Consider the following 57,671-nt stretch of genomic DNA (forward strand, 5'->3'; position numbering starts at 1 on the left):
CGATGCGATCCGCCTTCTGGACGGTGGACAGCCGGTGCGCAATGACCAGGGTCGTTCTTCCCACCATCAAGCGCTCCAGGGAATCCTGCACTTGCCGTTCGGACTCATTGTCCAACGCCGAAGTGGCCTCGTCCAGGATGAGGATGGGCGCGTTCTTGATGAGCGCGCGCGCGATGGCAAGGCGCTGGCGCTGCCCGCCTGAAAGCTGGCTGGCATTCTCGCCCACCGGCGTATCCATGCCTTGAGGCAGTTCATCGACGAAGGCGAGCAGATTCGCCGCCTCCAGGGCCAGGCGGATTTCTTCCCGGCTGGCTTCATGCAAGGCGCCATAGCCCACGTTGTCGGCAATGGTGCCGTCGAACAACACCACGTCCTGGCTGACCAGGGACAAGTGCTCGCGCAGCCCTCTGAGCTTGAGTTCCCTGATGTTCTGGCCGTCGATGAGCACCTCGCCCGAAGAGGGCTCGATGAAACGGGGCAACATGTTGACCAGAGTCGTCTTCCCGCTTCCGGAACGCCCAACCAGCGCAATGGTCTGGCCCGGCTCGGCGACAAAGGAAACATTGGACAAGGTATTCGATGCGGCATCGGGAAACCGGTGTTCGATATTGCGGAACTCGACCCGCCCCCGGACAGGCAAGGCCAGCGCCGCGACGCCGCGGTCGTCCTCGGGTTTCTGATCGACGAGCGTGAAGACGCTTTCCGCCGAAATCAGCATGCGCTGCATCGCACCCGCGATATTCGTGAGCCGTTTCATCGGATCGAAAATCTGGCCCAGCGCCGCCATGAAGGCGGCGAAGCTGCCCACGGTCAGGCCTTGCGTATTGGCCTGGTACAGCGCCACGGCGATCACGGCGGCCACCGACAAGGCGATGGAAAACTGCGACAACGGCGACATGGCCGCATCGGCGCTAGCGGCGCGCATCGCAAAGCGCCTGAGCCGTCCGTTCACGTATTCGAAACGGCCGGATTCCCGTTCGTAGCCGTCGAATAATTTGATGACGCGCTGGCCGTCTATGCCTTCCCTCACGACGCGCGTCAGTTCGGCATTCATGCCTATGGTTTCGCGATTGATGCGCCGGAGCCGTTTGATGAATATGCGCGCAATGAAGGTGGATACCGGCAGCATGACAAGCACGATGAGCGTCAGTTGCCACGACATGTACAGCAATACGCACAGCAACGCCACCACCACCAGCGATTCGCGCACGACCACCGTGATGACTTCGGTGGCCAGGCCGGTGACGGTGCCCGCATCGATGGTGAAGCGGTTGAGCAGCCTGCCGGAATCGCCCCGTTTGAAATCTTCGTCGGAAAGTCCCAGCAGCTTGTCGAACATCTCCTTGCGCAAGCCCAGCAGCATGTTGTTGGCCACCCAGGCCAGCAGATACGAACTGGCGTAGCTGCACACGCCTCGAAGGAACATCAGGCCTACGACCGCCAGCGGAATGGACCATATGTAAGAAGGCTTGGCACCGGAGAAGCCGTCGTCCAGCAAGGGCTTCATGATGATGGCCAGCGTAGGCTGAGTGGCTGCGGCGACACTGACCAGGAGCACGGCCAGAACGACCGCTTTCCAGTACGGCCCCAGCCGGCTGTATATCCGGCGCCACAATTCCAGCTTTACAGGGTCCGAACGGGAAGGCGCGGCGTCGGTGGAAGACATCAGCAATAAACTCGCTTATATACTATCGGATCGGGCATTTTAACGTTCCCGCGAGGAAAGCAAGCCCGAAACAGCCATCATACAGCCGCCAGCCTTTCTCCCATGTCGTCAATTTCAGCAATCTACGTACGCCTGCCCAACTGGATAGGCGATGTGTGCATGAGTCTTCCCAGCCTTCATGCCCTGCTCCATACCCAGATACCCGTGGTGGTCTGCGCGCGCCCCTGGGCCCGCGATCTGCTGTCGGCATACCGGCTTGGGGGGTTCGTTGAAATGAAGGGCAAATGGCGCGAAGACCGGGCGGCGGTCCACACGTTCAGAAAGAGAATGCAGCACGCCCACCCCCGCGGCCTCTTGCTGCCCGACTCGCTTTCCAGCGCGATGGTATTCAAGTTCGCCGGGGTGCCCAGCGCGGGCTACCGCGACGACGGCCGCAGCCTGATCTTGCGCTGGCCGGTCAACAAGCCCAGCGCCAGCCTGCACGCGGTCGAATCCTGGCATCATGTCTGCAGCCAGGCCCTGCGTCGCTGGGGGCTGCATGCCCAGCCGCTGCCGGCCAAACGAGAGCTCGGCTTGCGGTTGTCGGAACGGCATAGGGCCGAGGGGCGCGAGATCCTCGAACATGCGGGTCTGCAGGCCGGTAAGTTCGTATTGATCGCGCCGACCGCCACCGGCCTGCACCGGGGCAAGATCAAGGTATGGCCTCGCTTCGACGCGCTCACCCAACGCCTGCAGCATCATGGCCATACCGTGGTCATGTGCCCGCCGCCTGCGGAAGTCGACGAGGCCGTGCGCAATGCGCCCCATGCCATCTGCCTGCCTTCCGTAAAACTGGGTGCGTTTGCTACACTCACCCAACTGGCTTCACTGGTGGTATGCAACGACTCCGGCGTCTCTCACCTTGCGGCAGCCGCGGGCGCCCGGCAACTGACCCTGTTCGGGGTCACGCAACATGAACGGACCGGCCCCTGGTCGGAAACCGCCACCTGCCTGGGTTCGGCACATGAATGGCCAACCCTGGAACAAACTGAGCGACAGGTCCTGTCGCTGCTGTCCTCGCAACCTGGTTCCTAGGACCGTTAACGCTAGCGCATGAATTTTTCGAGCTTCCTGACCAATCTCGTCATCCCGTTGAATCTTTGCATCGTACTGCTGCTCGTCGCAGCCGTATTCTTCATGATCAGGCGCCGGAAGCTTGCGTTCTTCTGCGCGGCGGCCGGCTTGGGCTGGGCGCTTTTCTGGTCGCTGCCCGCTTCGTCGCTGTGGGCCGGCGGGCGCCTGGAACAGCTCTATCCCTACAAGGCCGCCAGTACTCTGCCCACGGCGGATGCAATCGTGGTGCTGGGCGGAAGCACGGCAAACAGCCGCCACAACTGGTTCGAACCCTATGACAGCGCGCGCGCCATACCTCGTGTGGATACCGCCGCCCTTCTGTACAGGGCGGGACGCGCCCCGCTCATCATTCTTTCCGGAGCGGCGCTGGAGGGAAGCGTCAGTGAAGCGCAAATCATGGCCAACGCCCTGAGGCAGCAGGGCATACCCGCCGATGCCATGGCTCTGGAAACCCAAAGCTTCACGACGCATGAAAACGGCCTGTACACCGCGGCCGAGTTGAAACGGCGGAACATCCACCGCATTCTCCTCGTCACCTCGGCCCTGCATATGCCGCGTGCCGTGGCGGTATTCAACAAGCAGGGGATCACCGCCATTGCCGCGCCATCCAGGCCCCAGATCACGGTGCCAAACAGCGACCCCCGCTTTTCGTTCTGGCAGCCCGACCTGCGCGCACTGGCGGCCAGCCGCTCTATCGTGAAAGAATACGTGGGGCTGCTGGTCTACTGGATACGCGGCTGGATCTGACCCATGGAGTGCCGGCCCGGCTGCAGCGCCTGCTGCATCGCCCCGTCCATCAGCAGCCCGATTCCGGGCATGCCGCAGGGAAAGCCGGCGGGCGTGCCCTGTGTTCAACTCGATGAGCATGGAAGATGCCGTATTTTCGGCCGTCCCGAACGGCCCGCGGTCTGCGGCGGCCTGCAGCCGTCGCCCGAGATGTGCGGACGGGATCGCGGCGCGGCCATGCTTTGGCTGACGCGCCTGGAGGATCTCACTGCACCTTGATCATGCCTGGGGGGTCAGACCCCATGTGATTTGCTTGAGGGGTCAGACCCCGTGCGGGGTCTGACCCCATCAATAGGTACGAGGGGTCTTGCGCAAGGGGTCAGACCCCGCATGGGGTCTGACCCCATCAATAAGCGCATGGGGCCTGACCCCCTCAGTAAGTGGTATTCGACAACGACGCCCAGAGGTGGGCGGCGACCAGGGCGCGCCAGGGGGAAAAGGCGGACAGCCACTGCTGGGCTTCTTTTTCGCCTATCTTGTCGGATGAGCCCGTCAAGGTCTGAAGCGCTCGCCTTACCGCCACGTCCCCGTGCAGGGAGCCATCCATCCAGCCGAATCCGCGCAGCAAGGTGTAGTCCACCGTCCATGGGCCTATGCCCTTCAGGCTCAGCAGCCGATCGCGGATATCGTCGACGGAGGCGGCATCCAGCCAGTCGTCGAGCTGCAGCTCGCCATCCGCCACAAGCCGTGACAGCATGGCCAAGGTGGCTGCCTTTGCGGTGGAGAAGCCGACTTCCCGCAAGATATCGGGCGGCAGGGCCGCGATCTGATCGGGGTCCGGATAACACAACAGACCGCTGCTGTGCGGTTTGCCGATCAAGCTGATCAGGCGGCGGCGAATCGACACCGCGGCGGCCACGCTCACTTGCTGTCCGGTAATCGCCCAGGTCAACGCCTCGAAAGGCGTGGCGGCGACGGGAACCCGCAGACCAGCCTGGTTTGCAAGCACGGGCCCAATGATGGGATGCCCACGATGAGCCCGCTCGAACTCCTCCACGCCCTGCTTCAGGCCCAGCATGCGTCTTGCCATGCTTTCGAGCCGTTCCGCGCTTCCCGCCGGCATGCGGCCATCGAGTGCGAGCTGTATCAGCGCGCTGTCGCGGGTGAACTGCACGGTCAGGCAAGCAGGCTTGCCGCTCCATAGCATGCCTTTGCTGAACCCATGCTCATCGGCACGCTCGGAAAGCGCTTGAACATCGCGCCTGTAGAAGGCCAGGATGTCGTTTGGCCGAAACCCCGCAGGCAAGGCAACTGCGCAGGAGAGCACTGCGGCCATACGCCCTTACCTTTGCCTTTCCGCAATGACCTGCCGGTACAGGTCTTCGTACCGGCCGGCGACGGAAGACCAGCTATGGCGCTCGACGACCCGGTTTCCGCCCTCCAGCAAGCTTTTGCGCAGCGCATCATCGGTGCTGATTTGCCGGACATACCGGGCCAATTGTTCGGCATCTTCAGGATGCGCCAGCACCATTGCGTCTACGCCGTGGTCCACATACTGCGCAAAACCGCACCAGGGCGCAGGGCTCAGCACCACGGGCAGCCCGAACGACATCGCTTCCAGCGGCGCCATGCCGAAACTGTCGTTCAAGGTAGGATGGACGTAGACGTCCGCGGCCGCATAATAAGGAGCGATATCGGCGGTCTCCCCGACGAAGCGGAGACGCTCGGCCAGTGCCGCGCCGTCGGCGGATTTGTAGATATGGTCGCGCGCCCCGCCATTGCTGCCCACCACCAGCAGTTTGTAATGTTCGGGCAGCCGGGCCAAAGCGCCGAGCGCCGCAGGCAGCCCCTTGCGCAAGGGATTCCGCGCCACCAACAGGCACACCACATCGTCGTCCGCAAACCCCAATGCGCCGCGAGTCTCGTGGCGTTGCGCAATCAGGGCGCCTTGCGGGCGGGACACCCCCGGCGGAATGACTGGGAAGGATAGCTCGGCGCCGTAGGCTTGCTGCAATTGGTCGGCAATGAGGCCCGACACCGCGACCGTTCGATGGCCGGGCCGCGCCGCGACCCGGCGAGCCTCGAGCCGCAGGTAGGTCTGTACCCGCAAGCTGGCGCGCGAAAGCCAGCGCTTGAGTGCCGGCAAAGGGCGCACCCGCCAGTTATAGCGTACGGGCGTCACGTGCACCACTTCGATATCGCCGCACCAGCCGTTCATGTGCGAATGGACGATGTCGAACCCTTCGCGCGTGGCGCGCCGGGCACGGACGGCGAACAGCAACACCCGCACCCAGCTGGGCCATTTGCGCCAGCTGCGCAATGCCGTGAAAGGCAATTTGAGATCGCAGGCGGGATCGTATTCGCGTGCAAGAACGGTGATGTCGTGACGGCCGGCCAGTTCGCGCATCAAGGCGACGCCGTAGGCTTCCGCCCCGCCGAACCGGTTTCCGAAACGATCTACGACAAAAGCGATCTTCAATCTGGACATATTGGGCATGGACGCAGGGAATGCCCTAGGGCCTGTCGACGCGCCGCTTTTCTTCGAGGCGTGTCATGCACTTCTGCAGAAAGCGCAGAATATGGGTGGATCGGGCGACAGTCACGCGGGGAAGGCCGAAAATATCATCGCTGGGGCGGGCAAGGCCCCCGCTGGTGGTGGTCGCGTTCGTGTACCCAGCGTCGCGCACCATGCCACGGATCTCCGCCGTTTCGCCCCCGTAAGGATAGCAAAAGGCCGTCACGGGGGTGTCGAGCGCGTCTTCGAGTTCCGTTCTGGACTGACGTATCTGGTAGTCTGCGATCTCGGGCGACGTCTTGGGCAGAAAAGGATGGTCCAGCGTATGAGAGCCGGCCTCCATGCCCGCGCCGACCCAGCCTCTCGCCTCTTCGACGGACATCAGGTCGGCATGCGCGACGCCTTTTTCGTAGTCCCAGACATTTCCGCCGCCGAACTGGCGTGCAACGAAATAGTTCGTTGCGGTGAAGTCCTGCTCCCGCAGGACCGGCAGTGCGTGCCGATAGACGTTGCGATAGCCGTCGTCGAACGTGATGCCCACCACCTTGCCGCGCCGCTGCCCCGTCAGGTAGGGGAGCAGGTCCCGCATGGAAAGACCGCGATAGCCGAAACGCCGCAGCCAGGTCATCTGACGCCGGAAGTCGGAGGGGTGCACAACCAGGCTGCGATACGGCGCCCCCCTGGGCGGGGGCTCGCCGACTTGGTGGTACATGAGAATAGGGATCATGCGCTCTATTATATAGAGCCGTTGCTGCCCGACAATCAGGACGGAATGCAATGGCGCGACTTCAAGAAGCGGGGACACGTGTATCTGCTCGGTCCAGTAGTGTAGCTTTTTTTGTATCTAAGGCGGCCTGCCAGCGGCTTGTGGCGGTGTAATGGTGGGGTCAGACCCCATGCGGGGTCTGACCCCTGGACCCTGAGCGGTCCAGCCAGGAGCGATGGGGTCGGACCCCGTACGGGGTCCGACCCCAAATCGCGAGTTTCCCGGCCGCCCTGCAACGCAGCCAAAACCGGGCAGTGATGGCCAAAGGCCAGCACCTCCTACGTCTAGCCCGATGCCGCTATACGACAAGCTGACCGTGTTCACTGACCAGAAAACAATCCAAACGCTTAAGGCAGCGTCATTCAGGACCGAACGCTTTCGTAGACTGCGGTGGTCTGCTCGATGAAGGCATGCGGACAGAAGGCGCTTTCGCTGTGGCGTCTTGCGGCCTGGCCCATGGGCAGCAGGCGTCGCGGATCGGACAGCACCTCGTGCAGCACCGCCTGGATGGCGGCGACGTCTTTGACCGGCACGATCCAGCCTTCGCGGCCATGGGAGAGATTCTCGGGCAGGCCGCCGACATCTGTAATGATGGTAGGCAGGCCGCAGGCAAGGGCTTCACGGCAGGCGTAGGAAAGCGACTCGCTGTAGGACAGCACAAAGCCGATGTCGCTCGCGCCCAGCACACCGCGGATGTCGTCGACCAGGCCCGTGAAGTGCACGCGCGCCTGGACGCCGGTATCGGCCAGCCGGCGGACCAGATCGCCCCCCGGCGGGTCGCCCGCCACCACTACCACGATGCGGGATTGTTCCTGGGCGCTCAATCCCGACACCGCCGCGACCAGGTCCAGCCAGCCTTTTTCCAGGTCGGTGCCGGCCGTGCTGCCCAAGACCAGGGTATCGTCCGGGATGTCTCCGAGCAGCAGTTGGCGTAGCCGGCGTTTCTCGGCAAGGTCCACAGGCCGGAAGGCCGCCATGTCTATGCCGTGGCGGACGACGTGGATAGGCTTGGACTCGTAGACCGAATCCTGCAGCATGCGCCTGACATAATCGCTGACCGCGATGACGGCATCCGTTCCCAGCTTGGCTCTCAAGCGGTGCCCCACACTGGCGACCGGTTTGAGATTGTGCTTGGTCCAGACGATTTTGGGCGGATGGCGCAGTCCCATGCTGGCCAGCATCACATGCCGGTGATCCGCCGACGCGTTCACATGCACGAGGTCATAGCGTTCTTGAGCCAGAAATGCCCGTAGTTTGACGATTTCCTTGGCCAAGGGAGCAATGCGGCTTGAATACAGTGCCGGCATCACCTTGCCCCGGCCGGCGTGGCTGGCATAGCGGAACAGGCGGCCCGATGCGGGTGCAGCCACTGTAACGTCATAATGCGCGGGCAAGCCGCGCAGCAGGCTCATGACATAGGTGGCGTGGCCGCCGCCGTTCCCATGATGGATGTCGGTGATCAGGATTTTCATTCGCGCAAACCGCCGGTCGGTGGTTTGCCCGGGCCGGTCCGTTCAGCTTTTATTCAGATAAAGCAACTTAGTGTAACGGAAAAAGCTGCCTGCGGCGGCCATGGCTGCCAAAATAAATCCTTCCTTTCCATCCAGGAAGCCGCGTCTTACGACATACAGGCGAAAAAAGGTCCACACCGCATGTCCGGCCGCCCCCAACGCCGTGGTTTTCTTGCCACGGGCGTGCATGATGCCCGCCGCCTCCGACGAATAAAGATTGATCTTGGCGATGAAGTGCTCAAGGCTTGCATAGGGATAATGCAGGAAATGTCCGTCCAGGACGGCGACCCGACCGTCCGAGATCACGCTTTCATGCACCGGGACCTCTTTGAACCTGGCCGTCCCCCTGCGGAACAGCCGCAATACATGGTCGGGCCACCATCCGCTATGGCGTATCCAGCGCTCGCCGAAACGCGACAGCCTGGCGATCTTGTAGGCGTCGGCACTGGGTGCCGCAAGCTCTTTGCGTATTGCGTCGGCGAGCTCGGGCGTGACCCGTTCGTCCGCGTCGACGGACAGCACCCAATCACAGGTGGCAAGATCCAGTGCGCGGTTCTTCTGTCTTCCGAAGCCCGGCCAATCCGCGCTCTGGGAGACACGTGCGCCTTTATCCACGGCGATCTCGCGGGTGGCATCCGTGCTTCCCGAATCGAGCACGATGATTTCATCGGCGAAGGCCAGGGAATCGATGCAGGCGCCGATATGAGCTTCTTCGTTTTTCGTGATGATGATGACGGAAAGGCTCATGGTGCCTTCTTTTCAGCATAGGCGGACCGCAAGCCCCGCTTCCAGATCTTCCATTTGTTGAACAGCGGGCCGATTACCGGATGGGCGGCCACGATGATGCGCCGGCCCACCGAGCGGCCGGTCGTATTCCGCACGGCGAAACGATAGATATGCGCCGGGTCGGAACCCGGACGGTTCTGCCCGAAGGCCTTGGTGGTGTACAGGTAGCGGAAGCCCGCATCCTGCGCGATGCGGACATAGTCCGCATCGTAGTAGCCCTGCGGCCAGCAGAAGTGCTCCGACACGCCGCCCAGATGCTCGTGCAGCGCCGTGCGCGACGCCTGCAGCTCTTCGGCCATGTGCCGGTTCTTGTCGGCGGGCTGGAGCAAGTCCCAGCGTGTATGAGTATGCGTATGGCTGTGGAACTCGAACGTTCCGTCCGCCTGCATGGCGCGGATCTCGTCCCAGCGCAAAATGACGTCGTCGCTGCGGCCCTGCTCGATGCGGTCTTCGCAATCGCGATGCTGTGGTGTCTCGGGCAGTTCGCCCTGGCCGAGATGGCGGCGCACCGGTCCGTCGTTGACCCAGGAAGTGACAAGAAACACCACTGCGTTGAAGCCATGCTTCTTCAGCAACGGATAGGCGTAGACCCAGTTGTCCAGATAGCCGTCGTCGAAAGTGATCAGCACGGACTTGGCGGGTGCCGGCTTCCCGCAGAGGTGCTCCGCGAACTGCGCTGTATTCAAACTGCGGTAGCCGCGGCTTTTCAACCAGAGCAATTGCTGCTCGAAATTCAGCGGGCTGACGTTGATCATGCCTTCCACGGGTGAGACATGGTGATACATCAGAACGGGCACGGTTTGTGTCGATTTCATTTTTTTCGCTCCGCAAGCCATCGCAGGTAACACGATTCTATGCGATCGGCCATGGCTTGCGCGGTGAATTTGCCGCTATCGCGGCAGTACTTCACCCCCTCTTCTCCCATTTTGCGGCGCAGCTCCGGATCCTCGATGAGGCGGCGCAGGGCTTGCGTCATCGCCTCGCGGTCATCGAGCGGAACCAGCAAGCCGCTGACGCCCTCCCGCATCATTTCCGGCACGCCGTCGACGCGTGTGCCCACCACGGGCAGGCCGGCGGCGCCCGCCTCGACGAACACGGTTCCGGAAGCCTCCTTGCGAGTGGCCAGCGCAAACACATCGAAGCCGGCCAGCAAATTGGGAACGTCCTGCCGCGTGCCCAGCAAGTGCACGCGCTTGCCGAGCCTTTTTTCGGCGACGTAAGCCTGCACCTCTTCGAAGATGGGCGATCCGCCGCCCACGAATACCAGATGGACATTGGGCCGCTCGCGGATCAAGGGCTCCATGGCGTCGATCAGGTCTTTGTGGCCTTTCTGGGCGCGCATGACGGCGACGCACCCCACGACGATGTCATTGGGCGCCAGGCGCAGCTCCGACCTCAGCGTCGAATCGGGCGGCACGGCTTGCAGTTCGACCGCGGGATAGACCGTGGCAACGTGGCCGGGCGGCACACCCTTGTCGATGAGATGGGCGCGGACGAAATCGCTGGCGGTGGTCACCCGGTGCGGGACGATGGTGTACGACAGCAGGGATCCGATCTTGTTGGCCAGATGCCGAGTTCGGACGATGAGCGGCGTGCCGGCCAGGCGGCCGGCGCAGCCGGCAAGCATGGTGTCGCGCCGGCTGTGCGAATTGAGCACGTCGAAACGGCCGTCGCGCAGGATGCGGCGGATGCGGGCCACGCCTTTCACGAAATTCGCGGGGCCGTCCATGAGCATGGTGTGGACGGTGAAGCCTTCATCGCGAAGACGCTGGGTCAGCACGGCATGCGGCTGGCAGACGGCCTCCAGGTGATGGCCGCGCTCGCGCATCGCCATCATCATCCGATAGATGTACTGCTCTTGCCCGCCGAAGCTGGTCGCGGCCTCGGAATGCAGGATGCGCAGGGATGTCATGAATACTGGATCTCCACACTGTCGGGATCGGTCCATCCGGCCAGTTGCTCGAACATGGCGTCGGCCATGCGCACGCGCCATTCCTCGCCCAGCCGGACGGTGCACAGGAAGTCGTCGCGCATGAGGCGGATCTCGACCGGCACGCCGGGCACGCCGTTCTCGGGCTCGGCCCGGAAAGGATTGAGCATCTGCCTGAGGCGGATGGCATCGGCGTTGCCGTTCAGAGTGATGCGCAGGCGCTGCGCGCGGGCCTCACGCGCCAGCTGCAGGTCGTAGACCGCATCCGCGGACACGCGCAAGCCGCCCGAGTAATCGTCATTGCTGACCTTGCCGTGGATGATGACCAGACGGTCTTCCCTGAGCCGGTTCTTGTGCTGCTCGTACAGTTCATTGAAGATGGCCACTTCCACTTGCGCGGAACCATCGTCCAGCAAGGCATACAGCATCTTGCCCCGGCGCGTCATCTTGGGCCGCAAGGAAGACAGCACGCCCGCGAACCACTGCAGGCCGCGAGCCGGCTCCAGCCTTGCCAAAGGCTTGGGCGCGAATCGGCGGACCTCGTCGCGCCAGGCATCGAAAAGATGGCCGCTGAAGTAAAAGCCCAGCGCCGCCTTTTCTTCGCGCAGCCTGGTTTGCAGGTCCCAGGGCTCTACCTTGGCAAGCTCGCCCTCCACGATATCGTTCGCGTCATCGGCGAACAGCGATACTTGGTTGGCGCTGCGCTCGGCCTGTTCGGCCGCCTCGATGGCATTGCCCAGTGTGGCAAGCAAGGCCGCCCGGTTCTCTTCGATGGCGTCGAATGCGCCGGCCCGGATGAGGGCCTCGACGCTGCGCCGATTGACGGCATGCCGGTCGACCCGGCGGCAGAAATCGAACAGGCTCGTGAAGGGCCCGCCGTCCAGGCGCGCACGCTCGATCTCCTCGATGGCGCCGCGCCCCGCCCCCTTCACGGCGCCCAGGCCATAGCGGATGGTGCGCGGCGGCAGCCCCTGGGCGGAATGCTCGTCGCGTACGGGCTCGAAGCGATAGGCCGATAGATTGACGTCGGGCGGAAGCACCTTCACGCCGTTGTCGACGGCGTCTTTCCAGAACACCTGCACCTTGTCGGTATCGTCCATGTCCGACAGCATGGTGGCTGCCAGGAACTCGGCCGGATGGTAGACCTTCAGCCACGCGGTCTGATAGGCAATCAGCGCATAGGCGGCCGAGTGACTCTTGTTGAAGCCATAGCCGGCGAATTTCTCCATCAAGTCGAACAGCTTGACGGCCAGATCGCCATCGTAGCCTTTTTCGACGGCGCCCTTCTCGAAGATGGCCCGGTGCTTGGCCATCTCCTCGGGCTTTTTCTTCCCCATGGCCCGCCGCAGCATGTCGGCGCCGCCCAGGGTGTAGCCGCCGATGATCTGGGAAATCAGCATCACCTGCTCTTGGTACACGATGACGCCGTAGGTGCTGCGCAGCACGGATTCGAGGTCGGGGTGGAAGTAGTCGACTTCGGCGCGGCCGTGCTTGCGATTGACGAAGTCGACCACCATGCCCGATTCGAGCGGGCCCGGCCGATACAGCGCCAGCATGGCGATGACGTCTTCGAAGGTGCTGGGCTGAAGGCTCTTCAGCAATTCCTTCATGCCGCGCGATTCCAGCTGGAAGACCGCCGTGGTGTTCCCTTCGCTGAGCAGCCGGTAGGCTTTCTGGTCGTCCAGCGGGAGCGCCATGACATCGAAATCGCGCTTGGACTCGTTGTACTCGCGCACATAGCGGACGGCCCAGTCCAATATGGTCAGGTTGCGCAGTCCCAGGAAGTCGAACTTGACCAAGCCGGCCGCCTCGACGTCGTCCTTGTCGAACTGCGAAACGGCATTGCTGTCGGTGCCTGGCTGGCAATACAGCGGGCAGAAATCGGTCAGCTTGCCCGGCGCGATCAGCACCCCGCCCGCGTGCATGCCGATGTTGCGCGTCAGCCCCTCCAGGGGCCGGGCCAGGTCCACCAGGGCCTTGACCTCTTCGTCCTGCTCGTAACGCTCTTTGAAGGCGGGCTCTTGATCCAGCGCTCGTTCCAGCGTCCAGGGGTCGGCGGGATTGAACGGGATCAGCTTGGACAGCCCGTCGCAAAGCATGTAGGGCATTTCCAGCACGCGGCCCACGTCCCGGACCACGGCTTTGGCGCCAAGCGTACCGAAGGTGGCGATCTGGCTCACCGCTTCCCTGCCGTACTTCTGCTTGACGTAATCGATCACGCGCTCTCGATTGTCCTGACAGAAATCGATGTCGAAGTCGGGCATGGATACCCGCTCCGGGTTCAGGAAGCGTTCGAACAGCAAGTCGTAGCGGATGGGATCGAGGTCGGTGATGCCCAGCGAGTAGGCCACCAGCGATCCGGCGCCGGAACCTCGCCCCGGTCCCACCGGCACGCCATTGTTCTTGCCCCAGTTGATGAAGTCCGCAACGATCAGGAAGTAGCCCGGGAAGCCCATGTTGATGATGGTCTTGCATTCCCACTGCAAACGCTCCATGTACTGCGGAAGCTTGCTCTGGCGCTCCGCCTCGTCGGGATAGAGCTGGGCCATGCGTACCGCCAGGCCTTCCTCTGCCAGCTTCGCCAGATAATCGTCCAGGGAAATACCGTCAGGCGTCGGGAAGTTGGGCAATCGGGGACGCCCGAGCTCGAGCGTCAGGTTGCAGCGCTTGGCAATTTCCACGGAATTGGCCAGCGCGGAGGGCACGTCGGCGAAGCGCTCGGCCATTTCCGTGGAATCGAGCAGGTACTGCTCTTCGGTGAAGCGGCGCACACGCTTGGCATTGCCCAGCTGTTCGCCTTCCGCAATACATACGCGCGCTTCATGCGCACGAAAATCCGACCGGTGCAGGAACTGGACGGGATGCGTCGCCACCACCGGCAAGCCGAGTTCGCCGGCCAGCCGCATGGCGGCCTGTACATAGGCTTCGTCGCCGTCATGGCCGCTGCGCTGCAATTCGATGTAATAGCTGCCGGGGAAAGCACGGGCCCAGCCTGCCGCCACGACGCGGGCCTCAGCGGCCTTGCCGGCTTCGAGCAACTGGCCGACATCGCCCCCCCGGGCGCCGGACAGCACGATCAGGCCGGACTGGTCGGCCAGCCATTCGCGCTTGATCTCCGCGCGGCCGCGATACTGGTTCTCGAGCCATGCCCGGGTGAGCAGATCGCATAGCGCCAGATAGCCGTCCTGGTTCCGCGCCAATAGCAGAAGCCGGCTGGGCTTGTCGCGATCGACTTCGTTCTCCAGCCATATGTCGCAGCCCGCAATGGGTTTGACGCCCTTGCCCCGTGTTGCCTTGTAGAACTTGATCAGCCCGAACAGATTGGAAAGATCCGTCAGGGCGATGGCCGGTTGCCCGTACTTGGCCGCCGCTTTGACGAGATCGGGAATGCGGGCGATGCCGTCCACCACCGAAAATTCGGAGTGGACGCGCAAATGCACAAAAAGAGGATTGGAATTCGCTTCAGTCATGATGGGATTGTACTCATCCGGGAGGGGAGTCAGATGCGGGGTCAGACCCCATACGGGGTCTGACCCCTGCTGCGTTGGATGCGAGTTCACACCCCATACGGGGTCTGACCCCGACACCTGCTGCGTTGGATGTGGGGTCAGACCCTGTACGGGGTCTGACCCCGCTGAAACGCTGGAGGGGTCAGACCCTAGTCAGGGTCTGACCCCTTAACGCTGCATTGCCGACCATGCCTTTTGCAGGCGTTTGACAGAGACCGGCATGGGAGTGCGAAGCTCCTGCGCGAACAAGGCCACGCGGAGCTCTTCCAGCAGCCAGCGGAATTCCTCGAGCTGTGCATCCCGGGCGCCCTTCAGTGCCGATGCGGCTCGCTGATACTGCGTGAGCAGCGGCGCCATGTCGGCCATGAGACGGGCATCCCGCGCGGGATCGGAGCGCAGTTTGTCGATCCGGACCTGTGCTGCTTTCAGGTAACGCGGAAAATACGACAGCTGCCGGTAAGCCGTGTCGCGCAGGAACCACTTCCCCATCAAGGCGGATTGCTGCTTCTGCAGATCAGCATAGGCCGCGGCATGCGGCTTGGCCTGCGGCAGCTTTTTCTGCAGCGCCGACCATTCGGTGAGGATGACGCCGGCCAGGCGCGCGATTTCCTGTGCTAGCAAGCCCAGCCGCGCCTTGCAATCGTTGCGCCGCTGCTCGAAGCTTTCGCGGTCCGCCGGCCAAGGCTCTGCCAGGCAAGCCTGGTCCAGCGCGCAATCGATGATCTGGGCACGCAATTCTTCCTGTGTCCCCAGGCTCATGTAAAGCATGCTGATACGCGTGAGGTCGTTGAGGTTCTTCTCGAGGAATTTCACTTGCTCCCGCAGTGCCAGGCGAAACAGCCGCAACAGGCCGGCATGGTGCTGCTGGCGCGCTTCCGCAGGATCGTCGAAAACGTCGAGGTCGCAGTGCGTTCCGCGATCGACCAGCGCCGGATAGCCGACGAAGGACTCGCCCTTGCGCTTGATTTCCATGATCTCCGGCAACGGACCGAAGCTCCAGTCCGTCAGGTGCTCGTGAGCCAGTGCCTGAGCCACCTGCTCATCGCGGGCCGCGAACTTCTGAAACGACGCCTGCGCCTGCCTGCCATGCTCCGCCTTGAGCTGATCGAGGTTGCGTCCGCCCGAAAGCATGCGGCCGTGTTCGTCCACGATCTTGAAGTTCATGAACAAATGGGCCGGCAGCGTTTCGACCTTGAAATCGCTGCGTTGCGGCCGGACCTTCACCTGCTCCCACATGTCGGCGCCGATGGCTTCCAATAAGCCCATATCGGGGTCGGCGGCCCGGTCGAACCAGCGGTCGACGAAGCCTGCCGCATAATCGGGCAAAGGCACGCAATGCCGCCGCAGCTTCTGCGGGAGCGACTTCAAGAGCAGATGCACTTTTTCCTTCAGCATGCCGGGCACCAGCCATTCGCATCGCAGCGGATCGATCTGGTTCAAGGCAAACAGGGGCACGGTCAAGGTCAGGCCGTCGCGCACCGAGCCGGGCTCGAAATGGTAATCGACCGCCATCTGTACGCCGTTCCACTCGAGCTTCTTGGGGAAGACGTCGGTCGTGACACCCGCCGCATCGTGGCGCATCAGGGCGTCGCGCGTCAGCAGCAGTGCCTGGGCCTGATCCTTGTCCAGCCCTTTGTGCCACTTCTCGAGCGTGGCGGTCTGGTAAATGCCTTCGGGCAGCTGTTTGTCGTAGAAAGCGTAGATCAGCTCATCGTCGACCAGTATGTCGGGACGCCGCGTCTGGTGCTCGAGCTTTTCGATCGAGGCGGCCAATTGACGATTGTGCCGCAGAAAGGCAAGACTGGTGTCGATCTCGCCGGCGACCAGAGCCTGGCGTATGAAGATTTCCCGCGCATGGACGGGATCTATTTTCCCGTAGTGCACCCGGCGGCCCGAATAGATCTGCAAGCCATACAGCGTCGCGCGCTCATGGGCCACGACCTGGCCCGCTTTCTTGTCCCAGCGGGGATCCGACCACGCGCGGCGGATGAGATGCGCACCCGCCTTTTCCAGCCACTTGGGGTCGATGCGCGCAACGCAGCGCGCATACAGCCTTGTCGTCTCGACCAGCTCGGCGGCCACGATCCAGCGCCCCGCCTTTTTTACCAGACGCGAGCCGGGGTGAATCTGGAAGCGGATGTCGCGCGCGCCCTGATAGCCGCTCGCCTCTTCGCTCTTGGTGCCGATGTTGCCCAGCAGGCCCGAGAGCAGCGCCATGTGGACTTGCTCGTAGGTGGCCTCCGAAGGATTGACGCGCCAGCCCTGCTCTCCCACGAGTGCGGCCAACTGGCTGTGCACGTCGCGCCACTCGCGCAGCCTGAGCGGAGACAGGAAATTCTGCCGCAGCAGGGCGACCAGCTTGCGCTGGGACGCCTTGTGTTCGACTTGCTCCGCATACCACCGCCAAAGCTTGATGAAGGAGAGGAATTCGGACCTATCGTCGCCGAACTTGGCGTGTGCCGCTTCGGACGCCTCGCGTTCGCTCATGGGCCGGTCGCGCGGATCCTGAACGGACAGCGCGGAGGTGATGATGAGCATTTCCGCCAGGCACTGCTGCTCGCGCGCCGCGAGGATCATGCGCGCCAGGCGGGGATCGATGGGCAGGCGCGCCAATGCGCGCCCAGTCTCGGTCAGGCGGTTGCTTTCATCGATCGCCCCCAATTCCTGCAACAGGTGGTAGCCGTCTGCGATGGCGCGGCCCGATGGCTGGTCGACAAAGGGAAAGGTCTCGATGTCGTCCAGCTTCAGCGCCTTCATGCGCAGGATCACCGAAGCCAGCGAGGACCTGAGGATTTCGGGATCCGTGAATGGCGCGCGTCGCTTGAAATCCGTCTCGTCATACAGCCGTATGCATACCCCGGGGCCGATACGGCCGCAACGGCCCGCTCTTTGATTGGCGGATGCCTGGCTGATGGGCTCGATGCGCAATTGCTCGACCTTGTTGCGCCAGGAATAACGCTTGACGCGCGCCAAGCCGCTGTCGACGACGTAGCGTATGCCGGGCACGGTAAGAGAGGTCTCGGCCACGTTGGTGGCGAGCACGACGCGGCGGCCGCTGCCCCGAGGGCGGAAAATCTGCTCCTGCTCGGCCTGCGACAGCCGCGCATACAGAGGCAGCACCTCGGTTCCCGGCGGGTGGTGCTTGCGCAGCGCTTCCACCGTTTCGCGTATTTCCCGCTCGCCCGGAAGGAACACCAGCACGTCGCCCGGGCCATGGCGAGCGCACTCCGCCACGCCATCGACCACCGCATCGATCAGGTCGCGCTCTTCATCGCCGGCGGTTTCCCGGTCCTTGCCCTCCTCGCCGTCAGCATCCTCTTGAACCACCGGCCGGTACAGCACATCGACCGGATAAAGACGGCCCGAGACTTCGATGACGGGCGCGGGCTTGCCGCGCTGCTCGAAATGCCGGGCGAAACGCTCGGCATCGATCGTCGCGGAGGTGATGATGAGCTTCAAGTCAGGGCGCCTGGGCAGCAATTGCCGGAGGTAGCCCAGGAGGAAATCGATATTGAGGCTGCGTTCGTGCGCCTCGTCGATGATGATCGTATCGTAGCGGCGCAAAAGCGGGTCCCGCTGCGACTCCGCAAGCAATATGCCGTCGGTCATCAGCTTGATGGCGGCATTGGGGCCGCTGCGGTCATTGAAGCGGATCTGATACCCCACCCAGTCGCCCAGTTCGGTATCCAGCTCTTCGGCGATGCGCTTGGCCACCGACGTCGCGGCCAGCCTGCGCGGCTGCGTATGGCCGATCATCTTCTGCAGGCCCCGGCCCAGCTCCAGGCATATCTTGGGCAGTTGCGTCGTCTTGCCCGAACCCGTCTCGCCGCTCACGATGATGACCTGATGCGCCTGGATGGCCGCGGCGATATCGTCCCGGCGCGCGCTGACGGGCAGGTCCTCCGGATACTTGATGGGCGGCGGGACGCGCACCGTCCTCGGCTCGGGACGCGGCTTGCGGGCGTCCCGGCCTGGCTGTTCGCGGCTCTTGCGCGGGCCGATGTGTTCGTTTTCTGACAAAATGACAGGCTCTTGCATGAAACTTCTATTGAGTAGGCTGAGCCTTATTATAATTTTGCACAAGCCAACTCTCTTTTTGTATGCTGCCCACGACATGACCACGACCAATACCACGCTCTCCGCCCAGGATGCTCCAGAATTCGCTCCGGCTCAATTTGTGCGATGGTTTCGCGAAGTGGCTCCTTATGTGCACGACTTTCGCGGCAAGACCTTCGTCGTCGCCTTTGGCGGCGAACTGGTCAGCGACGGCGCCCTGAACACCCTGATCCAGGATCTTTCCCTGTTGTCCGCACTGGGCGTCAAGCTGGTGCTCGTGCATGGCTCGCGTCCTCAGGTCAACGAGCAGCTCAAGCTCAAGGGCTTCCAGACGCAATTCGGGCGCGGCACGGAACCCACGAGCCCGGAAGCGCTCGAGTGCGCCAAGGAAGCGGCCGGCGAAATACGCCTGGACATCGAAGCCGCATTCAGCCAGGGCTTGCCCAATACGCCCATGTCGCATGCACAGATTCGCGTGTTTTCGGGCAATTTCGTCACGGCGCGGCCCGTCGGCGTCATCGACGGCGTCGACTACAAGCACGCGGGCGCCGTGCGCAAGATGGACATCGACGCCATCAAGAATGTCATCAATCAGGGCGCGATCGCCCTGCTGTCGCCGCTGGGCTTTTCGCCAACCGGCGAAGCATTCAACCTGGCGATGGAAGACCTGGCCACCAGCTCCGCCATCGCCCTGCGCGCTGAAAAGCTCATTTTCCTGACACAGGACCGCACCGTGCGGGACGAGGACGGCACCGTCGACACCGAACTGGCCCGTGAAGACGCCGACAAGCTCCTGGCCACCGGCAAGCTCGACGAAGACACCGCCTTCTTTCTCACGCATGCGTCGCGAGCCGTCAAGCGAGGCGTCGCGCGCGCCCATCTGGTGCCGTACACGCTGGACGGCAGCATATTGCTCGAAATTTTCACCCATGACGGCGTAGGCACCATGGTGGTCGAGGACACGCTCGACGACCTGCGCCCCGCCACCGTCGACGACGTGGGCGCCATCGTCCAGCTCATCGAACCGCTGGAGGCCGATGGCACCCTGGTCCCCCGGGGCCGCGCCGTCATCGAACGCGACGTGGAACAGTTCACCGTCCTGGAACACGATGGGGTGATCTACGGCTGCGTGGCGATTACGCCCTACCTCAACGACGGCATGGCCGAAATGGCGTGCCTGGTGGTGCAGCAGGAATGGCAAGGCACCGGCGAAGGCGAAATGCTGTTGCGGCATGCCGAATTGCGCGCCCGAGCCATGGGCGCCAAACGCCTGTTCGTCCTGACGACCCGAACCTCGCATTGGTTCATCAAGCGCGGCTTTGTGCAGGGCGGCGTTTCCGACCTGCCCAAAGATCGCCAGGCCCATTACAACCGCTCGCGCAACAGCCTGATTTTCATAAAGAAACTATAAGGCGAGTACAATACCGGGTTGGTGAACATTTTCAAGAAGGTGGCAGCATCATGGCACGCATGGTCCAATGCGCGAAACTCAAGCGCGAAGCCGAGGGGCTGGATTTTCCTCCGTATCCCGGAGAGCTCGGGGTCCGGATCTGGCAAAGCATTTCAAAGGAAGCCTGGGCACAATGGATGGACACCCAAACGCGCCTGGTCAATGAGAACCGGCTGAATCTTGCGGATTCGCGCGCCCGGAAGTATCTGCAGCAGCAAATGGAAAGCTTTCTGTTCGAAGACGCCGACGTCGAGGCACAAGGCTACGTACCTCCGCCAGCTTGATGGGGTCAGACCCCAGAGGGGGTCTGACCCCTCGCTTTTTGGACAAGGGCCATGCCCCATGCGGGGGATGGCCCTTGTTTTTTGCAGGGTCGGACCCCATGCGGGGTCCGACCCTTTGTTTTTGGTGGGGTCAGACCCCGCATGGGGTCTGACCCCGTGACCACGGAACGGTTTAACTGTCGTCTTCGATGGTCTCGCCCCTGGCCAGGCGCTCTGTGTTCTTGATGCCCGTATGGCGCACATCGTCGCCGCGCACCATGTAGATGACGCGCTCGGACATATTCTTGGCGTGGTCGCCGATGCGCTCCAAGGCGCGGGCGATGAAGATCAGATCGATGGAATGCGAAATGGTGCGCGGGTCCTCGATCATGTAGGTGATGATGTGCCGCAAAGACCCTTTCCACTCTTTGTCGACTTCCTTGTCGTTGCGCACGACCCTGGCGGCATGCACCGGATCCATGCGCGCAAAGGCGTCCAGGCAATCGCGGATCATGGCCGTGACGAAGCTGGACATGTGGCGGAGTTCGACCACAGGCTCGTAATGCCCGTAGCCGTTCGTTTCGTGCAGGCGGCGAGCTATCTTTGCAATTTTCTCGGCTTCGTCGCCCGAGCGCTCCATGTCGGTCAGCATCTTGGATACTGAAAGCAGGAGGCGCAGGTCGACCGCGGTGGGCTGGTTGCGCGCAATAAGAAGGCCGATGCGCTCGTCGATGTCGACCTCGAGGCGATTGACCTCTTTCTCGCGCTCGCGCACTTGGTCGACCAGATCGATATCGCCGGTGGCCAGCGCTTCCATCGCGTCCCGGACCATGGACTCGACGAGGCCGCCCATTTGCAGGAAAAGCGATCGGGTCGTTTCCAGATCGGAATGAAATTGCTTGTTGGTATGCTCGGACATGTCAGCCTTCGGTCACAGCGGATATGGAAAAAAACAGCGTATCACCATATGAGTGTATCAGCCAAATATTACGCGTTCATGACGATGATTTCGTCAGTTGCCGCACGCCTTGCTGGGTCGACATCAGGACAACGCTGGCGCCCGAAAGCGCGAACAGCCCGCAGCACACCACACCGGGAATATTGTTGAGCTCGGCCTCGAATTGCGCCGGCGAATCGATGGAAAGCCCGGACACATCGAGGATCTGGCAGCCATTATCGGTGATGAACCCCTCGCGCAGCGCCGGCTTCCCCCCCAGCGCCGTCAAGCGGCGCGCCACGGACTCCCGCGCCATCGGAATGACTTCGACCGGGAGCGGAAACTTCCCGAGCACTTGCACCCGTTTGGATTCATCGACGATGCATATGAAACGCTCGGCCACCGATGCCACGATTTTTTCGCGGGTCAGCGCCCCGCCACCGCCCTTGATCATGTTCAGTTCGTGATCGACCTCATCGGCGCCGTCCACGTACAAAGGCATGGCCTGGACCTCGTTAAGGTCGAAAACCGGTATGCCCAGCGCCGCCATGCGCGACGAACTGCGCTCGGAGCTGGACACAGCGCCACGAAAGCGGTGCTTATGCGGCGCCAGTGCATCGATGAAGAGATCGACGGTCGAGCCGGTGCCGACACCGAGCACGGTGGAGGGCGTCAGCAGCGGAAGAACGAATTCCATGGCCGCAGCCGCAACGTTCTGCTTGAGTTGTGTTTGGGTGAGCATGAATGAAGCCTGTCTAGCCGGCGAATCGCTCGGCGTATTTTTTTTCGGAAAACCCGACGCCCACGCCACCGTCGGCATCGACGGCGACCGGCCGCCGGACCAGCGCGGGAAACTCCGCGATCAGGGCCAGCCATTGTTCGGGCGTGGCCGGCGACTTGCGGTCGTCCGGAAGATTGCGCCAGGTCATGGAGGCGCGATTGACGAGCTTTTCCCAGCCCCCCAGCGCGTCGGCCCAGGCCCGCAAATGTTCCGGCGCTACAGGATGATCGCGATAATCGGTGAACTGGAAGGAAATGCCCTCCTGCTCAAGCCAGCTCGTGGCCTTGACGCAGGTGCTGCACTTCTTCAAGCCATAGAGATGCACGGTTTGCATGTTATTTCCTTTATAGCGTTGACCGAGGTGGGGTCAGACCCCGTATGGGGTCTGACCCCTGGCATTCGCAGGCCCTAGCGCTACAGTTGGGGTCAGACCCTATGGGGTCTGACCCCTGGCTTAGGGGCCCGCCTCGCTGCGCCGCTGCATCCGGTTGGCCACGACCACGAAGATGCCGACCAGCAAAATGAAGAGCGTGGCCAGTGCATTGATTTCCGGCTTCAGGCCCAGGCGCACGCGCGAGAAGATTTCGAGAGGCAAAGTGGTGTAGCCCGGCCCCGACAGGAACGATGCTATCACGACATCGTCCAGCGACAAGGTGAAGGCCAGCAGCCAGCCCGCCATGAGCGCGGGCAAGATCAGCGGCAGCGTGATGTGGAAGAACACCTTGAGCGGCGTGGCGCCCAGATCCAGCGCGGCCTCTTCCAGGGACCGGTCCAGATCGCGGATGCGGGACTGGATGATGACGGCCACATACGCCATGCAAAGCGTCACGTGGCCCACCCAGATCGTGAACACCCCGTTGCCGTCGGGCCACCCAAGCAGGTCGCTGATCTCGACGAACATCAGCAGCAGGGATATGCCCAGGACCACCTCGGGGATCACCAAAGGCGCGCTGACCATGCCGATATAGATGGAAAAGCCCCGGAAACGCCCCATGCGCGCCAGCACATAGCCCGCCCAGGTGCCGATCACCACGGCCGTGGTCGCGGTCAGGGCAGCGATCAGCAGCGACAGGCGCGCCGCGCTGAGCAAGGCCTGGTCATTGAAAAGCTCTACATACCATTTGAAGGAGAACCCCGTCCAGGACGTCATCATGGACGAGTCGTTGAACGAGAACGCCATCAGGCAAAGTATGGGGATATAGAGGAAAGCGTAGCCGAGCGTCAGCGTGACGGCTCTCTGGACGGGATCTGGCCTGGTCATTTCGCCCCCATTCTCCGATTTTCCATTTGCTTGACCTGGTTGTACTGGAACAGAACGAGCGGAACCAGCAACAGCAGGACCATGACGCAGGTGACGGCGGCCGCCATCGGCCAGTCGGCATTGTTGAAGAACTCGGTCCACATCACGCGCCCCATCATGAGCGTATCCGCGCCACCCAGCATCTCGGGGATCACGTATTCACCAACCGAAGGGATGAATACCAGCAGCGCCCCCGCGACCACGCCGGGCATGGACATGGGAAGCGTGACGCTCAGGAAGGCGCGCCAGGGTCGCGCGCCCAGGTCGTAGGCGGCCTCCAGCAGGCGCACGTCGAGTTTGACGAGGTTCGCATACAGCGGGAGGATGAAAAAAGGCAGATAGGCATAGACCAGGCCGATGTATACCGCGACGTCGGTGCGATAGATTTCCAGCGGGCTATCGATCAGGCCCAGCCACATCAGGAAGTTGTTCAGCAGCCCATCGTTGCGCAGTATTCCGACCCAGGCATACACACGCAGCAGCAGCGATGTCCAGAACGGAAGAATGACGCCCAGAAGCAGCAGGTTGCGCAGCGCCGGCCGCGACCGCGCAATGTAGTACGCCATGGGATAGCCGATCAGCGCGCAGCACAGCGTCGTCAGCGCGGCCATCTTGACCGAATTCAGATAGGTGGCGATATACAGGCTGTCGCTGAACAGCAAGGCGTAGCCCCGCAGACTGAGCGCAAGCGTCAGGGTTTCGTCCTTGAGCTGCGTCAGCGCCGTATAGGGCGGTACACCGAACTGCAGATCGGCGAAGCTGATCTTCAGCACCAGCAGGAAAGGCACCAGCAGGAAAAGCCCCAGCCACAGGAAAGGCGGGCCGATGGCCAATAGCCGCCTTGCCGGAAGGTTATGCCAGGATATGCGCTTCATGATGACAAGACGGTTGCGCTGTCGTCCGACCAGGCCACGTATACCTCGTCGTCGATGCCAGGGGCATCGGCCTGCGCCAGCACCAGGCTGGGCACGGTGGCTTCGACGATCAGACCGGAATCCAGCCTGACCTGGTATCGGGCGTAGCCGCCCAGCCACGCCACGTGGCTGACCATGCCATGGCCCCAATTCGATTCGCTTTCGGGCTGGTCCCGCAGCACGCGTATGTTTTCCGGCCGGATGGAAACGTGCACCTCCATGCCCAGCGGTTCGCTGACCCCATGGCTGACGTACAGCGGGCGAGGGAGCTCGCCGCTTTCGATCAGGACATGGTCGGGTTCATCGACCACGATGGTGCCCGTGAAAAGATTCGTCGAACCAATGAAGCCCGCCACGAAACGCGAATTTGGAAAAGCGTAGACATCTTGCGGCGTACCGTATTGGACGATCTGCCCCTCGCTCATGACGGCGAGCCGGTTGGCCATGGTCATGGCCTCTTCCTGGTCGTGGGTGACCATGATGCAGGTCACCCCGACCTGATCCAGAATCTTCACCAGCTCGATCTGCGTCTTCTGGCGTATCTGCTTGTCGAGCGCCGACATGGGCTCGTCAAGCAACAACAGCTTGGGACGCTTCACCAGGCTGCGGGCGAGCGCAACCCGCTGCTGCTGGCCGCCGGACAGCTGATGCGGCTTGCGGCGGGCAAAGCCGGCCATTTGCACCAGGTCGAGCGCTTCGAACACACGCTCGTTGATCTCGTGCTTGGGCACGCCTTCCTGCTTCAAGCCGAATGCCACGTTGGCCTCGACCGTCATGTGCGGGAACAAGGCATAGGACTGGAACATCATGTTCACAGGCCGGCGATACGGAGGCAGATGGGTAATGTCTTCGTTATCGAGGAAGATGCGCCCTGAGGTCGCCTCTTCGAATCCGGCCAGCATGCGCAGCAGCGTTGATTTTCCGCAGCCCGAGCTGCCCAGCAGGGCGAACATTTCATGGCGGCGTACAGACAGGTTCACCGACCGCACCGCGACCGTGTCACCGAAGATCTTGACGACGTCCTCGACGCGGACGAACTCGTCCGCATCCCCGGACCAGGAAGGCGCCGCGGGTCGAATATCGGCCATGATGATCAGCGCCCCGACTTGAGTTCCGCCCACATCCGTGTCTGCAGGCGCTGCACCGGCAGGGGCTGGGGCTTGATGACGTACAAGCTCTTGGAGACTTCCGCCGGCGGATAGATCATGGGGTTGTCCGCGACCTCCTTCACCACGTGCTTGCGCGCCTCTTTATTGGCGTTGGGATAGAACATGACGTTGGTGATCGCCGCATGGACCTCGGGCGTTTCGATGTAATTGATGAACGCATGCGCCGCCTCGACGTTCGCGGCATCCTTCGGGATAGCCATGGTGTCGAACCAGGCGGGCGCCCCGCCGGCGGGGATGTAGTAGTCGATCTTGTAGCTCTTGCCCGCTTCTTTGGCCCGGTGGGCGGCGATCATGACGTCGCCGGAAAACCCATAGACCATGCACAGGTCGCCGGCCGCCAGCTCGTCGATATAGCCGGACGAACTGAACTGCCGGATGTAGGGCCGTATGGATTTGAGCAAGGCCAGCGCCTGCTTGTAGTCGTCGGTATTGCTGCTGTTGGGATCCTTGCCCAGGTAGTGCAGCACGGCGGGAAATACCTGCGCCGCCTCGTCCAGCATGGAAATGCCGCAGCCCTTCAGCTTTTCGGCGTTCTCCGGCTTGAACAGCATGTCCCAGTTGCCCAGGTCGGCGTCCTGTCCGAGGACCTCGCGGACCTTGGTCACGTTGTAGCCCAGGCCGTTGGTGCCGTAGCCCCAGGGAACCAGGTATTCATTGCCCGGATCGACGGCCGCGACAATGTTCATGATGTCCGGATCCAGGTATTTCCAGTTGGGTATCTTGGATTTGTCCAGTTTCTGGAACAAGCCGCCCTCGATCTGCCGGGCGGCATAATGAGTGGACGGCACCACCACGTCGTAGCCCGATTTGCCCGTCAGCAGCTTGGCCTGCAATGTGTCGTTGCTGTCGTAGACATCGTAACGGGCCTTGATGCCGGTCGATTTCTCGAAACCAGAAATCGTATCGGGCGCCGTATATTCCGCCCAGTTGTAGACGTTCACGACCTTGCCTTGCGCCATCGCGGAAGACGTCGCCATGGCAAGAGCCACACCCAGAATCAGTGTTTTCACCGTGAGTTTCATTGCAAGCCTCCCAGAAATACACAAAGCCAAAAGGCGTGATGATAAAGCTTTTTCCGGCTACAGGGGGCCTTTGGCCCGGGAAAGCAAATCGTAGGCGATATTGAGTTCGGTCCACCACTGCAGCCCGCTGTCCCCCGCCAGCTTGATGAGCGAACGGCGCAGCCGCAAAAGATTGGCCCGGCGGCGCTCCTGCGACAACACTACCCTGCGGCCCTTGTCGAAATCGATCAGCCAGACCTTGCCCTGCGCGTCCAGCAAAATATTGTATGCGTTCAGATCGGCATGCCAGACGCCCGCTTCATGCATGGCGAAGATGGCCAGGGCGACTTCGGCATGATGCCCGCCATCGAGCGACTGCCGCAGCGGACGCGCATCGGCAATCCGCTCGGTCAACAGCGCAGCCGTGTAGGTGAACCCGCTGCGCCAGTACGCCGCGGCCAATGGCCGGGGCACGGCCAGGCCGCGCTCATACATGTAGCGCAGCAGTTCCGCCTCGGCAAACGAGCGGGTCTGCTCGGCGCCCAGCCACAGGTAGCGATTGGCGCTGAATCTGGCCATCAGGCCGCCACGCCGGTAGTGCCGCAGCACGCCTTCGCCGAACTCGCCTTTTACATACCATGCCGCCTGCCGCCCACCCTGGCCCACGGCTTGCGCTTCGAGGCGCGCGCCGGCCGGATCAAGCAGATCGCCGCCCGGCTCGGAAATGCGCTGTGCATCGTAGCGCAGCATGCCGTCTTTCAGGGCGTAGTCACGGAAATCGATGGGTCGCCCCTTCATGACACTACCCGCAAGGAAGCCAGCGGCGACGTTTTGAGTACGCCGGCCAGCGCCGCGCTGCCGCCCGCCAGCGATATGGCGAGGCCCGCGGCCATGCCGGCGACCCACGGCCACCACGGTATGCCCAGTGGAAAATCAAAGACATGCCGCGCCAGCAGCGCTGCGATGGCTACCGCTGCAAAGGCGGCCATCAGCCCGGCCATGATGCCGATGATGGAAAGCTCGACCCGCAAGGCCTGCTTCAGCTGCCGGCCGCTGGCCCCGAGCGCGCGCAGGACGGCGACTTCATGCATGCGCTCGTCGCGCGTCGAGAACAGGCTGGCTCCCAATACCAGGGCGCCCGCCAGGACCGCGAAGATGAACAGGAACTGCACCGCTTGCACGGCCCTGTCCAGGATGTGTTCGACTTGCCCCAGTATCGCGCCTATATCGAACAGCGTCAGGTTGGGAAACTGTTGCAGCAGCCGCTGCGCGAGATCCCCGTGACGACCCGGCTCGACGTGTATGGAGGTGATGAAGGTTGCCGGGGCATCGCGCAAGGCTGCCGGGCTGAGCAGCGCAAAGAAGTTTGCCTCGAAGGAATCCCAGTTGACCTTGCGCAGGCCGCTGACCGTAGCCTCGATGCTTTGCCCCGCCACGTCGAAGGTCATGGTATCGCCGACACCGACGCCCAGAGTCTGGGCCAGCCCGCTCTCCAGGGCGAGTTCCGATCGCCGGGGATCCAGCCAGCGCCCCTCCGTGATGCGGTTGCTTGCCGGCAGCGCCTGGGCGTGGGACAGGTTGAACTCGCGGTCCACCATGCGCTTGGCCCTGTCGTCCTCGTAGTGGTCCGCATCCACGGGCTGCTGGTTGATGGCGACCAGCCTGCCCCGGACCATCGGCGACAGGACGACATCGGAAATTCCGGCCGCCCTCAGGGTCTCGACCACCGCCTCGCGCTGGTCCGGCTGGATATTGATCACGAATGTATTGGGCGCATCGGGCGGCAAGGTGCTCTGCCAGCCGCGCAGCAGGTCGTTGCGCGTGAGGGCGAGCAGCAAAAGTATCATCAGGCCCATGGACAGTGCGCAGAGCTGGGTGATCGTCAGGCCGCGCCTCCGCGCCATGCCCGCCAGCGCGAAACGCAGCGAAGGGGAACCAGCCAGCCGCTTGCGCACGGCATCGAGGATGCGCAGCAAGCCCCACGCCAACGCGGCAAAGATCAGCACCGACACCAGGAAACCGCCCCCGACGATGAAGCTGAGCTTGAGATCGCCCGACATCCACCAAAGCAGCAGCAGGAAGGAGACAGCCCCCATCAAGTAGGCCGGCCCATGTTTGGCCGGCGACAGCGCGGCATCGCGACGCAATACCCTGACGGGCGCCACGCGAGGCAACCCAGCCAAAGGAGGCAAGGCGAAGCCCAGCAACAGCAGCAGACCCGCCGCCAGGCCCTGCAGCGCAGGCAGCGGTCCGGCATTCGGCAGACTGGTTTTCAGCCATTCGGAAACAATGGTCACCAGCCCCTGGTGCGCGAGGAATCCCGCCACGCATCCCACCACGCCGGCCATCAGCCCCAGGACGATGAACTCTACCCAGAGCATGGCGGAAAGCTGCCGGGTGCGCGCGCCCAGGCAGCGCATGATGGCGACGCCGTCATGGTGGCGCTGGCCGAAGCGCCTGGCGGCCAGTGCGATGGCGACGGCCGCGATCACGACCGTAAGCATGGCGACCAGGAGCAGAAAATTCTGGGCGCGTGCCAGCGTGCGCTGTATTTCCGGCCGGCTGCTTTCCAGTGTGCTGATCCGCTGTCCGCGCTCGAGTCGGGTCTGTACCCAGGACCGGAACTGGTCGATGTCGCCCGCCTCGCCCGCCGCCAGCAACTGATAGCGTATGCGGCTGCCAGGAGCCACGAGGCCGGTCGCCGGCAGATCGTCCACGCGCATCAGCAGGCGGGGAGCCACATTGATGAAACGCATTCCACGATCGGGCTCATAGGCGATGACGCGGCCTATTTTCAAGTGCGTATCGCCCACGGCCATGCGGTCGCCCACCTTCAGGCCAAGCAGATTCAGCAGTTGGCCATCGACCCATGCCTCTCCCGCCAAGGGGCCATGCGCGGCGGCCATGGGCGGCCCATTGGCGGATTCGGCCACACGCAGTTCACCACGCAGGGGATAGAGATCGGTCACCGCCTTCAATGCCACGAGCTGGGTGTTGTCCCCGCTGCTGGCCATGGAGGGAAACTGCAGCGTCTGCACGGTCTGCAAGCGCCGCTCGGCCGCCTCTTGCAGGAACTCGGGCGGAATGGGGGCATCGGCATCGATCGCCAGATCGCCGCCCAGCAACTGGCCGGAGTCCCGCTGCAGCGCGCGATCGAGCCTGTCGGCCAGGAACCCGACGGCCGTCACCGCCGAAACCGCCAGGACCAATGCCAGCAGAAGCAGCCGCAACTCGCCCGAGCGCCAGTCGCGACGCAGCGCCCGCAGACCGGGCCAGAGATAGGAGGACAGGAAAGTGTGCATGAAATCAGGCCTTCACGAGCAGGAGCACCATGATAACAAGCAGCATGCAGGCAAAGATGAGCTTCAACCTGGGTTCGGGCAATGCATAAGCCAGCTTGACGCCGTAAGGCACCATCAGGACGCTGCCCAGCGCAAGCGGAACGCCGATCAGCCAGTCGGCCCGCCCATGCGCGGTGTAGGTGAACAGCGCCACAAAGGTGCTGGGGATCATCATCGTCAGCGCCAGCGCCTGTGCGCAGGTCTGGGTCAGGCGGAACATCGTGGTCAGGATGGGAATGACCAGGACCGATCCCCCGACGCCGAAGATGCCGCCCGTCATGCCGGCAATCATGCCGATCAGGGCAAACCAGGCCGAATGGTAGTGTTCCGGCTGGCGGCGGCTGCCGGCGGGAGCGGCCTTGCGGCGCCGCGAGGCGCTCTGGTGAAAATAGAATATCGCGATGCACAGGACGAAGCCCGCATAGATTCGGCGCAGGAACACCGGGTCGGCGCCCAGCGCGATCTGGGCGCCGACCCAGGTGAAGACAATGGCCCCGACCGCTCCGGCGCCGGCGGCGCGCAGGTTGACCTTGTCGTGCTGGTTGTATTTGCGTACCGTCAGAAGCACGGCCGGCGCGACCATGATCAAGGCCGTGCCCTGTGCCGCCTGCTGCTCCATGCCCAGGGCCAGTCCCAGCAGCGGAATGGCAAGCAGCCCCCCGCCTATGCCCAATACGCCCCCCGTGAAGCCGATGAGCGCGCCCACGGCCAGGCATGCGGGAATCAGCACGTACCATAGCGACCAATAGTCCACTCAGCGTGCCTCGCGCAAACGTGAGATGGCGTCGCTGACCCGATCGACGGCCCAGATCTCCAGGCCTTCGATGGGCTGCCTGGGCGCATTGGCCTTCGGGATGAGTGCAATGCTGAAGCCTAGCTTGGCCGCTTCGCGCAAGCGCTCTTGTCCTCTGGGCGCAGGACGGATCTCGCCGGCCAGTCCGACCTCGCCGAAAACGGCCAGGCCCGGCGGCAAAGGCTTGTTGTTGAGCGAGGACATGATGGCCAGCAGCACCGCAAGATCGGCCGCCGGCTCGGTGATCTTCACGCCCCCGACCGCGTTGACGAAAACGTCCTGGTCGAAGGTGGCCACGCCCGCGTGCCGGTGCAGCACCGCAAGCAGCATGGCCAGGCGGGTGGATTCCAGGCCGACGGAAAGCCGGCGAGGATTCGGACTGTGAGCGCTGTCGACGAGCGCCTGGATCTCGACCAGCAAGGGGCGTGTACCCTCTTGCGTCGCCATCACGCAGGAGCCTGGCACGTTCTTTTCGTGCTGGGACAGGAACAAGGCCGACGGATTCGCCACGCCGCGCAGGCCGCGGTCCGTCATGGCGAAGACGCCCAGCTCATTGACGGCGCCGAAACGGTTCTTGAAGGCGCGGATCAACCGGAACGACGAGTGCGTGTCGCCCTCGAAATAAAGCACAGTGTCAACGATGTGCTCCAGCACACGCGGTCCGGCCAGCGCGCCGTCCTTGGTGACGTGCCCGATCAGGACAATGGTGATGCCGGTCTGCTTGGCCAGGCGCGTCAGTTGCGCGGCGCATTCGCGGACTTGCGAGACCGATCCCGGGGCGGCGCTCAGCTCGCCCGAATAAAGCGTTTGTATCGAGTCGATGACGGCGACGCTGGGCTTCTGCTCGGCCAGGGCCGCCATGATGGCTTCGAGCCGGATTTCGGCCAGCAGGTTGACCTCGCTGGTGACGAGTTCGAGCCGGCGCGCCCGCAAGGCGACCTGCTCGGCGGATTCCTCGCCGGTCACATAGAGCACTTTGACCGCCTGCGACAGCGACACCAGGGCCTGGAGCAGCAAGGTGGACTTGCCTATGCCCGGGTCGCCGCCGATCAGCACGACGGCGCCGGATACGAGGCCGCCGCCCAGCACGCGATCGAACTCGGAAATGCCCGAGGGTTGCCTGGGCAGCTCGCGGGCTTCGATTTCGGCGAGGCTGCGCACCGGGCTGGCGCCCGCCAGAGGCGCAAAGCGATGCGCCGGCGCCGCGGATTCGCGCGTTTCCTGCAAGGTGTTCCAGGATCCGCAATGCGGGCATTTCCCTTCCCATTTCGGACAGGTGCCGCCGCAATCACTGCATACGAATAAGGTTTTAGACTTGGCCATCACGCAAGTTTAACCGGCGGAGGGGTCAGACCCCATGCGGGGTCTGACCCCAACCTCAACGATAGCCCGCGCAGAGCCGGGGCCAGACCCCGCATGGGGTCTGACCCCAACCACAACCATAACCGACGCAGGGCCGGGGTCAGACCCCGTACGGGGTCTGACCCCATCACCGTCCGGCCAGGCTGCTGCCGCCGTCCACGCCCAGCACCTGCCCGGTGATGAAGCCGGCTTCGTCTCCAAGAAGAAAAGTGACCGCCGCGGCGATGTCCGCCGGTGAGCCGAGGCGGCCCATGGGCGTGGAGGCCAAGACCTTTCTCTCGGCATCGCTGCCCGCCGGATGCTCATCGCGGAACAGCTCGGTCTCGATCGGCCCCGGAGAAACCGCGTTGACGGTGATGCCGTAGGGCGCCAGTTCGAGCGCCCAGGTGCGCGTGCATCCGATCAGCGCGTTCTTTGCGGCCGAATAGCTGCTGCGGTTGAGGGAGCCGTGCGTCGCCCAGCTGCAGATGTTCACGATGCGCCCTTCCTTGCGCGCTTTCATGGACGCGACGAAAGTCTGCGCCACCTGAACGGCCACCCGCACGTTGAGATCGAACACCTGGTAGAGAGATCCCAGATCGATTTCGCCCAGGGGCTCGGGCCTGACCATGCCCACGTTATTGACGACCGCATCGACCGGATATTTTTCGCGGATGACCCGCAGCATGTCTTCGGTTTCACCGGCATTGCTGAGGTCACAGGAATACAGATAGCCCGGAAAATCAATGTCCTGCGTATTTCGCGCCAGGCCCACGACATGGCAGCCCAGATCGGCGAGCCGCTGGCTGATGGCCCAGCCTATTCCCTTTGTCGCACCCGTTATCAGTACACACTTGTTCTTCACGCGATTTCCTTGATTTGGCGATTCATCAAATACACATCGGTGTGTGTCAAACGGCAAATTTTGGCACACGGGGCGCGACTGCGCACAATAATTCATAGCCGATCGTGCCGGCCGCCTTGGCAACTTCGTCCACCGAAGGGCCGCCCTGGCCCCACAGGACGACATGGCTGCCGACGTGTGCGTTCGGCACGGGCGTCAGATCGACCACGAGCATATCCATGGAAACGCGGCCCAGCAAGCGCGTGCGCACGCCGTCGACGGTAACCGGCGTGCCGGTGCCGGCATGGCGGGGATAGCCATCGGCATAGCCGCAGGCCACCACGCCGATACGCATCTTGGCGGAGGAGGTGAATGTATAGCCGTATCCCACCGACGCTCCGGCCTGAAGCTCGCTCACGCTGATCAGTTTCGCCGCCAGCGTCTGCGCAGGCATCAGTCCGAATTCATCCGCCGGGCGCCCATCAAAGGGAGACGCCCCATACAGGCAGATGCCGGGACGCACCCATTGATCCGGACCACCCGGCAATGCGGGCCAGATCGTCGGGGTGAGCGTCGCGGCGGAATTGCAGACACTGACCGAACCCGGCAAGCCCTGCGTGGCCTTGATGAAGAGATCCAGTTGCCGCCGGGTGGCGTCCGGGTCGTCGTCGGCACGCGCGAAATGGCTCATTTTTCCGACGATATTGACGGTGCCGCGCTCGTGCAGCGCCAGGAGCCGACGGAATGCGTCGGAATACTGCTCGGGCGCAAAGCCCAGGCGATTCATGCCGCTATTCAGCTTGACGAAGATATCGAGCGGGCGCGACACCTTGGACGCCGCCAGGATGTCGATCTGCTCTTGGCAATGCACGGCGGACACCAGGCGATGCCGATCGAGCAGTGCAACATCGCCGGGCTCGAACAAGCCTTCCAGCATCAGCAAGGGTTTGTCCCAGCCCAGTTCCCGGCATAGCAGCGCCTCGTCGAAATCAAGCATGGCCAGCCCGTCGGCTTGCGCGAAAGCCGGCACTGCGTTGCGTATCCCGTGGCCATAGGCATTGGCCTTGATGACCGCCCATATGCTCGGACGCTTGCTGCCGTTCTTCGAACATGCGGTTTCGAGCTGCTTGCTGACGGTGGCCAGGTTGTGAGTCAGTGACGACAAGGAGATCGTCGCCGAAATAGGACGGGGCATGGCAACTCCAAAATAGAATGCTGAAGTCTAAACCAAGACACGATGCATGACGACCTTGTCTTATACTGCGCAGCTATGGCCGTCGACCACTATGAGAACTTTCCCGTTGCCTCCTTGCTCCTGCCACGCCGCCTGCGTGCGGCTGTCACGGATATCTACCGCTATGCCCGCTGCGCCGACGACATCGCGGACGAAGGAGACGCCGGACCGGCGCAACGCCTGCGAGCGCTGGAGACATATCGCGAAGCGCTTGCGCAGATCGGACGCGGCGCGGCGCCCTGGCCTCACGATCATCCCCTGAGCGATGTCTTCGGGCCGCTGTCCGGCACCATCCGCCGGCACGCCTTGCCCTTGCAACCCTTCTACGACCTGCTGTCCGCCTTCGAACAGGACGTGACAGTCCATCGCTACGAGAACCTGCCCCAGTTGCTGGATTACTGCAGGCGCTCCGCCAACCCGGTCGGGCGCCTGATGCTGCATCTATATGGCCGCGCCGACACAGGCAATTTCGAATGCGCCGATGCGATCTGCACCGGGCTGCAGCTGACGAATTTCTGGCAGGACGTGGCCATCGACTGGCGCAAGAACCGGGTGTATATACCGCTGGATGCGTTTGAGCGTCATGGCTTGGAACCCGGATACATCGGCGAAAGGCTGGAAGGCGGGCCCGGCGGGGTCGGACCGCATTCGGGATCTTTTGGGGGGTCAGACCCTATAGGGTCTGACCCCATCCACCTGGGGTCTGATCCCGTAGGGGGTCAGGCCCCCCAGCAGGACGTCCCCGATGCCGCCTGGCAATCGCTGATGCGTGAACAGGTCGGCCTGGCCCGACGCATGCTGCGCTCGGGCATGCCGCTCACCGGGCGCCTGCCCGGACGCATCGGCTTCGAGCTCAAGCTCGTCGTTCATGGCGGGCTGCGTATCCTCGAGCGCCTGGACCAATTACACTACGACATATTCCAACACCGTCCGACGCTTGAAAAACGCGATTGGATGCTGCTCCTGTGGCGCGCGCTAAGGCCTCTTCCCTAGGTCGGCGCACCACATCCCACGGTGACGATCACGCATGACACCCGACGAATACTGCCAGAACAAGGCCGCCCAAAGCGGCTCGAGTTTCTATTACTCCTTCCTGTTCCTGCCGCCTGAACGGCGCAAGGCCATCACCGCGCTGTATGCCTTCTGCCGGGAAGTCGACGACGTCGTCGACGAGTGCGAGGAAAATTCGGTGGCGCGCATGAAGCTTGCGTGGTGGCGCAGCCAGATCGAGGACATGTACGCCGGCAAAGCCGACCATCCCGTCATGCGCGCGCTGGCGCCCCACCTGCTGTCTTACGGACTGGATGCCGACCGCCTGTATGCCATTGTGGAAGGCATGGAGATGGATCTGGACCACGCGCGCTACGCCGATTGGCCGGCGCTGCGCAAATACTGCTGGCATGCGGCCGGCGTGGTGGGCGAACTCTCGGCCGGCATCTTCGGCTACACCCGCCCCGAGACACTCGAATATGCCGAAAAACTGGGCCTGGCCTTCCAGCTCACCAACATCATCCGCGACGTCGGCGACGACGCACGGCGCGGGCGGATCTACCTGCCTCAGGAGGACATGCAGCGTTTCAACGTCAGCGCAGCGGAAATCCTGAACGGGCAGTACAGCGACAACTTCGCGGCGCTGATGCGGTTTCAAACAGACCGCGCGCGGCAGTACTATCGCGAGGCCGTGCGGGCGTTGCCCGAGGAAGACCGCCGCGCGCAGCGGCCCGGCCTGTTGATGGCCGCCATTTATCACACCCTTCTGCGCGAGATCGAGCACGAACAATGGCGTGTCCTCGACCAGCGCATCTCCCTGACCCCCATACGCAAATTCTGGCTGGCATGGAAAACCTGGGTGGGCGGCGGCCGCGGACTGGTGCGCCGCCTGGGCCGGTGAAGCTAGCCGTCGTGGGCGGCGGCTGGGCGGGACTTTCCGCCGCCATCCGCCTGACGCAAGCGGGCCACGGCGTCGTCGTGTACGAATCCGCCGCCACACCCGGAGGGCGCGCGCGCCGCGTGCCCTGGCGGCCGCTAGGCGTGGATATCGATAACGGCCAGCACATTCTGCTCGGAGCCTATGCCGCCACGCTCGGCCTCATGGACGAGCTGGGACTCGAACAAGAGGCCATGTTCCATCGCATGCCGCTGTCGATCGAATCCGCGGACGGCGGCTTTCGTCTGAAAGCGCCAGGAATCGCTTCGCCCCTCAATCTTCTGCTCGGCATAGCGGGCGCGCGCGGAATGCGTGCCGGGGAACGCATGTCGCTCATCGCCGCCGTGGCCCGCTTGCGCCTGAGCGGCTGGCGCACCTCCGCCGACGCCACCGTCGGCGATTGGCTGGCTGAAACCCGTCAATCGCCTCAAATGATCGCCAGTTTCTGGCGGCCGCTGTGCGTGGCGGCGCTGAACACTCCGGTGGAACAGGCCTCTGCACAATTGTTTGCCCATGTGCTGCGCGACAGCCTAGGCGGTCGGCGCAGCGCGACCGACATGCTGCTGCCGCGCGTAGACCTGTCGGCTTTATGGCCCGACCAGGCCGTACGCCGTCTGGCGACCGGTCCGGCCGGAAGCGCGGCCTGGCGCCCTTCGCATACCGTGCGCCAATTGTCCATGGGCGATGATCGGATCGAATTGGACGGCGCGTCCTACGACGCGGTGATACTGGCCGCCAACGCGGCTTCCGCGCAGACCCTGCTGACCCAGTTGCCGGCCCGGCCCGGCAGCACCGACTACCTGGCCATGCTGTCGGCCTTCACGTATTTGCCGATCGCCACCCTGACCCTGCAGCTCGAGTCGCCATGGCCCGACCCGGCTCCCATGCTGTTGCTGAGGGAAGATCCCGCGCGTCTGCAATTCGGCCAATGGCTGTTCAACCGGAAAGCCTACGCCAAGACGCCGGGCGCGACGGAAGCGGCGCTTCTGCATGTCGTCGTCAGCGACGCCCGCGCCCTGCTCGGACATGGCCGCCAAGCCGCGATTCCGGCCATCATCGAACAGGTGCGCGAGCAGACACGGCACCGCGCACCCATGCCGAAAGTGCTGAGGGAGCATCTCATCGTTGAAAAGCGGGCCACCTTCGCTGCCGTGCCAGGCCTGCGCCGTCCGCCCAACGCAACGCCCTGGCCTGGCATCTGGGTGGCGGGCGACTGGACGGACACATCGTATCCGGCAGTCCTGGAAGGCGCGGTTGTCAGCGGGAAACGGGCGGCCGAGGCGCTGATGTCGGCCTTCAGGGGTCAGACCCCATACGGGGTCTGACCCCGCGCATCGTCATAAGGGGTCGGACCCCGGATGGGGTCTGACCCCCAAAGCATCGTTCTAAGGGGTCGGACCCCGTACGGGGTCCGACCCCACAGAATGCTGACAAACCCTCGCGCAACGCGTCGAGCTTGTTCATAATGTGGGGATGCTAAGAGATCCCCCCGCTTATCAGCACGAACTTGAGATGGTGACGCTGGAATCTTTGGTTCCCGCCGATCACTTGGTGCGCAAGATCGACGCTGCCATAGATCTGAGCTTTATTCGCGCCAAGGTGGCGCACCTCTATTGCGCCGACAACGGCCGCCCGGCCATTGATCCGGTGCTGCTGTTCAAGTTGCTATTACTGGGCTACTTGTTTGGCATTCGAAGCGAGCGCCAGTTGGTCCGTGACGTTCAAGTCAATGTGGCTTACCGCTGGTTCCTCGGGCTGCGCTTGACCGATAAGGTGCCCGACGCCTCCACGATCAGCCAGAACCGGCGCCGCCGTTTTGCAGACAGCCAGATTTACCAAGAGATTTTTGATGAGATAGTGCTGCAGGCGATCAGGCGCGGCATGGTCCAGGGCAAGGTACTGTATACGGACAGCACGCATTTGAAGGCCAGTGCCAACAAGAACAAGGCCGAGCAGGGCCAGGTGGCTGTGCCCGCGCAGGCCTACCTGCAGGAGCTGGATGCGGCCGTAGATGCCGACCGCCTAGCGCACGGCAAGCCGGCCTTAAAGCGCACGGACAAGGACGATGAGCCCCCGCCCACGCGCCCGGCCAAGGTCAGCCGCACCGACCCGGACAGCGGCTACATGGCGCGCGAGGGTAAGCCCAAAGGGTTCTTTTATCTGGATCACCGCACGGTCGATGCCAAGCATGCCATCATCACCGACACACACGTCACGCCGGGCAACGTCAATGACAGCGTGCCGTACCTGGCGCGGCTGGATCGTCAGCGCGAGCGCTTTAATTTGAACCCTTATGCGGTCGGCCTGGATGCGGGCTACTTCACCGCCGCGGTGTGCAAGGGCCTTGAGGATCGCCTGATTGCCGGCGTCATGGGGTACCGTCGTTCCGCCCAGAGAGCGGGTTATTTTAAGAAACACGAATATCAATACGATGCGCAAACGGACACTTATGTCTGCCCGAACAATCAAACACTGACCTATAGCACGACTAACCGAGAGGGTTACCGCGAATACCGCTCCGATCGCACCCAGTGCGCCAGTTGCCCGGTTCGAGCCCGATGCACACAAAGCGCGACGGGGGTCAAAGTGGTGATGCGCCACCTCTGGGAGGAGGCCAAAGAGCGGGTCAAGGCCCGGCGGCTGACGCCAGCTGGTAAGCGCATCTATGCCAGGCGCCAGGAGACGGTCGAGCGCAGCTTTGCCGATGCCAAGCAACTGCATGGCCATCGCTACGCGCGCCTGCGTGGTCTACAGAAAGTGATGGAGCAGTGTCTGTTGGCCGCTGCGGCCCAGAATATGAAGAAGATCGCGCTGCTGCTGGCGCGGCTTTTAGCGCCTCTTGAGGCCTTGATAGGGCCAAGTCTGGCCTTGCTCGCGGCTCAAGCCGTCGTTATGTACGTGTGGCCCGCAAACTCTTCAAATCGGCTGAGATTGGCCTGAACCACGAGCCGATAAACCCCTTAACTAAAAAACAGGGGGTTTATCAGCGCTCTGAAGGGGTCGGACCCCGTACGGGGTCCGACCCCAACGCGTCAGCCTTTCAGCCCATGCACCGTGGCGAATCCCGCGGCCGTCAACAGCAGGCTGCCGAGCAGGCTGGCGCCGGCATAGAGCAAGGCTTCCAGGAACGCGCCACGTTCGAGGAAGCTGTAGACCTCGCCCGAAAAAGTGGAGAACGTCGTCAGGCCGCCAAGGAAGCCGGTAATGAGAAACAGCCGAAGCCAGGCCGGCACTTCCGGCGACTGCAGCAGCAAGGCGAGTATCAGGCCGATCAGATAGCCGCCCACCAAGTTGGCCGCCAGAGTCCCCCAAGGCAATAGCGCATGCGCGGTATTCAGCCACAATCCCAGCAGCCATCGCAATATGGCGCCGATGGCGGCGCCCATGCCGACTGCCAGAACGTGCCCGAAGGTCAGCATGATGCGCCGGAATCAGGCCGGGGTCGCCACGTGGGCCTTGATGTAGTTCCGCACCAGCTCCGCATCGCAGTCCATGATCTCGACGCGTTGCGGCAGTTCGGCCAATTCGCGCAAGTGGGCCGGGATGGGCGCGGGCTTGCCGATGGCTTCCTGTATGGTCTCGCCGAACTTCGCCGGCATGGCGGTTTCGAGCACCAGCATGGGGATGCCCTCTTCCACATGAGCGGCCCCCACCTTGACGCCGTCGGCCGTGTGCGGATCGATGAGCACGCCGGTTTCCTCGTAGACCTGCCGTATGGTGGCAAGCCGGTCGGCATGCGTGCTGGTCCCTGCCACGAAGCCGTAGCGCGACTCGAACAGCGGCTTCAGCTCGCTGAGGTCGAACGCGCCGGTCTCGTCGAGCTGTTTCCAGCAGGCTTTGACCTTCGCGGCATCCTGATCCAGAAGATCGAAGACGAAGCGCTCGAAGTTCGAAGCGCGCGAGATGTCCATGGACGGGCTGGACGTGGCGTGAGTCTGTTCGGCCGAGCGCGGGCGGTAGATACCCGTGCGGAAGAATTCCTCGAGCACATTGTTCTCGTTGGTGGCCAGCACCAGCCGCCGCACGGGCAAGCCCATCCGGCGGGCGATGTGCCCGGAAAGAATATTGCCGAAGTTGCCGGAAGGAACCGCGAACGACACTTGCTGGCCCGGCGCGGAGGTGGCTCGCAGCCAGCCCCAGAAGTAGTAGACCACCTGCGCGGCGATACGTGCCCAATTGATGGAATTCACGGCGCCCAACTGGTAGCGCGACTTGAAGTCCAGATCGCCCGCCAGCGCCTTGACGATATCCTGGCAGTCATCGAATACGCCCTTGAGCGCCAGGTTGTGGATGTTCCGGTCTTGCAGGGAGTACATCTGGGCGCGCTGGAACCCGCTCATGCGGCCGTGCGGGGACAGCATGAAGACATTCACGCCGCGCTTGCCGCGCAGCGCGTATTCGGCGGCGGAGCCGGTGTCTCCCGAGGTCGCGCCCAGGATGTTCAGCGTGGCGTCGCGCTTGCCCAGCACGTATTCGAACACCTGGCCCAGGAACTGCATGGCCATGTCCTTGAAAGCCAGGGTCGGCCCTTCGGACAGCCCCAGCAGGGTCAGACCATGGTTCAGCGGTTTCAAGGGCACGATCTGCTCGCTGCCGAACACCGATGCGTCGTAGGCGGCCCGGGTCAGGGACAGCAGGTCGTCCCGAGGGATGTCGTCGATGTACAGGCCCAGGACCTCAGCGGCCAGTTCGGCATACGACAGCGCCCGCCAGGCTTCGAGGGTGTCTGCGTCGATGGTGGGAATGCGTTCCGGCAGCGCCAGGCCGCCATCGGGCGCCAGGCCTTCGAGCAGGATGTCGGAGAAGGCTTGCGGCGCCATGCCGCCACGGGTGGATCGGTATTTCATATCAGGTGCTCCATGCGCAGGCGCGTAACGTCGGAATGCACGAAAGCCAGGACGCCGATGCGCTGCAATGCGCTGTCTATATCGCCCTCACGCGCCTCGTGCGTCAGGAAAATGATGTCGGCTTCGGTATCGCCATGCGGTTCCTGGAACATGGATCCTATGGAAATGCCCACGTCGGCGAGTATACGCGCAATGTCGGCCAATACGCCGGGACGGTCCTGGACCCGCAAGCGCAGATAATAAGAGGAACGGATTTCCTCGATGGGAAGTATGGGCGTGTCGTCCAGCGCATCGGGCTGGAAGGCCAGGTAGGGGACCCGGTGCTCGGGATCGGCCGTCTGCAGGCGGGTGACGTCGACCAGGTCGGCGACCACCGCGGAAGCCGTCGCCAGTTCGCCCGCCCCTTGTCCGTAATACAGCGTAGGGCCGACCATGTCGCCACTGACCAGGACGGCGTTCATGGCGCCTTCGACATTGGCGAGCAGGCGCTCGGTTGGAACCAGAGTGGGATGCACCCGCAATTCGATGCCGTCGTCGCGCCGGCGCGTAATGCCCAGCAGCTTGATGCGATAGCCCAGGCGCTCGGCATGGATGATGTCTTCGCGGGCCAGATTGGAAATGCCCTCGATATGGGCCTTGTCGAACTGCACGGGTACGCCGAACGCCAGCGAGGCAAGCAGCGTGAGCTTATGGGCGGCGTCCACGCCTTCGATATCGAAAGTGGGGTCGGCTTCCGCATAGCCCAGCCGTTGCGCTTCGGCGAGCACTTCATGGAAGGACAGTCCGCGCGCGCGCATTTCCGACAAGATGAAATTGGTCGTGCCGTTGATGATACCCGCCAGCCACTGGATGCGATTGGCCGTCAGGCCTTCGCGCATTGCCTTGATGATGGGAATGCCGCCCGCGACGGCGGCCTCGAAGGCCACCATGACGCCTTTCTGGTGCGCGGCGGCGAAGATCTCGTTTCCATGCTTGGCAAGCAGGGCCTTGTTGGCCGTCACGACATGCTTGCCCTGGGCAATGGCCTCCATGACCAGTTCGCGGGCCAGGGTGTCGCCTCCGATGACCTCGACGACGATGTCGATGTCGGGATTGCGCACGACGTCGAAGCCATCGCTGCTGACCAGAGTCTGCCCGCCCACGAGCTTTCTGGCCTTTTCGACGTCCCGGACGGCAATGGCCGAGACCTCGATGCGCCGGCCGGCGCGGCGTGCGATTTCTTCGGCGTTGCGCGTCAATACCTTCCAGGTGCCGCCCCCGACGACGCCCAGGCCCAGCAAACCAACTTTAATAGGACTCATTTACCCGATCCGTACTTGCGGAAAAAACATTCATTGTAGCCAAGGGATGCGTTCAGCATGCTCACTTGCCCACGCCGTCTTTGCGGAACATGTCCTTGATGCCGCGCACCGCTTGCCGGATGCGCTGCTCGTTTTCGATCAGGGCGAAGCGCACATAGTCGTCGCCGTATTCGCCAAAGCCCACGCCAGGCGACACGGCCACTTTGGCATCGGCCAGCAGGCGCTTGGAAAATTCCAGCGAGCCCATGCCCTTGTAAAAGTCGGGTATTTTGGCCCAGATGTACATGGACGCCTTCGGGATATCGACAGGCCAGCCTGCTTCGTGCAGGCCCTTGGCCAAAACGTCGCGCCGGATCCGGTATTGCTCCACCACTTCCGCCACGCAATCCTGCGGACCTTCGAGCGCTGCAATGGAGGCAACCTGGATGGGCGTGAACGTGCCATAGTCGTGGTAGCTCTTGATGCGCGCCAGCGCATTGACCAGTTCCTGGTTGCCCACCATGAAGCCCACCCGCCATCCCGCCATGTTGTAGCTCTTGCTCATGGTGAAGAACTCGACCGCCACGTCGCGCGCCCCTTCCACCTGCATGATGGAGGGCGCGACATAGCCGTCGAAGGTGATGTCCGCATAGGCCAGATCGTGCACCACGAGAATGTTGTGTTCGCGCGCCAGCGCGACGATGCGCTCGAAGAACGACAGGTCGACGCACTGGGCCGTGGGATTGCTGGGAAAACCCAGGATCATCATCTTGGGCTTGGGAATGCTCTCGCGCACGGCACGCTCGATTTCCTCGAAGAAGTCCAGGCCCGGGGTCATGGGCACCGAGCGGATGTTCGCGCCGGCGATCACGGCGCCGTAGATATGGATGGGATAGCTCGGGTTGGGCACGAGCACCGTATCGCCGCGATCCAGGGTGGCAAGCATGAGATGGGCCAGGCCTTCCTTGGAACCTATCGTGACGATGGCCTCGGTATCGGGATTGATCTGCACGCCATAGCGCCGTTCGTACCAACCCGAAATGGCCTTGCGCAGCCGCGGTATGCCCTTGGAAACGGAGTAGCCGTGCGTATCGGGCCGGGTGGCCGCCTCAACGAGCTTGTCGACGATATGCTTGGGCGTGGCCCCGTCCGGATTGCCCATCGACATGTCGATGATGTCCTCGCCGCGCCGTCGCGCCGCCATCTTGAGTTCGCCGGTTATATTGAACACGTAGGGCGGCAGGCGCTCTATGCGAGGAAAGTTCGTCATGATGGTCCTTGGGTCAAAGAGACGGAATAGTGGAATGTGCAGCGCAACAAAAGTAAGTAATCTATCGCAAGCCGTCGCCTGCGGCAAATGGCGAACAAGTGTAATCCATCCTATGAAAACAAGCTTTGCGCTATCATCAAGTTGACTTCGGGAGTAACCAGTGCAATTGCAAAGCGAATCCAACCCCGCCCTCAATACCGTGACGGCATTCCGGGACGACCACATCGAGATCAACGAAACACCTTATGCGCATGCCGTGTACTTCGCCCCCGAAGGGGAAATACACGAATGGAAAGTATCTTCTGCCGCCGACATCACCACGGCGGACTTGCGGGCCATCGCAGGCCTGAAAGAGGAAAAACGCGATCCCATGGCGTTCCTGGACAATGCTGCGGCGCCACAAAAACCGGCCGGCGCCCCCGAGGTCATTCTGATCGGCACCGGGCACAAGCAGTACCTGCTTCCCGCACGCGTGACCGCCCCCCTTTTGAACATGGGCATAGGAATAGAATCCATGAGCACCCAGGCAGCCGCCCGGACCTACAATATTCTGATGTCCGAAGGGCGGCGCGTGGTCGTAGCCCTTCTTCCCTACAAGGAGTCCGCATGAGCCAAGCCACCGTCGGCAAGCCCATACCCGAGTTCACCGCCGCCAGCACCCAGGGGGAAGTCAGCGCCCACGGCTTGCGCGGCCATCTCACGGTGCTGTACTTCTATCCCAAAGACAACACGCCCGGCTGCACGACCCAGGCGCAGGGATTCCGTGATCGCTACCAGGATTTCGTCGACGCCGGATGCCAGATCATCGGCGTATCGCGCGACTCCCTGAAGTCCCACGCCGGCTTCACCGAGAAGCAGTCGCTTCCCTTCCCCTTGATCGCCGACGAAGATGAAAGCCTGTGCCAGCTCTTCGGCGTCATGAAAATGAAAAACATGTACGGTAAACAAGTGCGAGGCATCGAGCGCAGCACGTTTCTCATCGACGAGGACGGCGTGCTGCAGCGCGAATGGCGAGGCCTTCGGGTACCGGGCCATGTCGACGATGTCCTGCAGGCGGTACAAACGGCGGCCAGCAGCTAGGGCCTGTTCGCAGCCGGTGGGTCAGACCCCGTACGGGGTCTGACCCCGCCTCCGGCGTTAACAGGCAATAGCCCGCCACGCAGATCCACGTAAATTTTCAGGAGCTCAGAACCCTATGCCGCTACCCAAGTTGCCAACAAGCATGGGCGCCACGGTTGCCATCATGAACCCAGAACCGCCCACTGCCACCACGACCAAGGCAACTGTATCCCGGACGGCAAGCAAGACAGCGGCCCCCGCAAAAGCCGCCCGGCAGGCGGATGCGCCTGCCCTCAAAGCGCCCGGAATCCAGCCGTCCGCCAAGACGGTCGCCAAGGAACCAGAAGAAGTCGCCCCAACCGTCCCCGTGCCTGTCGCGCAAGCACGCACTCCCGCCAAAAAGAGGCGCCTGGCAGCCTCCAAGCGCAAACTGTTCGTCCTGGATACCAACGTCCTGCTGCACGACTCGAATTCGCTTTTCAAGTTCGAGGAACACGATATCTTCCTGCCCATGATGGTCCTGGAAGAACTCGACCACCAAAAGAAGGGCATGTCGGAAGTGGCGCGCAACGCCCGGCAGGTCAGCCGCTCTCTCGATGGCCTGGTCAGCGGTACGCAAAATCTGGAAGCCGGCGTGGAACTCGATGCGCTGGGCAATGCGGAAGCCCTCGGGCAATTGCACTTCCAGACGACCGCGCTCGAAACCAGGCTGCCCATCGAGCTGCCTCTGGGCAAGGCCGACAACGCCATTCTCGGCGTGGTGCACGCCCTGCACCAGATCCACGCCAAACGCGAAGTCATCCTGGTGTCCAAAGACATCAACATGAGGCTGAAGGCGCGCTCGCTGGGCCTGGAAGCCGAGGACTACCTGAATGACCACGTGCTGGACGACTCCGATCTGCTTTACGACGGTGTCATGCCCCTGCCGGAAAACTTCTGGCTCAAGCATGGCAAGGACGTCGAATCCTGGCAGCAGGGCGGCACCACCTACTACCGCATCCGCGGCCCCCTGTGCTCGGAATTCATCGTCAATGAATTCGTCTATTTCGATGGCGATCTTCCGCTTCAGGCCCAGGTCAAGGAAGTCAGCGGCAAGAGCGCGGTCCTGGCCACGTTGCGGGACTATAGCCACGGGAAGAACAATGTCTGGGGCATCACGGCACGGAATCGCGAACAGAATTTCGCGCTCAACCTGCTCATGAACCCCGATTGCGACTTCGTCTCGCTCCTGGGCCAGGCCGGCACGGGCAAGACGCTGCTGGCGCTGGCCAGCGCGCTTACCCAGACGCTGGAAACCAAGCGCTACAACGAAATCATCATCACGCGCGCCACGGTGCCCGTCGGCGACGATATCGGGTTCCTGCCGGGCACCGAGGAAGAAAAAATGCTGCCCTGGATGGGCGCGCTCGAAGACAACCTGGAAGTGCTTCACCTAGGCTCGGGCAACTCGGAACTCTCCACCGGCAGCGGCGGACAGGACTGGCCCAAGAACTCCACCATGGAGCTCATCCGATCGCGCATCAAGGTGAAGTCGCTCAACTTCATGCGAGGCCGGACTTTCCTCAACAAGTTCCTAATCATCGACGAAGCGCAGAACCTCACGCCCAAGCAAATGAAGACGCTGGTTACGCGGGCCGGTCCCGGAACCAAAATCGTCTGCCTCGGCAATATCGCCCAGATCGACACGCCCTACCTGACCGAAGGCAGTTCGGGCCTGACTTACGTGGTGGATCGCTTCAAGGGCTGGCCGCATGCGGGCCACATCACCTTGCAGCGCGGCGAGCGTTCGCGGCTTGCCGACTACGCAAGCGAGGCGCTCTGACGATGGCCCCGCCCCGCCAGCCGATCGGCATCACCATGGGCGATGCCGCCGGCATAGGCCCCGAGATCATCGTCAAGCTGTTCGAAGGCGGCTTGCCCTACCCCGCCGTCGTCTATGGCGATGCGGGTGTGCTCGACGCCGCCATCGCGCGGCTGGGGATGGCGGATCACCTGCGGGTACAGCTCGTCAGCGAACCGGATGTAGCGGCTGCCGGCCACGGCGCGATACGGGTGCTGAATCGCTGGCAGGCCCTTCCGCCCGATCTTCAACCGGGCATCCCCGACCCGCTTGCGGGACGCGCGGCTTATGAATTTCTTTGCTACGCCATCGACGACGCGCTGGCCGGCAAGCTGCGCGCCATCGTCACGGCCCCGCTCAACAAGAAGACCATGCAAGCGGGCGGCGCCGACTATCCGGGCCATACGGAAATCCTGGCCGAGCGCAGCGGCACGCAGCACTACGCCATGATGCTGGCCAACCAGGAATTGCGCGTAATCCTGGTGACGATACACGTGGCCTTGCGGCAAGTCAGCGAACTCATCACCGTCGACAACGAGCTTCAGACCATACGGCTCGCGCATGATGCCTGCCGGCGGGCCGGCATCCAGGCGCCCCGCGTCGCGGTCGCCGGCCTCAATCCTCACGCGGGGGAAGACGGCCGGTTCGGCAGGGAAGACATCGACGTCATCGCCCCTGCGATCCAGCAAGCCCGCGCGGAAGGCATCGATGCCAGCGGGCCCTGGCCGGGCGACACGGTCTTCATGCGCGCCCGGCGCGGCGAGTTCGACATCGTGGTGGCGCAATACCATGACCAGGGCCTGATCCCGGTCAAGTACCTGGGCGTCGATGAAGGCGTGAACGTCACGGTGGGCTTGCCCTTCGTGCGGACCAGCGTCGATCATGGCACGGCGTTCGACATCGCGGGACAAGGCATTGCCGACCCGGGGTCCCTGCGGGCGGCATATGAGCTTGCGCTCGACATGACTTAGGGGTCAGACCCCATTCGGGGTCTGACCCCCCTTCTTCTGACCCCCCTTCTTATCAGCCGCCCATGCCCGAGGTAAAGTTCAGGAAGCGGGTGCTTGAGCCCTGGAAGGTCAGCCGCACGGTGCCGATGGGGCCGTTACGCTGCTTGCCGATGATGATCTCGGCGGAGCCTTTGTCGGGCGAGTCGGGGTTGTAGACCTCGTCGCGATAGATGAACAGGATCAAGTCGGCGTCCTGCTCGATGGCGCCCGATTCGCGCAGATCGCTCATCACCGGGCGCTTGTTCGGACGCTGCTCCAGGCTTCGGTTCAGCTGCGACAACGCAATGAGGGGGCAGTTCAGCTCCTTGGCCAGGCCTTTCAGCGAGCGGCTGATTTCCGAAATTTCGGTCGCCCGGTTTTCCCCGGCCGAGTTCGCGGACATGAGCTGCATGTAGTCGATGATGATCAGGCCCAGTTGGCCGCACTGGCGCGCCAGGCGCCTGGACCGTGCCCGGACCTCCATGGACGAGAGCGCCGGGGTTTCATCGATATAGATCTGGGCTTCCTGCACTTGCTGCACGGCATGGGTCAAGCGAGGCCAGTCGTCGGCGGTCAGCTTGCCCGTACGCATGCGGTGCTGGTCCAGCATGCCCACCGAGCCGACCATGCGCATGGCCAGTTGCACCGCGCCCATTTCCATGGAAAACACCGCTACGGGCAGGCCCTGCTCGATCGCCACGTGTTCGCCGATGTTCATGGAGAACGAGGTCTTGCCCATGGACGGCCGGCCCGCAACGATGACAAGATCGCCCGGCTGCAAGCCCGAGGTCATGCGGTCGAGATCGGCGAACCCCGTTGGCACCCCCGTGATGTCGGAGTCGCCCTCGCGGTGATAGAGCTCGTCGATGCGTTCCACCACTTGCGTCAACAGGGGCTGGATGTCCTGGAAGCCGGTGGCGCCGCGGGCGCCCTCCTGTGCAATCTGGAATACGCGGGATTCGGCCTCGTCCAGCAATTGCCGGGCTTCCTTGCCCTGCGGGTTGAACGCTGCCGCGGCGATTTCATCGGCCACCGACACCAGTTTGCGCAGCATGGAGCGTTCGCGGACGATCTCGGCGTAGCGGCGGATGTTGGCCGCCGAGGGCGTGTTGTGGGCCAGGGCGTTCAGGTAGGACAGCCCCCCGACCTCTTCGGCCTTGCCGGCGCTGGCCAGCGACTCGTTCACCGTTACCACGTCGGCCGGCCTTGCCAGGCCGATCAGGCGGGTAATGTGATGCCAGATGATCTTGTGGTCGAAGCGATAGAAGTCGTCTTCGTTCAGGACATCGGTAACGCGGTCGAATGCACTGTTGTCCAGCAACAGACCGCCCAGCACGGACTGCTCGGCCTCGACCGAATGCGGAGGCACGCGCAGATACTCGAGCTGCGGATCGTTGGTCATCTTCTTGCTGTCCACTTCAGGCTCCGGCAAATACAGAAAACAAATGAAAAAAGCCGGCAAAGGCCGGCTTTTCTTGTTGCAGCCGCGGCACGGCCTTCAAGTGAAGGAATGTACCACGGGGAGCGAACGGCCTATCAGGCCATTTCGCCCTGGACTACAACGGTGATGTCCGTCACCACGTCGGCGTGCAGCGCGACCTGGATGGGGTATTCGCCCACGGCCTTCAGTGCGCCGTCGGGCAGACGGACCTGCGTCTTCTCGACGCCGGCAAAGCCCGCCTGAACCAGCGCCGAAGCGATGTCCATGGTCGTGACCGAACCGAACAGACGGCCATCGACACCCGCTTTTTGCGAAATGGTGATGGTTTGGCCGTTCAGCTTCTCGCCGACCGATTGGGCCGCGGCCAGTTTCTCGGCCTGGACTTTTTCGAGCTCGGCGCGACGGGCTTCGAATTCTTTGAGCGCGGCATCGGTCGCACGGCGGGCGATGCGCTGGGGGATCAGGTAATTGCGGGCGTAGCCGTCGCGAACACGCACGACGTCACCGAGGTTACCCAGATTGACGACTTTTTCGAGCAGAATCACTTGCATGACGATAGGCCTCGGATTAGTTGTGGTTGTCAGTGTAAGGCAACAGGGCCAGGAAGCGCGCGCGCTTGATGGCGGTGTCGAGCTGACGCTGGTAGTGGGCCTTGGTGCCGGTCAAACGTGCAGGAATGATCTTGCCGTTTTCCTGGATGAAATCACGCAGGGTGTCCAGATCCTTGTAGTCGATTTCGTCGACGTTCGCTGCCGTGAAGCGGCAGAACTTGCGACGCTTGAACAGCGGGTTCTGTTGGGTGAACTTGCGTTTTTCCTTGCCTTTCTTGAAGTAAGCCATAATGTGCCTCTTTAGTGCCCGGACCGAGCCGGACTGTATATTCGATGCGCCTGGCGTAATCGCCCCTGCGCTACTGATTTGCCGTGAATACCCGCTAGACGACAGCGCTTGCACCGCCGGAAAAAACCCGACTCGCCTGCTGTATATGCAACACCAGCTTGCTTGATCCCTTGCGCGAGGGGGCCAGAAAGCCCTGTATCGACAAGGAAGCCCCCAAGGGGGTGTCGGCCAGCAATAAAGCGATGTCTCCGAGAGCGATGGCCGAAAGAACCATTTCGACGCGGCGCGCGTGGCCGGCCTCTTGGACTTCCGATTCGTGTTCCAGCATCATTTCGACTGCCGGCAAGCCGGCCGGGGTATACCTGAGCGGCTGGACTTCGAGGGCCGTCGCAGTCAGAACGAGCTGGTTCACATCGCTTCCGGGAACCGGATTATTCCGACTGGTTCGCTGCCGCCGCTTCGGCGCTGGCCTTGCGGGCCTCTTCGCGCTCGACCGACTTCATCATGACCGAAGGCGTCGTGTGAGCTTTCTTGGTCTTGATGACGAGGTGACGCAGGATGGCATCGTTGTAACGGAACGAATGCTCAAGCTCATCGAGAGCCGCTTGGCCGCACTCGATGTTAAAGCACACGTAGTGCGCCTTGACGAGCTTCTGGATGGGATATGCCAATTGACGGCGGCCCCAGTCTTCCAGGCGATGAACCTGGCCACCATTGCTGGTGACGACGCCTTGATAGCGCTCGATCATGGCGGGCACTTGCTCGCTTTGATCGGGATGCACGATAAACACTACTTCGTAGTGGCGCATAAATAACACTCCTTGTGGATGGCTTCCGGCAAAAAGAAAATGCCGAAAGGGTCAGCCCGCCGCGTTTGGCAACCAGTCTGGCAACCAATTTGGCAACCAAAACGGGTCGAGCAAGAAACCAGCAATATTAGCATTTTTAAGGACTTGGATGCAAGAAGCTTTGGGCGCCGTGGGGTCAGACCCCGTACGGGGTCTGACCCCTCAAGGTTCTGTTTCCCGTACGGGGTCTGACCCCTCAAAGGTTCTTGTTTCCTTAAGATCATTGTTGTTACAATTGCCTCCAGCCTGCTTTACGGCAGCCTAGAACCGTAACCGTCCACATCAAGAAAGCCTTCACATGAAAAAAGTCGCTACTGCACTGATCGTGCTCACGTCGGCCATCTCCCTTGCTGGATGTTCGGACGGCGGCAGCTCGGCAGGCACCGCCACCGCCCCCGACGTAGCCGTCGAAGACGGCCCCGCTTACTTCTACGGCCCCAAGAACCTGGCTGTTCACAAGGTGGCCGGCGTTCCCGACACCCTGTTGCGCATTCTCAACAAGGACGACACGCTGACCACCTGCGAGGTGGACGAGTCGGGCGACCTTGACGATTGCGACATCCAGGAACTGGATGCCGACGTCGTGCACCAGATGGTGGTGAACCCGCGCACCGGTTCTGTGTACTTCCTGCAAGACGATGCCGATTCCGTACTCGTCTGCGACGGCGCCAAGGGTGCACTTTCATCCTGCGCCCCGGCGGAAGGCGGCGGCAATTTCAAGGATCCGTCATCCTTGGCCCTGAATGCCTCCGGCACGGTAGCCTATGCCACCAATGAGGACAACACGCTGACGGTCTGCCAGGTTCTGGGCGACGGCACTTTCAGCAGCTGCGCGGTAACGGACGCCAACGGCACCCTCGATACTCCCGTCGAGGTCGGCCTTGCAGCCGGCGAGTACGGTACCCATGCCTACTTCCTGAACGGCGAAATCAAATCCACGATCACCGCCTGCACGCTGGCGCCCAATGGCATGCCCAGCACCTGCCAGGCACAAAACAACGATCTGTTCAGCGCTCCCACGACGATCGCATTTTCGCCCAATGGCAAATATGCCTATGTCGGCAACCTCGACAACAGCGTGACGATCTGCCAGATCGGAAACGATGCCTCTCTTTCGTCCTGCCACGCGGTGCACGCCGGCGAACAAGAGCTTTTCGATGGGATCCAGAAAATCGCAGCCGATTCGTCCAATGCCAACATCTATGTGGCCAATGCCCGCAGCGGCCGCATCACGCATTGCAAGCTCACGGGCGGCGGCGCCGGTTTCGCCGACTGCGCGCCCTACCGCATCGACGGTTTTGAAGTCACGACGGACCTTGCGCTGTATGAAGTCACAGGATCCTCGTCCCTGTTTCTGACGAGCCTGGCCAATGACTCCGTATTCGGCTGCCCGCTACAGCCCAACGGCGGCTTCGGCGAAAGCTGCATCAGCACCCGCTTCATGGAGTAACAGGAAATGCTCATGTCCTCTTTCCATATGTCTTCAATAACGAATCCGGTGCAGAACATGATCCGACTATTCCTGATCGCCTGCCTTTTGCCGCTGTCGCTGCTTCCCGCCATGGCCAAAGGCGACACGCTCTATTACAACATCGCCCATGCAATCAACCATTCCCAGTACATCGACTGGGCCGCACAAGAAGGCGCCAACGCGATCGAAGCGGACTTGCGCTTCACCAACGACGGAATGGTCGACAAATTCCAGCATGGTACGCCTTGCGAATGCAGCTTCATCCCGCTCGTCGGCGGACGCCTCTTCTGGAAGGAGACAGGAATCTGCGGCCACATGATCCGTGAAAAGCCGACCTTCGTGCCCGACAGGGCGACGGGAGCATCGGAAACGATCCGATCCAGCAAAGACGCCTGCATGGTTCACGAGACAGCTCAGGGCTATCTGAACACCCTCGCGAGCCACCCTTCCCCGATCGCCCTGTTCATCGTCGACAGCAAAGTCGGGTCCAGCGTCGCCAAGAACGATACCGCGAAATCAACGGCCGGGCGTAATGTCATCGCAACTCTCGTCACGCAGCTGTTCGACAAAAACTACAAGGGAAAAGTGATCGTCAGCGTGGACAAGACCGAGCATAAAGCCTATATCCGGGCCGCTGCCGCCGCCGCTGCAGGAACGAAGTATGCAAATCGCATCTACTTCAGCTTCGACGACACCGACAGGCCCGGCCCATCGTCATCATTACTTTGGTTTGTGAAGCAAAACCCGGTGGATGCCACCATTGAACTGTTGAACAGCTACGCAAAGGGCAAGGCAGTGTACGGGAACGGCATCACCGCCAACGCGTTCGTCGTTGGCGGCTTTACCGATACGTTCAAGCGCAGTGTGTCGGCCGAAAGAAATGGCGACGTCCGCCTGAACTACATCTGGACACTGGATAGCCGCAGCTCGATGCAAGACTACCTGGCTCTGGGTGTCCGTGGGATCATGACCAACAATCCCGGCACCATGCTGGAAGCCTTGCAGCCATATGTGGCCCCAGGCAAGGGCGGACGCCTGGCCCGCCCCGAGGACCCGCTCTAAGCACTAGAACAAGGGGTCTGACCCAAAGGGTCAGACCCCTGAATCGGCCGCGCCGCGATGGATTTGGGGTCAGACCCCGTACGGGGTCTGACCCCGGTTTCAGCCTTCTACGACTGCGTAGGCGGAATGGTTGTGTATGGATTCGAAGTTCTCGGCCACGACCCGGAAGCGCTGCATGCCGGCCACCTGCTGGAGCCGTTCGGCAACGTCGCGGACCAGGTCTTCGACGAATTTCGGATTTTCGTAAGCGCGCTCGGTGACGAATTTTTCGTCGGTGCGCTTCAGCAGCCCCCAGAGTTCGCAGGATGCCTCGCTTTCGACATCGCGAATCAGTGCTTCGGGATCTGCCAGGCCTGCATCGCTGTACACCACGGTAGCCGTGACATGGGAGCGCTGGTTGTGAGCGCCATATTCCGAGATGGCTTTGGAGCACGGGCACAAACTGGTCACGGGCACCAGTACCGACAATTCGAATTCGACGGAATCCGGATTCCTTCCGACGCGGGCGGTCCAGGTCAGTTCGTAGTCCATGAGGCTGGCCACGCCCGAGACCGGCGCCACCTTGTTCATGAAATAAGGAAAGGATGCCGTCATGTCGCCGCGCTCGGCGTTGAGCAGCGGCAGCATCTTGCGGGCCATGTCGCAAAACAGGGCCGGCGTCATGGGGGTCTGGCGATGCTCTTCGAGCAAGGCCACGAAACGCGACATATGCGTGCCTTTTTCCTGCGGAGGCAACGCAACGGTGAGCTCCCAGTTGGCGACGGTAGGCATGGCCGGCCCGTTCTGCACGGCAAGCAGCATGGGATGGCGCACGCCCTTGACACCCACCCGCTGGATCGCAATGTGACGTGTATCGAGACTGCTCTGGACGTCGGGCATGGCGACAACGGGATCAATCAGTGTATTCATGTAAACGAAACCTCTGTAACACCGCTTGGCGAGTGCGGCGTAAATTACGGTTAACGAACCATTATGCGGCACATAGGCGTCGATTAACCCTATAACCACAATGGTATTAGGGCTTGTCGACGCCGGGCACGCGACGGCATGGGCTCCTGGCTATCTATGCACCGCTGCTCAAAGACCTTTCATGCTCTTCATCTTCATTGAACATGTCGGCAAAATGAGAGCGCACGGAAGCCTGAATGCCATCGGCATCCAGGCCGAGCCCGGCAAGAATGGCAGCCTGCTCGCCGTGGTCGATGAAACGGTCCGGCAAGCCCAGCTGCAAGACAGGCCGGTCGATGCGGCTGCGGCTAAAGAACTCCAGCACGGCGCTGCCCGCACCTCCCATGATGGAGCCCTCTTCAATGGTAACAAAAGCCGCGTGCGACTGGGCCAGTTCCTGAAGCAGGGCTTCGTCCAGGGGCTTCACGAAACGCATGTCGACCAGCGTGGCATCGAGCGCATCGGCGGCCTTTCCCGCAGCGCAGGCCAAGGTGCCGAATGCCAGGATGGCGACGCGGCGACCTTGGCGCCGAACCACGGCCTTGCCTAAGACTACCGTGGCCAGGCCATCGGCAACAGCCGCTCCGGCACCGCTTCCGCGTGGATACCGGACTGCGGCGGGCCCGCAATGCTGGTAACAGGTGCTCAGCAGGAGCCTGGCTTCGTTTTCGTCGGACGGCGTCGCGACCACCATGTTTGGTACGCAGCGCAAATACGCGATGTCGTAGTTGCCGGCATGAGTGGCGCCGTCCGCGCCCACGATGCCGGCCCGGTCGAGCGCAAAGGTGACGTCGAGGTCCTGCAGGGCCACGTCGTGGATGAGCTGGTCGTAGGCGCGCTGCAGAAAGGTGGAATAGATGGCGACGACCGGCTTCTGCCCCTCGCATGCCAGGCCCGCGGCGAAGGTCACCGCATGCTGCTCGGCGATGCCGACATCGAAGTAGCGCGCCGGAAAGCGCTGTTCGAACTCGACCATGCCGCTGCCTTCGCGCATGGCCGGCGTAATGCCGATGAGGCGCGCATCGGACTGCGCCATATCGCATAGCCAGCGCCCGAAAACCTGAGTAAACGTCTGTTTGGCGGGCGCCTTCGGCTTTTGTATGCCCACGCTGGGATCGAACTTGCCCGGGCCGTGATAAAGCACCGGATCGGCTTCCGCCAGCTTGTAGCCCTGGCCTTTGCGCGTCACTACGTGCAGGAACTGGGCGCCGCCGAGAGCCTTCAGATTCTCGAGCGTGGGAATCAGCGCATCGAGATCGTGGCCGTCGATGGGGCCGACATAATTAAAACCCAGCTCTTCGAACAAGGTGGCCGGCGACACCAAGCCTTTCGCATGGCCTTCGACCCGTCTTGCAAATTCGAGCATGGGCGGCATGTGCTGCAGCACCGCCCGGCCCACATTCTTGGCGGCGGCATAGAATCCTCCGGACATCAGGCGCGCCAGATAGCGGTTCAGCGCCCCCACCGGCGGCGAGATCGACATATCGTTGTCGTTCAGGATCACCAGGGTATTGATACCCGGCGTGACGCCCGCGTTGTTGAGCGCCTCGAATGCCATGCCCGCGGTCATCGCGCCGTCGCCGATCACGGCGATGTGCTGGCGGTCGCGCTTGGCATTGCGCGAGGCGACCGCCATGCCAAGCACAGCGGAGATCGATGTGGAAGAGTGCGCGGTGCCGAACGCGTCGTACTCGGATTCGCTGCGCTTGGGAAACCCTGAAATGCCCCCATGCTGGCGCAGCGTGGACATCTGCTCGCGCCGGCCCGTCAGGATCTTATGCGGATAGGACTGGTGCCCGACGTCCCACACGATGCGGTCGTCCGGCGTATTGAAGACGTAATGCAGGGCGATGGTGAGCTCTATGGTGCCCAGATTGGAAGACAGATGGCCACCGGTCCTGGAGACCGATTGCAGGACGAATTCCCGCAACTGTGTCGCGATGTCATCGAGCTCGGACCGCTCCAGCTTGCGCAAATCGGCTGGTGTTTTGATGTTTTCTAGGGAAGCCATACAAATCAATGTGTTCAGTCAACCGGCATTTTAAGCTGCATACCGCCAGCCCGGATAGAACAGGACGTTACCGTCAACGGTCGCGTCCTACGATGTAGTCTGCGATGCTGGCCAGATGCGCCGCCGACGGGCCCAGCGGCAGCAAGGCGGCATGTGCCTGGGCATGCAAGGAATGCAGCAATTCGCGCGACCCGTCCATACCCATGATGGAAACATAGGTGGGCTTGTTCCCGGCGGCGTCCTTGCCGGCCGTCTTGCCCAGCGTAGCGGTGTCCGCCGTAACGTCCAGTATATCGTCCACCACCTGGAACGCCAGCCCGATGGCGGCCGCATAGGCTTCTAGGCCCTGCCTTGCCGCCGAGCCGGCGCCTGCGACGATCCCCCCCAGCAAAACGCTGGCTTCCAGCATGGCGCCGGTCTTCATGCTGTGCATTTCCTTGAGCTGGTCCCCCGTGAGGGAGAGCCCCACGCTTTCGCAATCGATGGCCTGCCCGCCGACCATGCCCAGGCTGCCCGCCGAACGCGCCAGCAATTGAGTGGCCTGCACGATGAGCGCCGGCGCAATCGGCATCAGCCCGAGAAGCTCGAATGCCAGCGGCTGCAGCGCATCGCCCGCCAGCATGGCATTGGCTACGCCGAACTTCACATGCGTCGTCGGGCGGCCGCGCCGGAGTTCGTCGTCGTCCATGCAGGGCAAATCGTCGTGCACGAGCGAATAGGCATGGATGAGTTCGACCGCGGCCGCGGCGTGATCCAGCGCGATTTCCTGTGGAGCCGCGGCGGTGCCGGACTGCAGCGAAGCTTCGCCGGCTGCGTAGACCAAGGCTGCCCTGACCCGCTTGCCGCCGCCCAGTACCGCGTAGCGCATGGCTTCGTGCAGGGTGGACGGAACAGTCGTTGCGGGCGGCAGGAACTGATCGAGAACGGTTTCGATATGTTGCACGCGCTCTTCGAGCCAGGCCGGAAAGTCGATGGTATGACGCCCCATGGCTATTCCTGGTCGCCGGAAAGGTCGTCCAGCGGTTTGAGAAGATTGTCTTGCAATACCTTGACCTGCTGCTCCGCGCGATCGAGCCTGCGCTGGCAGATCTTCACCAGCTCTACGCCCCGCTCGTAGGCGGACAAGGATTGATCGAGTGCGAGCGATCCGTTTTCCATCTGGGCGACCAATGCCTCGAGCTGCGCCAGGGCGGTCTCGAAATCCTGCGGCAGCTCGCCCGCGTTGCGCTCCGCCGCGCCGGTGTCTGAAGGTGTGCCCATATCAGTGTGGTTCATGAACGTTTCCAATAAGCTTGCGCCTGCGGCGCCCCGCCTTGCTTGGCGGTCCTGGTACAAATTGTACGGGAAGCCGCGCCGAAGCGCCGAATGGAGGGGTCGGACCCCATGCGGGGTCTGACCCCGTATGCGAGCTGAGGCGGTGTGGGGGTCAGGCCCCGCATGGGGTCCGACCCCTCCCCGGCCCTTGGAACAGCATACTAGGTCTTGTTTTATAAGAAGAAATTTAAGGTACAATCCTACCTCCTTAAAATTTCATCGGCCAGTCCGTTTTTTTCTTCGCACCGGAAATACGAATCGCATCGATGAGTCGCACCGCGATGAGTCGCACCGATTCTTCCGGTTTCATTACCGCGGGGGGAACCATGACCGACATCGGTCGGGAAGCGCATTTCGCGCCGGCACAAACACAGCTGACCGTCAGCAGCTACTTTGACGAAGCCATTTTTGCTCAAGAGCAAGAACTCATTTTCAAGAAATCCGCCCTTTATGTAGGACACGAGAAATTCGTTCCCGAGGTCGGCGACTGGCGCACGCTGCTTCAAGAGCACGCTGGCCGCGCAATCGTGCGCAATGCCGGCGGGGTTGAACTCATTTCCAATGTCTGCCGCCACCGG

52 protein-coding genes (2 of these 52 cut by a window edge) are annotated in these 57,671 nt (G+C 62.6%); 16 read left to right on the top strand and 36 right to left on the bottom strand.

The annotated features are described in order from the left end of the window. Window positions 1–1,666, bottom strand: partial view of a lipid A export permease/ATP-binding protein MsbA gene (gene msbA / locus ACSBPU_RS13875; protein ID WP_442592662.1) — the 5' portion only. It extends 110 nt beyond the left edge of the window; 1,666 of the gene's 1,776 nt are visible here — the first part of the coding sequence; its start codon is at window positions 1,664–1,666; its stop codon lies off the left edge, out of view. Between the two features lie 102 nt (window positions 1,667–1,768). Here msbA and ACSBPU_RS13880 point away from each other — a divergent pair, with 102 nt between their 5' ends. From ACSBPU_RS13880 to ACSBPU_RS13890, 3 genes are read left to right on the top strand one after another with little or no spacing between them, the layout of a single operon-like run. Continuing rightward, the gene (locus tag ACSBPU_RS13880; RefSeq protein ID WP_180068378.1) at window positions 1,769–2,740 is read left to right on the top strand and encodes a glycosyltransferase family 9 protein; all 972 of its coding nucleotides are present in this window, start codon (window positions 1,769–1,771) and stop codon (window positions 2,738–2,740) included. An 18-nt stretch (window positions 2,741–2,758) separates the two neighbouring features. Continuing rightward, window positions 2,759–3,526: a YdcF family protein gene (locus ACSBPU_RS13885; RefSeq protein WP_442592663.1), complete on the top strand. Its 768-nt coding sequence runs from the start codon at window positions 2,759–2,761 to the stop codon at window positions 3,524–3,526. A 3-nt stretch (window positions 3,527–3,529) separates the two neighbouring features. Further along, window positions 3,530–3,784, top strand: coding sequence for a YkgJ family cysteine cluster protein (locus tag ACSBPU_RS13890; RefSeq protein WP_442592664.1), 255 nt, complete (start codon window positions 3,530–3,532; stop codon window positions 3,782–3,784). 154 nt (window positions 3,785–3,938) lie between these two features. On the opposite strand, the gene ACSBPU_RS13895 is transcribed toward ACSBPU_RS13890, so the two are convergent. The 9 genes from ACSBPU_RS13895 to hrpA all read right to left on the bottom strand — a co-directional run bounded on the left by ACSBPU_RS13895 (window position 3,939) and on the right by hrpA (window position 18,560). After that, window positions 3,939–4,841: a DNA-3-methyladenine glycosylase family protein gene (locus ACSBPU_RS13895; RefSeq protein ID WP_442592665.1), complete on the bottom strand. Its 903-nt coding sequence runs from the start codon at window positions 4,839–4,841 to the stop codon at window positions 3,939–3,941. A gap of 6 nt (window positions 4,842–4,847) precedes the next feature. Then, window positions 4,848–5,984 (bottom strand): glycosyltransferase family 4 protein, encoded by a 1,137-nt coding sequence (locus ACSBPU_RS13900; RefSeq protein WP_442598351.1) that lies wholly within the window; start codon window positions 5,982–5,984, stop codon window positions 4,848–4,850. A 34-nt stretch (window positions 5,985–6,018) separates the two neighbouring features. Next, window positions 6,019–6,732: a polysaccharide deacetylase family protein gene (locus tag ACSBPU_RS13905; RefSeq protein WP_442598353.1), complete on the bottom strand. Its 714-nt coding sequence runs from the start codon at window positions 6,730–6,732 to the stop codon at window positions 6,019–6,021. A gap of 416 nt (window positions 6,733–7,148) precedes the next feature. After that, a complete protein-coding gene (locus ACSBPU_RS13910; protein ID WP_442592666.1) occupies window positions 7,149–8,258 on the bottom strand; it encodes a glycosyltransferase family 4 protein in 1,110 nt (369 codons plus the stop codon). Between the two features lie 42 nt (window positions 8,259–8,300). Beyond that, window positions 8,301–9,044 carry a glycosyltransferase family 2 protein gene (locus ACSBPU_RS13915; RefSeq protein ID WP_442592667.1) on the bottom strand — a complete coding sequence of 248 codons (744 nt, stop codon included), beginning with the start codon at window positions 9,042–9,044 and terminating at the stop codon, window positions 8,301–8,303. Further along, window positions 9,041–9,898 (bottom strand): polysaccharide deacetylase family protein, encoded by an 858-nt coding sequence (locus tag ACSBPU_RS13920; RefSeq protein WP_442592668.1) that lies wholly within the window; start codon window positions 9,896–9,898, stop codon window positions 9,041–9,043. Before ACSBPU_RS13920 ends, ACSBPU_RS13915 begins: the two co-directional genes overlap by 4 nt. Next, window positions 9,895–10,995, bottom strand: coding sequence for a glycosyltransferase family 4 protein (locus tag ACSBPU_RS13925; protein ID WP_442592669.1), 1,101 nt, complete (start codon window positions 10,993–10,995; stop codon window positions 9,895–9,897). Before ACSBPU_RS13925 ends, ACSBPU_RS13920 begins: the two co-directional genes overlap by 4 nt. Continuing rightward, entirely contained in the window at window positions 10,992–14,483 is a 3,492-nt protein-coding gene (gene dnaE / locus ACSBPU_RS13930; RefSeq protein ID WP_442592670.1) for a DNA polymerase III subunit alpha, read from the bottom strand. The genes ACSBPU_RS13925 and dnaE overlap by 4 nt, the downstream gene beginning before the upstream one ends. A gap of 207 nt (window positions 14,484–14,690) precedes the next feature. Next, window positions 14,691–18,560 (bottom strand): ATP-dependent RNA helicase HrpA, encoded by a 3,870-nt coding sequence (hrpA, locus tag ACSBPU_RS13935; protein ID WP_442592671.1) that lies wholly within the window; start codon window positions 18,558–18,560, stop codon window positions 14,691–14,693. Between the two features lie 76 nt (window positions 18,561–18,636). On the opposite strand from hrpA, the gene argA reads away from it, so the two are divergent. Both argA and ACSBPU_RS13945 read left to right on the top strand, forming a co-directional pair. Beyond that, window positions 18,637–19,989: an amino-acid N-acetyltransferase gene (gene argA / locus ACSBPU_RS13940; protein WP_180068356.1), complete on the top strand. Its 1,353-nt coding sequence runs from the start codon at window positions 18,637–18,639 to the stop codon at window positions 19,987–19,989. Window positions 19,990–20,039: 50 nt separating this feature from the next. Then, window positions 20,040–20,312, top strand: a complete 273-nt coding sequence (locus ACSBPU_RS13945) for an oxidative damage protection protein (RefSeq protein ID WP_442592672.1) — start codon at window positions 20,040–20,042, stop codon at window positions 20,310–20,312. A gap of 172 nt (window positions 20,313–20,484) precedes the next feature. On the opposite strand, the gene phoU is transcribed toward ACSBPU_RS13945, so the two are convergent. The 13 genes from phoU to alr form a co-directional block, all read right to left on the bottom strand. After that, window positions 20,485–21,210 carry a phosphate signaling complex protein PhoU gene (phoU, locus tag ACSBPU_RS13950; protein WP_180068352.1) on the bottom strand — a complete coding sequence of 242 codons (726 nt, stop codon included), beginning with the start codon at window positions 21,208–21,210 and terminating at the stop codon, window positions 20,485–20,487. Between the two features lie 76 nt (window positions 21,211–21,286). Next, entirely contained in the window at window positions 21,287–21,970 is a 684-nt protein-coding gene (rpiA, locus tag ACSBPU_RS13955) for a ribose-5-phosphate isomerase RpiA (RefSeq protein WP_180068349.1), read from the bottom strand. A gap of 13 nt (window positions 21,971–21,983) precedes the next feature. Beyond that, entirely contained in the window at window positions 21,984–22,343 is a 360-nt protein-coding gene (locus tag ACSBPU_RS13960) for a Spx/MgsR family RNA polymerase-binding regulatory protein (RefSeq protein WP_442592673.1), read from the bottom strand. A 120-nt stretch (window positions 22,344–22,463) separates the two neighbouring features. After that, on the bottom strand, window positions 22,464–23,270 hold the full coding sequence (locus tag ACSBPU_RS13965; protein ID WP_442592674.1) for an ABC transporter permease subunit: 807 nt from the start codon (window positions 23,268–23,270) through the stop codon (window positions 22,464–22,466). Beyond that, window positions 23,267–24,184: an ABC transporter permease subunit gene (locus ACSBPU_RS13970; protein WP_442592675.1), complete on the bottom strand. Its 918-nt coding sequence runs from the start codon at window positions 24,182–24,184 to the stop codon at window positions 23,267–23,269. The genes ACSBPU_RS13965 and ACSBPU_RS13970 overlap by 4 nt, the downstream gene beginning before the upstream one ends. Further along, on the bottom strand, window positions 24,181–25,311 hold the full coding sequence (locus ACSBPU_RS13975; protein ID WP_442592676.1) for an ABC transporter ATP-binding protein: 1,131 nt from the start codon (window positions 25,309–25,311) through the stop codon (window positions 24,181–24,183). Before ACSBPU_RS13975 ends, ACSBPU_RS13970 begins: the two co-directional genes overlap by 4 nt. Window positions 25,312–25,316: 5 nt before the next feature. Continuing rightward, on the bottom strand, window positions 25,317–26,414 hold the full coding sequence (locus tag ACSBPU_RS13980) for a polyamine ABC transporter substrate-binding protein (protein WP_442592677.1): 1,098 nt from the start codon (window positions 26,412–26,414) through the stop codon (window positions 25,317–25,319). Between the two features lie 57 nt (window positions 26,415–26,471). Continuing rightward, complete coding sequence (locus ACSBPU_RS13985) at window positions 26,472–27,191, bottom strand: 3-deoxy-D-manno-octulosonic acid kinase (protein ID WP_442592678.1); 720 nt, start codon at window positions 27,189–27,191, stop codon at window positions 26,472–26,474. After that, window positions 27,188–29,695 (bottom strand): ABC transporter permease, encoded by a 2,508-nt coding sequence (locus ACSBPU_RS13990; protein WP_442592679.1) that lies wholly within the window; start codon window positions 29,693–29,695, stop codon window positions 27,188–27,190. The genes ACSBPU_RS13985 and ACSBPU_RS13990 overlap by 4 nt, the downstream gene beginning before the upstream one ends. 4 nt (window positions 29,696–29,699) lie before the next feature. Then, window positions 29,700–30,488, bottom strand: a complete 789-nt coding sequence (locus ACSBPU_RS13995) for a sulfite exporter TauE/SafE family protein (RefSeq protein ID WP_442592680.1) — start codon at window positions 30,486–30,488, stop codon at window positions 29,700–29,702. Continuing rightward, entirely contained in the window at window positions 30,489–31,850 is a 1,362-nt protein-coding gene (radA, locus tag ACSBPU_RS14000; RefSeq protein WP_442592681.1) for a DNA repair protein RadA, read from the bottom strand. 166 nt (window positions 31,851–32,016) lie between these two features. Next, the gene (locus tag ACSBPU_RS14005) at window positions 32,017–32,733 is read right to left on the bottom strand and encodes an SDR family oxidoreductase (protein ID WP_442592682.1); all 717 of its coding nucleotides are present in this window, start codon (window positions 32,731–32,733) and stop codon (window positions 32,017–32,019) included. Window positions 32,734–32,779: 46 nt separating this feature from the next. Then, the gene (gene alr, locus ACSBPU_RS14010; RefSeq protein ID WP_442592683.1) at window positions 32,780–33,907 is read right to left on the bottom strand and encodes an alanine racemase; all 1,128 of its coding nucleotides are present in this window, start codon (window positions 33,905–33,907) and stop codon (window positions 32,780–32,782) included. Between the two features lie 75 nt (window positions 33,908–33,982). Between alr and hpnC the strand changes: the two genes are divergently transcribed. The 4 genes from hpnC to ACSBPU_RS14030 all read left to right on the top strand — a co-directional run bounded on the left by hpnC (window position 33,983) and on the right by ACSBPU_RS14030 (window position 38,813). Continuing rightward, window positions 33,983–34,939: a squalene synthase HpnC gene (gene hpnC / locus ACSBPU_RS14015; protein ID WP_442592684.1), complete on the top strand. Its 957-nt coding sequence runs from the start codon at window positions 33,983–33,985 to the stop codon at window positions 34,937–34,939. Between the two features lie 34 nt (window positions 34,940–34,973). Continuing rightward, window positions 34,974–35,837, top strand: coding sequence for a presqualene diphosphate synthase HpnD (gene hpnD / locus ACSBPU_RS14020; protein WP_442592685.1), 864 nt, complete (start codon window positions 34,974–34,976; stop codon window positions 35,835–35,837). Further along, window positions 35,834–37,198: a hydroxysqualene dehydroxylase HpnE gene (gene hpnE, locus ACSBPU_RS14025; RefSeq protein ID WP_442592686.1), complete on the top strand. Its 1,365-nt coding sequence runs from the start codon at window positions 35,834–35,836 to the stop codon at window positions 37,196–37,198. Before hpnD ends, hpnE begins: the two co-directional genes overlap by 4 nt. Before the next feature lie 148 nt (window positions 37,199–37,346). Further along, the gene (locus ACSBPU_RS14030; protein WP_442592329.1) at window positions 37,347–38,813 is read left to right on the top strand and encodes an IS1182 family transposase; all 1,467 of its coding nucleotides are present in this window, start codon (window positions 37,347–37,349) and stop codon (window positions 38,811–38,813) included. A gap of 92 nt (window positions 38,814–38,905) precedes the next feature. Here the strand turns inward: ACSBPU_RS14030 and crcB are convergent, their stop codons facing one another. The 4 genes from crcB to alaC form a co-directional block, all read right to left on the bottom strand. Further along, on the bottom strand, window positions 38,906–39,292 hold the full coding sequence (crcB, locus tag ACSBPU_RS14035) for a fluoride efflux transporter CrcB (protein WP_442592687.1): 387 nt from the start codon (window positions 39,290–39,292) through the stop codon (window positions 38,906–38,908). 12 nt (window positions 39,293–39,304) lie between these two features. After that, window positions 39,305–40,720 carry a threonine synthase gene (gene thrC / locus ACSBPU_RS14040; protein WP_442592688.1) on the bottom strand — a complete coding sequence of 472 codons (1,416 nt, stop codon included), beginning with the start codon at window positions 40,718–40,720 and terminating at the stop codon, window positions 39,305–39,307. After that, window positions 40,717–42,021 (bottom strand): homoserine dehydrogenase, encoded by a 1,305-nt coding sequence (locus tag ACSBPU_RS14045; RefSeq protein WP_442592689.1) that lies wholly within the window; start codon window positions 42,019–42,021, stop codon window positions 40,717–40,719. Before ACSBPU_RS14045 ends, thrC begins: the two co-directional genes overlap by 4 nt. Before the next feature lie 61 nt (window positions 42,022–42,082). Further along, window positions 42,083–43,270, bottom strand: coding sequence for an alanine transaminase (gene alaC / locus ACSBPU_RS14050; protein WP_442592690.1), 1,188 nt, complete (start codon window positions 43,268–43,270; stop codon window positions 42,083–42,085). Window positions 43,271–43,430: 160 nt separating this feature from the next. Between alaC and ACSBPU_RS14055 the strand changes: the two genes are divergently transcribed. From ACSBPU_RS14055 to pdxA, 4 genes are all read left to right on the top strand, one after another. Beyond that, entirely contained in the window at window positions 43,431–43,880 is a 450-nt protein-coding gene (locus ACSBPU_RS14055) for an Mth938-like domain-containing protein (protein WP_442592691.1), read from the top strand. Next, the gene (locus ACSBPU_RS14060) at window positions 43,877–44,350 is read left to right on the top strand and encodes a peroxiredoxin (protein ID WP_442592692.1); all 474 of its coding nucleotides are present in this window, start codon (window positions 43,877–43,879) and stop codon (window positions 44,348–44,350) included. The genes ACSBPU_RS14055 and ACSBPU_RS14060 overlap by 4 nt, the downstream gene beginning before the upstream one ends. 115 nt (window positions 44,351–44,465) lie before the next feature. Further along, window positions 44,466–46,151 carry a PhoH family protein gene (locus tag ACSBPU_RS14065; protein WP_442592693.1) on the top strand — a complete coding sequence of 562 codons (1,686 nt, stop codon included), beginning with the start codon at window positions 44,466–44,468 and terminating at the stop codon, window positions 46,149–46,151. A gap of 2 nt (window positions 46,152–46,153) precedes the next feature. Further along, window positions 46,154–47,140: a 4-hydroxythreonine-4-phosphate dehydrogenase PdxA gene (pdxA, locus tag ACSBPU_RS14070; RefSeq protein ID WP_442592694.1), complete on the top strand. Its 987-nt coding sequence runs from the start codon at window positions 46,154–46,156 to the stop codon at window positions 47,138–47,140. Window positions 47,141–47,192: 52 nt separating this feature from the next. Here pdxA and ACSBPU_RS14075 read toward each other — a convergent pair whose 3' ends face one another. The 5 genes from ACSBPU_RS14075 to rpsF form a co-directional block, all read right to left on the bottom strand. Then, window positions 47,193–48,560 carry a replicative DNA helicase gene (locus tag ACSBPU_RS14075; protein WP_180068425.1) on the bottom strand — a complete coding sequence of 456 codons (1,368 nt, stop codon included), beginning with the start codon at window positions 48,558–48,560 and terminating at the stop codon, window positions 47,193–47,195. A 134-nt stretch (window positions 48,561–48,694) separates the two neighbouring features. After that, complete coding sequence (rplI, locus tag ACSBPU_RS14080) at window positions 48,695–49,150, bottom strand: 50S ribosomal protein L9 (protein WP_442592695.1); 456 nt, start codon at window positions 49,148–49,150, stop codon at window positions 48,695–48,697. 16 nt (window positions 49,151–49,166) lie between these two features. After that, entirely contained in the window at window positions 49,167–49,439 is a 273-nt protein-coding gene (gene rpsR, locus ACSBPU_RS14085) for a 30S ribosomal protein S18 (RefSeq protein WP_180068302.1), read from the bottom strand. Window positions 49,440–49,533: 94 nt separating this feature from the next. Then, window positions 49,534–49,851 (bottom strand): primosomal replication protein N, encoded by a 318-nt coding sequence (gene priB / locus ACSBPU_RS14090; protein ID WP_180068300.1) that lies wholly within the window; start codon window positions 49,849–49,851, stop codon window positions 49,534–49,536. Between the two features lie 19 nt (window positions 49,852–49,870). Continuing rightward, entirely contained in the window at window positions 49,871–50,248 is a 378-nt protein-coding gene (rpsF, locus tag ACSBPU_RS14095; protein WP_180068298.1) for a 30S ribosomal protein S6, read from the bottom strand. A 337-nt stretch (window positions 50,249–50,585) separates the two neighbouring features. Between rpsF and ACSBPU_RS14100 the strand changes: the two genes are divergently transcribed. Both ACSBPU_RS14100 and ACSBPU_RS14105 read left to right on the top strand, forming a co-directional pair. Further along, window positions 50,586–51,737: a hypothetical protein gene (locus tag ACSBPU_RS14100; protein WP_442592696.1), complete on the top strand. Its 1,152-nt coding sequence runs from the start codon at window positions 50,586–50,588 to the stop codon at window positions 51,735–51,737. A 12-nt stretch (window positions 51,738–51,749) separates the two neighbouring features. Continuing rightward, complete coding sequence (locus tag ACSBPU_RS14105; RefSeq protein WP_442592697.1) at window positions 51,750–52,820, top strand: hypothetical protein; 1,071 nt, start codon at window positions 51,750–51,752, stop codon at window positions 52,818–52,820. A 99-nt stretch (window positions 52,821–52,919) separates the two neighbouring features. Here ACSBPU_RS14105 and folE2 read toward each other — a convergent pair whose 3' ends face one another. From folE2 to ACSBPU_RS14125, 4 genes are all read right to left on the bottom strand, one after another. After that, on the bottom strand, window positions 52,920–53,729 hold the full coding sequence (folE2, locus tag ACSBPU_RS14110; protein ID WP_442592698.1) for a GTP cyclohydrolase FolE2: 810 nt from the start codon (window positions 53,727–53,729) through the stop codon (window positions 52,920–52,922). Window positions 53,730–53,883: 154 nt separating this feature from the next. After that, entirely contained in the window at window positions 53,884–55,779 is a 1,896-nt protein-coding gene (gene dxs / locus ACSBPU_RS14115; protein ID WP_442592699.1) for a 1-deoxy-D-xylulose-5-phosphate synthase, read from the bottom strand. 73 nt (window positions 55,780–55,852) lie between these two features. After that, on the bottom strand, window positions 55,853–56,767 hold the full coding sequence (locus ACSBPU_RS14120) for a polyprenyl synthetase family protein (RefSeq protein WP_442592700.1): 915 nt from the start codon (window positions 56,765–56,767) through the stop codon (window positions 55,853–55,855). A gap of 2 nt (window positions 56,768–56,769) precedes the next feature. After that, complete coding sequence (locus tag ACSBPU_RS14125; RefSeq protein ID WP_180068423.1) at window positions 56,770–57,039, bottom strand: exodeoxyribonuclease VII small subunit; 270 nt, start codon at window positions 57,037–57,039, stop codon at window positions 56,770–56,772. A 380-nt stretch (window positions 57,040–57,419) separates the two neighbouring features. Between ACSBPU_RS14125 and ACSBPU_RS14130 the strand changes: the two genes are divergently transcribed. Then, window positions 57,420–57,671, top strand: the 5' portion of a protein-coding gene (locus ACSBPU_RS14130) for an aromatic ring-hydroxylating oxygenase subunit alpha (protein ID WP_442598356.1). It continues 933 nt past the right edge of the window; the window shows 252 of its 1,185 coding nt (coding positions 1–252); it begins with the start codon at window positions 57,420–57,422; the stop codon falls past the right edge of the window.

The sequence above is a fragment of the Parapusillimonas sp. JC17 genome, assembly GCF_052180245.1.
Classification (GTDB): Bacteria; Pseudomonadota; Gammaproteobacteria; order Burkholderiales; family Burkholderiaceae_B; genus Parapusillimonas.

Coding starts and splice junctions, on each gene's coding strand:
- ACSBPU_RS13920 (WP_442592668.1), bottom strand. CDS start 9,898: ATGAAATCGACACAAACCGTGCCCGTTCTGATGTATCACCATGTCTCA.
- hpnD (WP_442592685.1), top strand. CDS start 34,974: ATGACACCCGACGAATACTGCCAGAACAAGGCCGCCCAAAGCGGCTCG.
- ACSBPU_RS13885 (WP_442592663.1), top strand. CDS start 2,759: ATGAATTTTTCGAGCTTCCTGACCAATCTCGTCATCCCGTTGAATCTT.
- ACSBPU_RS13970 (WP_442592675.1), bottom strand. CDS start 24,184: ATGAAGCGCATATCCTGGCATAACCTTCCGGCAAGGCGGCTATTGGCC.
- ACSBPU_RS13990 (WP_442592679.1), bottom strand. CDS start 29,695: ATGCACACTTTCCTGTCCTCCTATCTCTGGCCCGGTCTGCGGGCGCTG.
- phoU (WP_180068352.1), bottom strand. CDS start 21,210: ATGTCCGAGCATACCAACAAGCAATTTCATTCCGATCTGGAAACGACC.
- crcB (WP_442592687.1), bottom strand. CDS start 39,292: ATGCTGACCTTCGGGCACGTTCTGGCAGTCGGCATGGGCGCCGCCATC.
- radA (WP_442592681.1), bottom strand. CDS start 31,850: ATGGCCAAGTCTAAAACCTTATTCGTATGCAGTGATTGCGGCGGCACC.
- ACSBPU_RS13910 (WP_442592666.1), bottom strand. CDS start 8,258: ATGAAAATCCTGATCACCGACATCCATCATGGGAACGGCGGCGGCCAC.
- ACSBPU_RS13880 (WP_180068378.1), top strand. CDS start 1,769: ATGTCGTCAATTTCAGCAATCTACGTACGCCTGCCCAACTGGATAGGC.
- ACSBPU_RS14105 (WP_442592697.1), top strand. CDS start 51,750: ATGTCCTCTTTCCATATGTCTTCAATAACGAATCCGGTGCAGAACATG.
- pdxA (WP_442592694.1), top strand. CDS start 46,154: ATGGCCCCGCCCCGCCAGCCGATCGGCATCACCATGGGCGATGCCGCC.
- ACSBPU_RS13960 (WP_442592673.1), bottom strand. CDS start 22,343: ATGCAAACCGTGCATCTCTATGGCTTGAAGAAGTGCAGCACCTGCGTC.
- ACSBPU_RS13905 (WP_442598353.1), bottom strand. CDS start 6,732: ATGTACCACCAAGTCGGCGAGCCCCCGCCCAGGGGGGCGCCGTATCGC.
- dxs (WP_442592699.1), bottom strand. CDS start 55,779: ATGGCTTCCCTAGAAAACATCAAAACACCAGCCGATTTGCGCAAGCTG.
- dnaE (WP_442592670.1), bottom strand. CDS start 14,483: ATGACTGAAGCGAATTCCAATCCTCTTTTTGTGCATTTGCGCGTCCAC.
- ACSBPU_RS13915 (WP_442592667.1), bottom strand. CDS start 9,044: ATGAGCCTTTCCGTCATCATCATCACGAAAAACGAAGAAGCTCATATC.
- rpsF (WP_180068298.1), bottom strand. CDS start 50,248: ATGCGCCACTACGAAGTAGTGTTTATCGTGCATCCCGATCAAAGCGAG.
- ACSBPU_RS14065 (WP_442592693.1), top strand. CDS start 44,466: ATGCCGCTACCCAAGTTGCCAACAAGCATGGGCGCCACGGTTGCCATC.
- ACSBPU_RS14060 (WP_442592692.1), top strand. CDS start 43,877: ATGAGCCAAGCCACCGTCGGCAAGCCCATACCCGAGTTCACCGCCGCC.
- argA (WP_180068356.1), top strand. CDS start 18,637: ATGACCACGACCAATACCACGCTCTCCGCCCAGGATGCTCCAGAATTC.
- rpsR (WP_180068302.1), bottom strand. CDS start 49,439: ATGGCTTACTTCAAGAAAGGCAAGGAAAAACGCAAGTTCACCCAACAG.
- hpnC (WP_442592684.1), top strand. CDS start 33,983: ATGGCCGTCGACCACTATGAGAACTTTCCCGTTGCCTCCTTGCTCCTG.
- ACSBPU_RS14125 (WP_180068423.1), bottom strand. CDS start 57,039: ATGGGCACACCTTCAGACACCGGCGCGGCGGAGCGCAACGCGGGCGAG.
- ACSBPU_RS13980 (WP_442592677.1), bottom strand. CDS start 26,414: ATGAAACTCACGGTGAAAACACTGATTCTGGGTGTGGCTCTTGCCATG.
- ACSBPU_RS13945 (WP_442592672.1), top strand. CDS start 20,040: ATGGCACGCATGGTCCAATGCGCGAAACTCAAGCGCGAAGCCGAGGGG.
- hrpA (WP_442592671.1), bottom strand. CDS start 18,560: ATGCAAGAGCCTGTCATTTTGTCAGAAAACGAACACATCGGCCCGCGC.
- alaC (WP_442592690.1), bottom strand. CDS start 43,270: ATGACGAACTTTCCTCGCATAGAGCGCCTGCCGCCCTACGTGTTCAAT.
- ACSBPU_RS14100 (WP_442592696.1), top strand. CDS start 50,586: ATGAAAAAAGTCGCTACTGCACTGATCGTGCTCACGTCGGCCATCTCC.
- ACSBPU_RS14030 (WP_442592329.1), top strand. CDS start 37,347: ATGCTAAGAGATCCCCCCGCTTATCAGCACGAACTTGAGATGGTGACG.
- ACSBPU_RS13965 (WP_442592674.1), bottom strand. CDS start 23,270: ATGACCAGGCCAGATCCCGTCCAGAGAGCCGTCACGCTGACGCTCGGC.
- folE2 (WP_442592698.1), bottom strand. CDS start 53,729: ATGAATACACTGATTGATCCCGTTGTCGCCATGCCCGACGTCCAGAGC.
- ACSBPU_RS13895 (WP_442592665.1), bottom strand. CDS start 4,841: ATGGCCGCAGTGCTCTCCTGCGCAGTTGCCTTGCCTGCGGGGTTTCGG.
- ACSBPU_RS13985 (WP_442592678.1), bottom strand. CDS start 27,191: ATGAAGGGGCGACCCATCGATTTCCGTGACTACGCCCTGAAAGACGGC.
- ACSBPU_RS13925 (WP_442592669.1), bottom strand. CDS start 10,995: ATGACATCCCTGCGCATCCTGCATTCCGAGGCCGCGACCAGCTTCGGC.
- alr (WP_442592683.1), bottom strand. CDS start 33,907: ATGCCCCGTCCTATTTCGGCGACGATCTCCTTGTCGTCACTGACTCAC.
- ACSBPU_RS13890 (WP_442592664.1), top strand. CDS start 3,530: ATGGAGTGCCGGCCCGGCTGCAGCGCCTGCTGCATCGCCCCGTCCATC.
- thrC (WP_442592688.1), bottom strand. CDS start 40,720: ATGAAATACCGATCCACCCGTGGCGGCATGGCGCCGCAAGCCTTCTCC.
- ACSBPU_RS14120 (WP_442592700.1), bottom strand. CDS start 56,767: ATGGGGCGTCATACCATCGACTTTCCGGCCTGGCTCGAAGAGCGCGTG.
- rplI (WP_442592695.1), bottom strand. CDS start 49,150: ATGCAAGTGATTCTGCTCGAAAAAGTCGTCAATCTGGGTAACCTCGGT.
- ACSBPU_RS13975 (WP_442592676.1), bottom strand. CDS start 25,311: ATGGCCGATATTCGACCCGCGGCGCCTTCCTGGTCCGGGGATGCGGAC.
- ACSBPU_RS14075 (WP_180068425.1), bottom strand. CDS start 48,560: ATGACCAACGATCCGCAGCTCGAGTATCTGCGCGTGCCTCCGCATTCG.
- ACSBPU_RS14045 (WP_442592689.1), bottom strand. CDS start 42,021: ATGAGTCCTATTAAAGTTGGTTTGCTGGGCCTGGGCGTCGTCGGGGGC.
- rpiA (WP_180068349.1), bottom strand. CDS start 21,970: ATGCTCACCCAAACACAACTCAAGCAGAACGTTGCGGCTGCGGCCATG.